The organism is Sphingobium sp. MP9-4, from assembly GCF_005281675.1.
GTDB lineage: Bacteria > Pseudomonadota > Alphaproteobacteria > Sphingomonadales > Sphingomonadaceae > Sphingobium > Sphingobium yanoikuyae.
On sequence record NZ_LUFI01000034.1, the window covers coordinates 2,501 to 60,171 of the forward strand.

47 protein-coding genes, 1 tRNA gene and 2 rRNA genes are annotated in these 57,671 nt (G+C 65.5%); 31 read left to right on the forward strand and 19 right to left on the reverse strand.

Going from position 1 to position 57,671, the window contains the following annotated elements; translation table 11 throughout:
- The first annotated feature begins 29 nt into the window (after positions 1–29).
- The 3 genes from A0U87_RS11265 (at position 30) to A0U87_RS11275 (ending at position 3,299) form a co-directional block, all read left to right on the forward strand.
- Positions 30–2,821, forward strand: a 23S ribosomal RNA gene (locus tag A0U87_RS11265).
- Positions 2,822–2,996: 175 nt separating this feature from the next.
- Positions 2,997–3,111: ribosomal RNA gene (gene rrf / locus A0U87_RS11270) — 5S ribosomal RNA — on the forward strand.
- 111 nt (positions 3,112–3,222) lie between these two features.
- Positions 3,223–3,299: transfer RNA gene (locus A0U87_RS11275), tRNA-Met, on the forward strand.
- Between the two features lie 68 nt (positions 3,300–3,367).
- On the opposite strand, the gene A0U87_RS11280 is transcribed toward A0U87_RS11275, so the two are convergent.
- Together A0U87_RS11280 and A0U87_RS11285 are read right to left on the reverse strand one after the other, a co-directional pair.
- Positions 3,368–4,588 (reverse strand): cytochrome P450, encoded by a 1,221-nt coding sequence (locus A0U87_RS11280; protein WP_137405567.1) that lies wholly within the window; start codon positions 4,586–4,588, stop codon positions 3,368–3,370.
- Positions 4,589–4,599: 11 nt separating this feature from the next.
- The gene (locus tag A0U87_RS11285; RefSeq protein WP_048936851.1) at positions 4,600–4,923 is read right to left on the reverse strand and encodes a 2Fe-2S iron-sulfur cluster-binding protein; all 324 of its coding nucleotides are present in this window, start codon (positions 4,921–4,923) and stop codon (positions 4,600–4,602) included.
- Positions 4,924–5,023: 100 nt separating this feature from the next.
- Here A0U87_RS11285 and A0U87_RS11290 point away from each other — a divergent pair, with 100 nt between their 5' ends.
- Complete coding sequence (locus A0U87_RS11290) at positions 5,024–5,674, forward strand: TetR/AcrR family transcriptional regulator (RefSeq protein WP_234415702.1); 651 nt, start codon at positions 5,024–5,026, stop codon at positions 5,672–5,674.
- Here the strand turns inward: A0U87_RS11290 and A0U87_RS11295 are convergent.
- Complete coding sequence (locus tag A0U87_RS11295) at positions 5,671–6,756, reverse strand: alpha/beta hydrolase fold domain-containing protein (RefSeq protein WP_048936874.1); 1,086 nt, start codon at positions 6,754–6,756, stop codon at positions 5,671–5,673. The genes A0U87_RS11290 and A0U87_RS11295 overlap by 4 nt on opposite strands.
- An 82-nt stretch (positions 6,757–6,838) precedes the next feature.
- Here A0U87_RS11295 and A0U87_RS11300 point away from each other — a divergent pair, with 82 nt between their 5' ends.
- Positions 6,839–7,294, forward strand: a complete 456-nt coding sequence (locus tag A0U87_RS11300) for a MarR family transcriptional regulator (protein WP_048936849.1) — start codon at positions 6,839–6,841, stop codon at positions 7,292–7,294.
- On the opposite strand, the gene A0U87_RS11305 is transcribed toward A0U87_RS11300, so the two are convergent.
- Positions 7,291–7,905: a glutathione S-transferase gene (locus tag A0U87_RS11305; protein ID WP_048936848.1), complete on the reverse strand. Its 615-nt coding sequence runs from the start codon at positions 7,903–7,905 to the stop codon at positions 7,291–7,293. The genes A0U87_RS11300 and A0U87_RS11305 overlap by 4 nt on opposite strands.
- Before the next feature lie 37 nt (positions 7,906–7,942).
- Positions 7,943–8,719: an SDR family oxidoreductase gene (locus tag A0U87_RS11310; RefSeq protein ID WP_048936847.1), complete on the reverse strand. Its 777-nt coding sequence runs from the start codon at positions 8,717–8,719 to the stop codon at positions 7,943–7,945.
- A gap of 156 nt (positions 8,720–8,875) precedes the next feature.
- Here A0U87_RS11310 and A0U87_RS11315 point away from each other — a divergent pair, with 156 nt between their 5' ends.
- Positions 8,876–9,784 carry an SDR family NAD(P)-dependent oxidoreductase gene (locus A0U87_RS11315; RefSeq protein ID WP_004209116.1) on the forward strand — a complete coding sequence of 303 codons (909 nt, stop codon included), beginning with the start codon at positions 8,876–8,878 and terminating at the stop codon, positions 9,782–9,784.
- Between the two features lie 100 nt (positions 9,785–9,884).
- Positions 9,885–10,277 (forward strand): group III truncated hemoglobin, encoded by a 393-nt coding sequence (locus tag A0U87_RS11320; protein ID WP_048936846.1) that lies wholly within the window; start codon positions 9,885–9,887, stop codon positions 10,275–10,277.
- A 30-nt stretch (positions 10,278–10,307) separates the two neighbouring features.
- Here the strand turns inward: A0U87_RS11320 and A0U87_RS11325 are convergent, their stop codons facing one another.
- The 3 genes from A0U87_RS11325 to A0U87_RS11335 form a co-directional block, all read right to left on the reverse strand.
- Complete coding sequence (locus A0U87_RS11325) at positions 10,308–11,084, reverse strand: DUF4019 domain-containing protein (protein ID WP_048936845.1); 777 nt, start codon at positions 11,082–11,084, stop codon at positions 10,308–10,310.
- A 68-nt stretch (positions 11,085–11,152) separates the two neighbouring features.
- Positions 11,153–11,590 (reverse strand): c-type cytochrome, encoded by a 438-nt coding sequence (locus A0U87_RS11330; protein ID WP_048936844.1) that lies wholly within the window; start codon positions 11,588–11,590, stop codon positions 11,153–11,155.
- A gap of 49 nt (positions 11,591–11,639) precedes the next feature.
- Positions 11,640–13,268: an AMP-binding protein gene (locus A0U87_RS11335; RefSeq protein WP_137405568.1), complete on the reverse strand. Its 1,629-nt coding sequence runs from the start codon at positions 13,266–13,268 to the stop codon at positions 11,640–11,642.
- Positions 13,269–13,422: 154 nt separating this feature from the next.
- On the opposite strand from A0U87_RS11335, the gene A0U87_RS11340 reads away from it, so the two are divergent.
- A complete protein-coding gene (locus tag A0U87_RS11340) occupies positions 13,423–14,922 on the forward strand; it encodes a CoA-acylating methylmalonate-semialdehyde dehydrogenase (RefSeq protein WP_122928414.1) in 1,500 nt (499 codons plus the stop codon).
- A gap of 129 nt (positions 14,923–15,051) precedes the next feature.
- Positions 15,052–16,386 (forward strand): acetyl-CoA hydrolase/transferase C-terminal domain-containing protein, encoded by a 1,335-nt coding sequence (locus tag A0U87_RS11345; protein WP_048936843.1) that lies wholly within the window; start codon positions 15,052–15,054, stop codon positions 16,384–16,386.
- Here the strand turns inward: A0U87_RS11345 and A0U87_RS11350 are convergent, their stop codons facing one another.
- Positions 16,387–17,157, reverse strand: coding sequence for a thioesterase family protein (locus A0U87_RS11350; protein ID WP_048936842.1), 771 nt, complete (start codon positions 17,155–17,157; stop codon positions 16,387–16,389). It abuts the gene before it with no gap.
- Positions 17,158–17,355: 198 nt separating this feature from the next.
- Here A0U87_RS11350 and A0U87_RS11355 point away from each other — a divergent pair, with 198 nt between their 5' ends.
- Entirely contained in the window at positions 17,356–18,441 is a 1,086-nt protein-coding gene (locus A0U87_RS11355) for an endonuclease/exonuclease/phosphatase family protein (protein ID WP_048936841.1), read from the forward strand.
- On the forward strand, positions 18,438–19,607 hold the full coding sequence (locus A0U87_RS11360) for a TonB-dependent receptor (protein WP_048936840.1): 1,170 nt from the start codon (positions 18,438–18,440) through the stop codon (positions 19,605–19,607). The genes A0U87_RS11355 and A0U87_RS11360 overlap by 4 nt, the downstream gene beginning before the upstream one ends.
- A gap of 23 nt (positions 19,608–19,630) precedes the next feature.
- Here A0U87_RS11360 and A0U87_RS11365 read toward each other — a convergent pair whose 3' ends face one another.
- Positions 19,631–22,024, reverse strand: coding sequence for a membrane-bound PQQ-dependent dehydrogenase, glucose/quinate/shikimate family (locus A0U87_RS11365; protein WP_048936839.1), 2,394 nt, complete (start codon positions 22,022–22,024; stop codon positions 19,631–19,633).
- A gap of 197 nt (positions 22,025–22,221) precedes the next feature.
- Between A0U87_RS11365 and A0U87_RS11370 the strand changes: the two genes are divergently transcribed.
- From A0U87_RS11370 to A0U87_RS11385, 4 genes are read left to right on the forward strand one after another with little or no spacing between them, the layout of a single operon-like run.
- The gene (locus A0U87_RS11370; protein ID WP_048936838.1) at positions 22,222–24,345 is read left to right on the forward strand and encodes a TonB-dependent siderophore receptor; all 2,124 of its coding nucleotides are present in this window, start codon (positions 22,222–22,224) and stop codon (positions 24,343–24,345) included.
- Positions 24,342–24,650 carry a hypothetical protein gene (locus A0U87_RS11375; protein ID WP_004209102.1) on the forward strand — a complete coding sequence of 103 codons (309 nt, stop codon included), beginning with the start codon at positions 24,342–24,344 and terminating at the stop codon, positions 24,648–24,650. The genes A0U87_RS11370 and A0U87_RS11375 overlap by 4 nt, the downstream gene beginning before the upstream one ends.
- On the forward strand, positions 24,647–26,161 hold the full coding sequence (locus A0U87_RS11380) for a PepSY-associated TM helix domain-containing protein (protein ID WP_107917536.1): 1,515 nt from the start codon (positions 24,647–24,649) through the stop codon (positions 26,159–26,161). Before A0U87_RS11375 ends, A0U87_RS11380 begins: the two co-directional genes overlap by 4 nt.
- The gene (locus tag A0U87_RS11385) at positions 26,158–26,472 is read left to right on the forward strand and encodes a DUF3325 family protein (RefSeq protein ID WP_048939215.1); all 315 of its coding nucleotides are present in this window, start codon (positions 26,158–26,160) and stop codon (positions 26,470–26,472) included. Before A0U87_RS11380 ends, A0U87_RS11385 begins: the two co-directional genes overlap by 4 nt.
- On the opposite strand, the gene A0U87_RS11390 is transcribed toward A0U87_RS11385, so the two are convergent.
- Both A0U87_RS11390 and A0U87_RS11395 read right to left on the reverse strand, forming a co-directional pair.
- Entirely contained in the window at positions 26,469–27,839 is a 1,371-nt protein-coding gene (locus A0U87_RS11390) for a HAMP domain-containing sensor histidine kinase (RefSeq protein ID WP_048939214.1), read from the reverse strand. The genes A0U87_RS11385 and A0U87_RS11390 overlap by 4 nt on opposite strands.
- Entirely contained in the window at positions 27,836–28,564 is a 729-nt protein-coding gene (locus tag A0U87_RS11395; RefSeq protein WP_048939213.1) for a response regulator transcription factor, read from the reverse strand. Before A0U87_RS11395 ends, A0U87_RS11390 begins: the two co-directional genes overlap by 4 nt.
- Before the next feature lie 197 nt (positions 28,565–28,761).
- Here A0U87_RS11395 and A0U87_RS11400 point away from each other — a divergent pair, with 197 nt between their 5' ends.
- From A0U87_RS11400 to A0U87_RS11415, 4 genes are all read left to right on the forward strand, one after another.
- Positions 28,762–29,895, forward strand: coding sequence for an efflux RND transporter periplasmic adaptor subunit (locus tag A0U87_RS11400; protein WP_026109107.1), 1,134 nt, complete (start codon positions 28,762–28,764; stop codon positions 29,893–29,895).
- Between the two features lie 10 nt (positions 29,896–29,905).
- Positions 29,906–33,067, forward strand: a complete 3,162-nt coding sequence (locus A0U87_RS11405; protein ID WP_037521992.1) for an efflux RND transporter permease subunit — start codon at positions 29,906–29,908, stop codon at positions 33,065–33,067.
- Positions 33,064–34,434 (forward strand): efflux transporter outer membrane subunit, encoded by a 1,371-nt coding sequence (locus tag A0U87_RS11410; RefSeq protein ID WP_048939212.1) that lies wholly within the window; start codon positions 33,064–33,066, stop codon positions 34,432–34,434. Before A0U87_RS11405 ends, A0U87_RS11410 begins: the two co-directional genes overlap by 4 nt.
- Before the next feature lie 302 nt (positions 34,435–34,736).
- Positions 34,737–36,353, forward strand: a complete 1,617-nt coding sequence (locus A0U87_RS11415) for an alpha-amylase family glycosyl hydrolase (RefSeq protein ID WP_048939211.1) — start codon at positions 34,737–34,739, stop codon at positions 36,351–36,353.
- A 351-nt stretch (positions 36,354–36,704) separates the two neighbouring features.
- Here A0U87_RS11415 and A0U87_RS11420 read toward each other — a convergent pair whose 3' ends face one another.
- The 6 genes from A0U87_RS11420 to A0U87_RS11445 are packed head-to-tail and all read right to left on the reverse strand — an operon-like array spanning position 36,705 to position 42,766.
- The gene (locus A0U87_RS11420; RefSeq protein WP_048939210.1) at positions 36,705–37,703 is read right to left on the reverse strand and encodes a nitronate monooxygenase family protein; all 999 of its coding nucleotides are present in this window, start codon (positions 37,701–37,703) and stop codon (positions 36,705–36,707) included.
- Positions 37,703–38,866 (reverse strand): acetyl-CoA C-acetyltransferase, encoded by a 1,164-nt coding sequence (locus tag A0U87_RS11425; protein ID WP_048939209.1) that lies wholly within the window; start codon positions 38,864–38,866, stop codon positions 37,703–37,705. Before A0U87_RS11425 ends, A0U87_RS11420 begins: the two co-directional genes overlap by 1 nt.
- A 3-nt stretch (positions 38,867–38,869) precedes the next feature.
- Positions 38,870–39,661 carry an enoyl-CoA hydratase-related protein gene (locus A0U87_RS11430; RefSeq protein ID WP_048939208.1) on the reverse strand — a complete coding sequence of 264 codons (792 nt, stop codon included), beginning with the start codon at positions 39,659–39,661 and terminating at the stop codon, positions 38,870–38,872.
- Positions 39,661–40,422 carry a 3-hydroxyacyl-CoA dehydrogenase gene (locus A0U87_RS11435; RefSeq protein WP_048939207.1) on the reverse strand — a complete coding sequence of 254 codons (762 nt, stop codon included), beginning with the start codon at positions 40,420–40,422 and terminating at the stop codon, positions 39,661–39,663. The genes A0U87_RS11430 and A0U87_RS11435 overlap by 1 nt, the downstream gene beginning before the upstream one ends.
- Positions 40,423–40,444: 22 nt before the next feature.
- Positions 40,445–41,629, reverse strand: coding sequence for an acetyl-CoA C-acyltransferase (locus A0U87_RS11440; protein WP_137405569.1), 1,185 nt, complete (start codon positions 41,627–41,629; stop codon positions 40,445–40,447).
- Between the two features lie 12 nt (positions 41,630–41,641).
- A complete protein-coding gene (locus tag A0U87_RS11445; protein ID WP_122928412.1) occupies positions 41,642–42,766 on the reverse strand; it encodes an acyl-CoA dehydrogenase family protein in 1,125 nt (374 codons plus the stop codon).
- Positions 42,767–42,849: 83 nt separating this feature from the next.
- Here A0U87_RS11445 and A0U87_RS11450 point away from each other — a divergent pair, with 83 nt between their 5' ends.
- From A0U87_RS11450 to A0U87_RS11500, 12 genes are all read left to right on the forward strand, one after another.
- Entirely contained in the window at positions 42,850–43,485 is a 636-nt protein-coding gene (locus tag A0U87_RS11450; protein WP_048939218.1) for a TetR/AcrR family transcriptional regulator, read from the forward strand.
- 112 nt (positions 43,486–43,597) lie between these two features.
- Positions 43,598–44,137 (forward strand): nuclear transport factor 2 family protein, encoded by a 540-nt coding sequence (locus A0U87_RS11455; RefSeq protein WP_048939206.1) that lies wholly within the window; start codon positions 43,598–43,600, stop codon positions 44,135–44,137.
- An 11-nt stretch (positions 44,138–44,148) separates the two neighbouring features.
- Complete coding sequence (locus A0U87_RS11460) at positions 44,149–45,027, forward strand: SDR family NAD(P)-dependent oxidoreductase (protein WP_048939205.1); 879 nt, start codon at positions 44,149–44,151, stop codon at positions 45,025–45,027.
- A gap of 1 nt (position 45,028) precedes the next feature.
- Positions 45,029–45,577, forward strand: coding sequence for a nuclear transport factor 2 family protein (locus A0U87_RS11465; RefSeq protein WP_048939204.1), 549 nt, complete (start codon positions 45,029–45,031; stop codon positions 45,575–45,577).
- 163 nt (positions 45,578–45,740) lie between these two features.
- Positions 45,741–47,189 (forward strand): NAD-dependent succinate-semialdehyde dehydrogenase, encoded by a 1,449-nt coding sequence (locus A0U87_RS11470; RefSeq protein ID WP_048939203.1) that lies wholly within the window; start codon positions 45,741–45,743, stop codon positions 47,187–47,189.
- A 19-nt stretch (positions 47,190–47,208) separates the two neighbouring features.
- Positions 47,209–47,886, forward strand: coding sequence for an SDR family NAD(P)-dependent oxidoreductase (locus tag A0U87_RS11475; RefSeq protein WP_048939202.1), 678 nt, complete (start codon positions 47,209–47,211; stop codon positions 47,884–47,886).
- Positions 47,887–48,038: 152 nt separating this feature from the next.
- Positions 48,039–48,194 (forward strand): hypothetical protein, encoded by a 156-nt coding sequence (locus A0U87_RS26185; protein WP_170978388.1) that lies wholly within the window; start codon positions 48,039–48,041, stop codon positions 48,192–48,194.
- Positions 48,195–48,380: 186 nt separating this feature from the next.
- Positions 48,381–50,210: an NAD(P)/FAD-dependent oxidoreductase gene (locus A0U87_RS11480; protein ID WP_048939201.1), complete on the forward strand. Its 1,830-nt coding sequence runs from the start codon at positions 48,381–48,383 to the stop codon at positions 50,208–50,210.
- A 167-nt stretch (positions 50,211–50,377) separates the two neighbouring features.
- Positions 50,378–51,754, forward strand: coding sequence for an aromatic ring-hydroxylating dioxygenase subunit alpha (locus tag A0U87_RS11485; RefSeq protein WP_048939217.1), 1,377 nt, complete (start codon positions 50,378–50,380; stop codon positions 51,752–51,754).
- Positions 51,751–53,535, forward strand: a complete 1,785-nt coding sequence (locus tag A0U87_RS11490) for a thiamine pyrophosphate-binding protein (protein WP_122928411.1) — start codon at positions 51,751–51,753, stop codon at positions 53,533–53,535. Before A0U87_RS11485 ends, A0U87_RS11490 begins: the two co-directional genes overlap by 4 nt.
- Before the next feature lie 144 nt (positions 53,536–53,679).
- Positions 53,680–55,095 carry an aldehyde dehydrogenase family protein gene (locus A0U87_RS11495; RefSeq protein ID WP_048939199.1) on the forward strand — a complete coding sequence of 472 codons (1,416 nt, stop codon included), beginning with the start codon at positions 53,680–53,682 and terminating at the stop codon, positions 55,093–55,095.
- 1 nt (position 55,096) lies between these two features.
- On the forward strand, positions 55,097–56,695 hold the full coding sequence (locus A0U87_RS11500) for an SMP-30/gluconolactonase/LRE family protein (protein ID WP_048939198.1): 1,599 nt from the start codon (positions 55,097–55,099) through the stop codon (positions 56,693–56,695).
- Here A0U87_RS11500 and A0U87_RS11505 read toward each other — a convergent pair.
- Positions 56,681–57,514 (reverse strand): IclR family transcriptional regulator, encoded by an 834-nt coding sequence (locus tag A0U87_RS11505; protein ID WP_037521968.1) that lies wholly within the window; start codon positions 57,512–57,514, stop codon positions 56,681–56,683. The genes A0U87_RS11500 and A0U87_RS11505 overlap by 15 nt on opposite strands.
- Positions 57,515–57,671 lie beyond the last annotated feature (157 nt).

A 57,671-nucleotide genomic window follows, 5' to 3' on the forward strand; every position in this document is an offset into this window, starting at 1 on the left:
CAGTATTGTCGTTGGTGGTGTGGACTCTCAAGCGTGAGGTAAGGGCATCTGGTGAATGCCTTGGCATGTACAGGCGATGAAGGACGTGGCACGCTGCGATAAGCGTGGGGGAGCCGTGAGCAGGCTTTGATCCCGCGATTTCCGAATGGGACAACCCACCTTCACCATTTAATTCCGTTATCGGTTCGCCGGTCGCGTAGTTAAATGGGAGAGGTATCACTAAGCTGAATAAAATAGGCTTTGGTGAAGCGAACCCGGAGAACTGAAACATCTCAGTACCCGGAGGAAAAGACATCAACCGAGATTCCGTTAGTAGTGGCGAGCGAACGCGGACCAGGCCAGTGCCTGATGTTTAATTAGCAGAACGATCTGGAAAGTTCGGCCATAGCGGGTGACAGCCCCGTATGCGAAAATGAAACATCAGGACTTGAGTAGGGCGGAGCACGTGAAACTCTGTCTGAACATGGGGGGACCACCCTCCAAGCCTAAATACTCGTACATGACCGATAGTGAACCAGTACCGTGAGGGAAAGGTGAAAAGCACCCCGATGAGGGGAGTGAAACAGTACCTGAAACCGGATGCCTACAAGCAGTGGGAGGGTCCTTGAGACCTGACCGCGTACCTCTTGCATAATGGGTCTGTGACTTAGTGTATCAAGCAAGCTTAAGCCGTTAGGTGTAGGCGCAGCGAAAGCGAGTCTGAATAGGGCGCCATAGTTTGATGCATTAGACCCGAAACCCGGCGATCTATGCATGACCAGGTTGAAGGTGCGGTAACACGCACTGGAGGACCGAACCGTTCAATGTTGAAAAATTGTCGGATGAGTTGTGCTTAGGGGTGAAAGGCCAATCAAGCCGGGAAATAGCTGGTTCTCCGCGAAATCTATTGAGGTAGAGCGTCGAATATTTGCCGTTGGGGGTAGAGCACTGGATGGATGCGGGGGTCGCGAGATCTACCAATTCTAACCAAACTCCGAATACCAACGAGTCTAGTTCGGCAGACAGACGGCGGGTGCTAAGGTCCGTCGTCAAAAGGGAAACAGCCCTAACCTACAGCTAAGGTCCCCAAGTCATCACTAAGTGGGAAAGCATGTGGGATTTCCAAAACAACCAGGAGGTTGGCTTAGAAGCAGCCATCCTTTAAAGAAAGCGTAACAGCTCACTGGTCTAAATAAGAGATCCTGCGGCGAAGATGTAACGGGGCTAAAGTGATGCACCGAAGCTTAGGGTTCAGTCTTTGACTGAGCGGTAGCGGAGCGTTCCGTAGGCCGTTGAAGCGGAAGGGTAACCGACCGTGGAGGTATCGGAAGTGCGAATGCAGACATGAGTAGCGATTAAGAGGGTGAGATGCCCTCTCGCCGAAATTCCAAGGGTTCCTGCTTAAAGCTAATCTGAGCAGGGTAAGCCGGCCCCTAAGACGAGCCCGAAGGGGGTAGTCGATGGGAACCACGTTAATATTCGTGGGCCTGGTGGTGTGTGACGGATGCCGTAAATTGTTCGGGCTTATTGGATTGCTCCGGGCAGTGAAGGGGTCCCAGGAAATAGCCCCACCGTATAGACCGTACCCTAAACCGACACAGGTGGAATGGTAGAGTATACCAAGGCGTTTGAGAGAAGTATCCTGAAGGAACTCGGCAAATTGCCTCCGTACCTTCGGAAGAAGGAGGCCCCATCTTAAGGCAACTTTTGATGGGGGGCACAGGCCAGGGGGTAGCGACTGTTTAGCAAAAACACAGGGCTCTGCTAAGTCGGCTTCAAGACGACGTATAGGGCCTGACGCCTGCCCGGTGCCTGAAGGTTAAGAGGAGGAGTGCAAGCTCTGAATTGAAGCCCAGGTAAACGGCGGCCGTAACTATAACGGTCCTAAGGTAGCGAAATTCCTTGTCGGGTAAGTTCCGACCTGCACGAATGGCGTAACGACTTCCCCACTGTCTCCAGGATATGCTCAGCGAAATTGAATTCTCCGTGAAGATGCGGAGTACCCGCGGTTAGACGGAAAGACCCCGTGCACCTTTACTGCAGCTTCAGAGTGGCATTAGGAAAGAACTGTGTAGCATAGGTGGGAGGCTTTGAAGCATTGACGCCAGTTGATGTGGAGCCATAGGTGAAATACCACCCTGTTGTTTTCTGATGTCTAACCTCGCACCGTTATCCGGTGCAGGGACCCTCTGTGGCGGGTAGTTTGACTGGGGCGGTCGCCTCCTAAAGAGTAACGGAGGCGCGCGATGGTGGGCTCAGGACGGTTGGAAACCGTCTGTTAGAGTGCAATGGCATAAGCCCGCCTGACTGCGAGACTGACAAGTCGAGCAGAGACGAAAGTCGGTCATAGTGATCCGGTGGTCCCTCGTGGAAGGGCCATCGCTCAACGGATAAAAGGTACGCCGGGGATAACAGGCTGATGATTCCCAAGAGCTCATATCGACGGAATCGTTTGGCACCTCGATGTCGGCTCATCACATCCTGGGGCTGGAGCAGGTCCCAAGGGTTTGGCTGTTCGCCAATTAAAGTGGTACGTGAGCTGGGTTCAGAACGTCGCGAGACAGTTTGGTCCCTATCTGCCGTGGGCGTCGAAATTTGAGAGGAGTTGACCCTAGTACGAGAGGACCGGGTTGAACATACCTCTGGTGTACCTGTCGTCACGCCAGTGGCGCAGCAGGGTAGCTATGTATGGACGGGATAACCGCTGAAAGCATCTAAGCGGGAAGCCTCCCTCAAGATAAGATTTCATCGAGCCGTCGTAGACCACGACGTTGATAGGCTGGATGTGGAAGTGCGGTAACGCATGGAGCTAACCAGTCCTAATTGCTCTGTTCGCGCTTAAGAGTCCCACCATCAACGACAATGCTGGAAACAGCCAAGACGCTGATGGCGTGGTTTTAAGCCAGCCCAGATATACGAACATCAAACACACAAGCTCTTGTTGTTCACTTTCCCAAGTGAAAGTGAATAGTGCACGGTATCGATTAAAAACCCGCAGTTATGCGCCTGCTTCATTGCTTGGTGACCATAGCGTCTGTGACCCACCCGATCCCATCCCGAACTCGGCCGTGAAACCAGTCTGCGCCGATGGTACTATTGCTCAAGCACTGGAAGAGTAGGGCGTCGCCAGGCATTGAAGCACGCGCATAGCAACGGATCAAAAACCCATCACAATGTTACAAAATAGGGCGGCCCACAAAGCCGCCCTTTTTGCATGTCAGGGCCACACAAAACGCCCAGTGTCGCGGGATGGAGCAGCCCGGTAGCTCGTCAGGCTCATAACCTGAAGGTCGTAGGTTCAAATCCTACTCCCGCAACCAAACTCACAACACAACACACACGCACGCCGCCTCGGACCACTCCAAGGCGGCTTTTCTGCGTCCGCGCCCTACCAGACCAGCGGAAGCGACTTCGGTCCAACCACACCGCCAGGCCAGTAGCTGATCTCCGCATCCGACCGAACCGCAAAGTCAGGAATGCGCCGCAGCCACTCCTGCAACGCAACCTTCACCTCCAGACGCGCCAAATGCGCGCCGATGCAGCTATGCACCCCGCCGGCAAAGGCCAGAATCGGCTTGCGCGGTCGGTCGAAGTCCACGCGCGTCGGGTCCGGGAAGACATCCGGGTCATAGTTGCAGGCGGGCAGGATGCTGTTGAACTTGTCGCCCTTCTTCATCTGTACGCCGCGCATTTCCAGATCCTGGGTAAGGGTCCGGCCGGAAAAGGTAACGGAAAAGACCCGCAGCAATTCCTCCACTTGGGCATTGATCTGGTCGGGATGGGCGATGATCTCGTGCCGCCGATCGGGATTTTCCGCCAGCCACAGCCAGATATTGTTGAGCGTCGCGAACACGGTGTCGAGCCCGGCGATGAACAGGAAGAAGGTAAAGCCAAAAATCTCCCGCTCGGTCAGCGGTTCGCCGCCGGGCCGCGCCTGGATGATCGTACTGATGACGCCATCATCGGGCCTGGCCGTCTTCTCGACGATCACCTGCGCCAGATAGGCCTCGATCCCGCGCATGGCGAGGCCGGCGGTCATGCGATCCTGCGAATGGAGCAGGTCGACCGCCCAGCCGACGAAGGTATCGCGCATCTCCTGCGGCAGGCCCATCAGGTCGAGGAAGATCGACACCGGCAGCGGGCGGCCAAAGGCCGTAGTGAACTCCACTTCGCCCGCATCGATGAAGCCATCGATCAGCTCGTTGGAAAGGCGGCGCATATAGGCTTCGAGCCGCAGCACGCTTTGCGGCGAGAAGGTCGAATCGAGGATCGCGCGATATTTGCGATGATGCGGCGGATCGATCTCCAGCGGAATGAAATGGAAATAATTATTGGGATCGCGCGGGAAGGGGGTGGCCCCGGCGGTGGTAAAATATTCCGGGTGGCGCAACGCGAAGAAGGCATCCTCATGCTTGATCGTACACCAGCTGTTCCCGATCAGCGGATTGACGCTGTAGAAGATCGGCGGATGCGTCTCGTGCAGCTTCGCCATGAAGGCGTGGGGCGCGGCGAGAAATTCCGGGCCGGTGGTCAGGCCGATCTCGCGCACCAGTTCGGGCGGGACATGGGCGGGAATGTCCATAACGGGCGTCGCTTGGGCGGTTGCCATGATCGGGCTCCTCAATATTGCGCGGCGGGCAGATGGACGACCAGCCCGTCGAGCGCATCGCTGGCGATGATCTGGCAGCTCAGGCGGCTGCTCTGGCGGCGCTCGCTGGCGGTACATTCAAGCATGTCCAGCTCGGTCTGCGCCGGCGCGGGCAGGCGGTCGGCCCAATCCTCCTCGACATAGCAATGGCAGGTCGCGCAGGCGAGCCCGCCGCCGCATTCGCCGACCATGCCCTCCAGCCCCTCATTGAGCGCCGCGCGCATCAGATTCTCGCCCGCCGGCACATCGATCCGATGCTCCGCACCGCTGGCCTCGACAAAGAGGACCGTCGCCATCTTGCTCTCCCATATATCTTCGTGATGAGAACGGTGTTCTCAATGCTGGCACTATAGTCGCGGGCTGCTAGATGGAAAGCGATTATTGCAGAGAGGATCGATGAGCATGTACCGGGCGCTGCAGACCGACGACGCGATCGCGGAACTGGACGATCGTAACCAGCAGATCGTCGCCGCCGCCTATGATCTGCTCGACGAGGAGGGGCTGGAAGGGCTGACCATCCGTGCCGTATTGCAGCGCACCGGGCTGGCCCGTCGGGCGCTATACGATCGCTTTGCGGGCAAGGATGATCTGGTCCTGGCGGTGTTTGACCACACACTTCGCCGCGCAGCGGAACAGTTCGGCGAACAGGTGCGCGACCTGCCGGACCCGCTGGCGCGCTTGCATCATATCGTGACGGCCATCGTCATCGGTCGCGCAGCCATTGATGGCGATTGGCAAGGCGGCCAGCGCCGGAGCGCGGCGCTCAGCCGCGAGCATCTGCGCCTGGCGGAGGCGCGTCCGGTCGAACTGCAAAAAGCTGTCAGCCCGCTCATCGACCTGATCGCCACGATCCTGTCCGAAGGCATGGCAGAGGGGCAGGTCCGCGCAGGACCGGCGTCGTGGATGGCGCTGCTCGTCTATAATCTGGTCTCGACCACCGTCCACAGCCAGTTGCTTGCCGAAGAGGCCGCCATTCCCGACCGCCAGCGCCGATCCGAACTGGCGGTGGAGATATGGGAATTTTGTCGCCGGGCGATTGCGGTCTAGCGCGCCAGCTTCAGCCGATCGCGGAAGAAGGCGGTCATGACGTCGAAGGCCTCACGCGATTCTGGCAGGGCGGGATCGTAGAAGAAGGCATGGCCCAGCCCATCCCACATATGCAGGTCGGCATCGACCCCGGCCTTGATCAGTTCGCGATGGGTATTGACGGTCGCGCTCATCTCGAAGGCGCGGGTGCCGGTGATCAGCAGCGTCGGCGGAAACAGTTTCAGCGTGGCCGGCGACAGCGCCGGTGACACCAGCGGATCGCTACGGTCGATACCCTTGAAATAGGCGCGGACATCGTCGCGCGGCGGCAGCGCCTGGAACGGCCGGGCAAAGCTCTGGCTGTCGCCGCCCCAGCGCGCATCGCCCGACGCGCAGAAGATGCCGATTGCGCCGGGCAGCGGCAGTTTCTCATGGATGAACCAAGCGATCGCCTCGGCCGTCAGCAATCCGCCGGCCGAACAGCCGAAGATGCCAATATCCTGCGGCTGGTAGGTCTTGAGCAGTGCGCGATAGACCTTGGTCACATCCTCGGTCGCCGCCGGCCATATGGTCTCGGGCGCCTGGCGATAGGTGATGGAGAGGATCTCCACCCCGACCAGCCCCGCAAGCGGGATCGATTCCATCATGCCGGTGCCGCCGGCCACGCCCATGATGAAGCCGCCGCCCGGCAGGTTGAGCAATATCTTCCTGCGGTTGCCCGGTGCGATGCCAGCCGCCGGCGTCGCACGCACGGCCGCTATGCCGGCAATCTGCTCCTCGCGCGTCGTCACCTTGTACATCGCCTTCAGCGCATCGATGCGCGGCGCGACCAGTTGCGGCATGCGCTGGCGCAGCGCACCGGCCTGCCCGGCGGCGACCGCGCGCATCATCGGCTCTTCGGGATCGGTCGGCGTGCGCGGCAGCGCCTTCTTTGCCGCCTCGCTCAGATAGATGGAGGGGGGCAGGCGAAAGCCGGGAACATGGACCGTGCCATCCGGCTCGATCGTGCCGGTAGCCGCCGGGCTATCGGGTGGCGGCGTCTGGGCCGCTGCCGTCCCGGCCAGGGCCAGCAGGACAAACGGCAAGGCGAATCGCATCGTCATGAACATCGCTCCTCTCCATCTTATATTATGGCATATAAGATATCGACTTGAGCCGGCACGGCAAGGGGGCTAGACCGGCGGGGTGACGATCGATCCCGACAGCGCCTTCACCGACCCGCTCGACGCGATGCTGGGCTTCCATCTCCGCCGCACCGCAGCGGCGGTGACCGGCGCGCTGGGCGAGGCGCTGGCCCCGCTCGGCCTCAATCCTGGAGAAGCCACGCTGCTGCGGCTGATCGGTGCCAATCCAGGGTGCAGCCAGAGCGACATTGCCCGTGCGTTGCGCGCCCAGCCGGCCAATCTGGTGCCGCTCATCAACAAGCTGGCGCTGTCTGGCCTGTTGGAGAAGGGCGCGGGCAAGGGCCGTGCGATCCCGCTGACGCTGACGGCGGAGGGACTAGCGCTGCACGGCCAGGTCTGTGCGGCGTTTGACGCGCATGAGGCGCGGATTGGTCGCGCCATCCCGGTCGAACAGCGCCGCGACGTCATTGCCCTGCTGCGCCAGATCTGCCTCGACGCCTGTTGCGGTCCGGACTAGCCGGCGTCCGCCTCCACCCATAGCGGGTGCCGCACCATGGCTTGAGCGAACAGCTCGGATTCCAGATGCCCGGCCAGCCAGCCGCGCAATGCGGCCCAGGGCTGCGCGGCAAACCAGTCCGGCTCCACCGCCGCAAACTGCCGCACGAATGGAAAGATCGCCATGTCGGCCAATGTCCGCCGCGCACCGCAAAGCTGGGCCTGATCCCGCAACCGCGCCTCCAGCGCGTCGAGCAGCCCGGCCGCCTCGGTCCGATGGGCGACCGGGTCGCTGCCATGGCGCTCGGCATATTTGTAGCGATCGAGATGCCGTTTGAACGGCCCGTCATTGGTCGCGATCAGCGCCGCGTCGTCACCCGCCAGCCACGCCTCTGGGTCATGCCGCCCCAGCGCCCAGCGCATGATCGCCAGACTCTCGTCGATCACCCGGCCGTCGGGCAGCACCAGCACCGGCACCGTCCCCTTGGGCGACGCGGCCAGCATCGCCGCCGGTTTGGCGCGCAGCAGGATTTCGCGATGCGCCACCGCCTGCCCGCTCACCAGCAACGCCAGCCGCGCCCGCATCGCATAGGGACAACGGCGGAAGGAATAGAGGATCGGGGCATCGGCCATGGCCCGCCCTAACCGAGCGGCGAGCCAAAGAGTAGTCTTACTCCGCCTCGACCCATGTCGTCGTCAGCGCGCGCGGCGAGAGATATTTGGTCGAGGTCCAGCCGCCATCCACGACGATCGTCTGTCCGTTGATGAAGGCGGCGCCGGGCGAGCAGAGGAAGGCGATGGTGCTGGCCACATCCTCCACCTCGCCCAGCCGCGGGAAGGGGGTGGTCTCCACATTCACCCGCTTGAACATCTCGTCCTCGAACCGGTGGCGCACCATGTCGGTCATGGTGACGCCAGGCGCGACGCAATTGGCGCGGATGCCCTGCGGCCCATAGTCGCAGGCGATATGCTTGGTCAGCGCGTCCAGCCCGCCCTTGGCCGCCGAATAGGCGCCGCCGCGCCGCCCGCCGATCACCGCATAGGTGGAGGTGACGTTCACGATGCCGCAGCCCTCGCCCATATGGACGATCGCCTCGCGCGCCAGGCGGAAGGGCGCGCGCAGCATCAGGTCCAGGAACCCGTCCAGCGTGGCGTCGTCGGTTTCGTGCAGCGGCTTGGGGCTGCCCGCGCCGGCATTGTTGACCAGGAAGTCGATCCGGCCGAACCGGTCGAGCGCCAGCTGGACGATCTGCGCCGGGGCATCGTCGGCGGTGACGTCGATCGACAGGGTGGCGACCCGCGCCGGTTCGCCGATTTCGCTCTCCAGCGTCTCCAGCTTGGCCGGATCGCGGCCGACGCCGACGATCGCCATGCCGGCGTCATGCAGCATCTTCGCCGTGCAGAGCCCGATGCCGCTGCCCGCCCCGGTGATGATCGCTACCTGCATCTATCCTGTCCTCTACTCTGTCCTGCCCCGCTCTTATCCGCTTCGCCGGGCATCGGCGAACCGCCATGGCGATGCCTTGCCGCCCCGGCTTGAACCCGCGCGCGCGCCGCGTCACCCCTGCGCCATCATCTGCATAATCCAGCGAAAGGCCCGCTCATGTCCGAACTGCGCTACGACGATCGCGTCATCGTCATCACCGGTGCCGGGCGGGGGCTTGGCCGCGCCTATGCGGAACTGCTCGGCGCACGCGGCGCCAGGGTCGTGGTCAATGATCCGGGCAGCGCCGTGCGCGGCGAGGGGATCGATGCCGGCCCGGCGGCCGAAGTGGTGGCCGCGATCAAGGCGCAGGGCGGCGACGCGATCGTCTCGACCGACAGCGTCGCCACGCCGGAGGGCGGCCGCGCCATCATAGAGGCGGCGCTCGACCATTATGGCCGGATCGACGGGCTGATCCACAATGCCGGCAACGTCCGCTACGGCTCGATGCAGGCGCTCAGCCAGGAGGATTTCGATGCCGTGCTGGACGTTCATCTGCGCGGCGCCTTCCATGTCGCGCGCGCTGCCTTCCCGCATATGTGCAAGGCGCGCTATGGCCGCATCATCCTCACCAGCTCGATCGGCGGCCTCTATGGCAATCGCGATTGCGTCAATTATGGCATGTCCAAATCGGGCATGATCGGCCTCAACAATGTGCTCGCGCTGGAGGGGGAGGCCGAAGGGGTCAAATCCAACATCATCGTGCCCGGCGCCGTCACCCGCATGGCCGAGGGGTTGGATATCTCGCAATATCCGCCGATGGGGCCGGAACTGGTCTCGCCGGTCGTCGCCTGGCTGGCGCATGAAAGCTGTTCGGTCACCGGCGAGATGCTGGTGTCGATCGCCGGCCGGGTCGCCCGCGCCTTCATCGCCGAAAGCAAGGGCGTCTATCAGCCCAGCTGGACGCCGGAGGATGTCGGCGCCCGGATCGACGCGATCATGGACAGCCAGGATCCGCTGGTCTTCGGGCTTGAGGGCCATGTCGATCATATCCGCTACAGCTTCGGCCGCGCCGTCGCGGGGGAATAGGGCGCGCGGTCAGGTCGAACCCGGCCGATCGCATCCGGCCAGTCGAACCCCGGCGGTCGATGCGCTATGGATCGGGCATCCCCGTGCGGAGTCGGAACCCATGAAGGCGGAACGGATCGACGAGGCCAGCCTGCGCCAACTGGTCGAAAGCTTCTATGCCCGCGTCCGCGCGGACGACCGGCTTGGTCCGATCTTCAACGACGCCGTGGACGACTGGCCGGCGCATATCGACCGGCTGGTCGATTTCTGGTCGTCGGTGATGCTGTCGTCGGGCCGTTACAAGGGACAGCCCGTCCCGGTGCATATGGCGCATCGCGACCGGATCACGCCCGAGCTGTTCGACCATTGGCTGAATCTCTGGTCGCAGACGACCGACGCCGTCATGGTTCCGGCGGCGGCCGCCGCCTTGCAGGACAAGGCGCAGCGGATCGCGGAAAGCCTGCAACTCGCGCTGTTCTTTCGGCTGGGGGCGCCACCGGCCGCGGGTGCATGAAGGGCGCGTGGATACGCGCCCCTTTCCGCCTTATTCGATCGTCACGCCGACCACGCGCCAGGCGCCATTTTCGCGATCCAGCGTCACCGTCTCGATCGCCTGTGCCTGATTGGCGTAGCTGGCGCGGAACTTCACCACTTCATAGCCATGGGGCGGGGCGGGCAGTTCCTCCTGGCTCAGCAGGCTGCGCGACTGGAGGGCGCCGAACCGGCCGCGCATCGTCTGCGACACCTCCGTCCAGACCTGCACCGTGTTGAGTTTCTGGAAAGCGCTGCCGGTGCCGCGATAGCTTTCGGCCCATTTGTCCTGATCGATCAGCGCCAGCCATTGGCGCGCCGCGTCGACGACCTCGGCATTATGCGCCTGGGCAGCGGCCGGCGTCGATTGTGGTGTGGGGGCGGCATCGGGCAGGGCGGCGAGGGCCAGCAGGCCAAGGACAAAAGTCATGAGAAGCACTCCAGGCAGGATCGGGCGCCGGCGATCGGCCGGCCCCACGCCGACGACCGGCGCCTCGTCCTGATCCGCTTCGACCGGGGCTGCGTCTGCCCCCAATAGCCTGTCCCCCAGAAAATCGGGGGGTGATGCCTCGGGCGTGCCTTCGGCTTCCAGCAACAGCCGGGCCGCCTCGCGGCTGCTCGACACCGCCATCTTGCGCCGGGCATCGCGCAGCCGTTCGTTGATGGTATGGACCGACAGGTCCAGGCTGCGCGCGATCGATTTCGCGTCATGGCCCCGGACCATCAGGCGCAGCGTCTGCTTTTCCTTCTCGGTCAGCGCCCAAAGGCCGTCTGTCATCCCGCTGGTCATGGCGCCAGATGTACGAAGCCCCCGGCGCGCCAGCTACCCCAAAAAATTCGTATCTTTGGCGGGGCCGGTCAGTCCGACAGGCTGCGCAGATAGGCGATCAGGTCGGCGCGCGCGAGCGGGTCGGGGATACCGCTGAACTGCATCTTGGTGCCGGGCACGAAGCGTTGCGGATTGGCGATCCAGGCGTCGAGCGCCTTGTCGTCCCAAACGCCGCCCTTGACGCGCAACGCGGCGGTATAGCCGAACCGGGCGCTGTGCTGGCCGATCGGCTGGCCGTAAATGCCGTGCAGATTGGGTCCGCCGGTGTCGGGTCCGCCAGCGCTGCTGGTGTGGCAGGCGGCGCAGGTGCCGAACAGGCGGGCGCCGGCCTTGGCGTCGGCCACCGTCATCAGCTTTTCCAGTGTCGGATTGGGGCCGGCGGCCTTCAACCGCTCGGCGCGGTGATCGTCGGCACAGCCGATCAGGCTCAGGGTCAGTAACAGGGCGGCGGAGGCGGGACGCAACATGGCGCGCCCATGCCCGATCGGCGGGCGCGCGGCCAGCGGACCAATTGTCCTACGACGCCGCCGGCGCGGGCTCTTCCACCAGCCGGGCGCGGATCTGCTGCTTCAGCACCTTGCCGGCGTCATTCTTGGGCAGGGCGTCCCACAGCGCCACCGCCTCGGGATATTTGAAGCGCGCGACGCCAAGGCCGGCCAGATGCGTAGCCAGCGTTGCGACATCCGGCGTGGCGTCGGGGCGCGGCACGATCACCGCCACCGCCCGCTCGCCGGTGCGCGGGTCGGGGACGCCGACGATCGCGATCTCGGCAATGGCGTCATGGCCGACCAGCAGATCCTCGATCTCCTTGGGCGCGATATTCTCGCCATTGCGGATGATCAGATCCTTGATCCGGCCGGTCACCACCAGATGGTCGCCATCGACCCAGGCGCCCTGGTCGCCGCTGCGATAATAGCCGTCCGGATCGAAGCTCGCGGCCTCATCCGCCTTGTGGATATAGCCGACCATCATCTGCGGCCCGCGCGCGCGAATCTCGCCATCCGGCGCGATGCGAACGGTGGCGATGCCGGGGCGGCCGTCGGTCTCGGCGGCATGGGCGACATCGGCCCGGTCGATCACGCCGACCGTGGTCACCGGCAATTCGGTCGATCCATAGACGCGGCTGACCACCGCCTGCTCGAAATAGCCGGCCGCCTCGCGGATCAGCGCCGGCGGCACCGACGCCCCGCCGCAGATGAACAATTTGAGCGCGGGCAGTCGCGTATCCGCCGCGCGCGCTGCCGCCAGCAGATGCTGCAGGAAGGGGGTGGCCCCGGCCATATGGGTGCAATCGGCCTCGGCCATGATCCGCACCGCATCGTCCGGGTTCCACTGTTCCATCAGGATCGCCGTCGCGCCCAGCAGCAGCGGCGTCTCGAACGCGTAGATCGACCCGCCGATATGGCTGATCGGCGACGGCACCAGGAAACGGTCGCCCGGTTCGACCAGCCAGTGCCGGCCGATCTGGCGGATCAGCGCATTGATCGAATTATGGCTGTGCATCACCCCCTTGGGCCGGCCGGTGGTGCCGCTGGTATACATCACCATGCGCACCTCGTCGGCATCCAGCGCGGGCAGCGGCCGGCCGGTCGGGGCCGAAGACAACAGGGCGTCATAGGCGCAAACTTTGCCATCTTCCGCCCGAACGATGACGATCTCCGGCGGGTTTTCCATCTCCGCCGCCACCCGTTCCAGCATCGCGCCATAATCATGGCCGCGAAAGCGTTCCGGCACGAAGATCATCCGGCTGTCCACATCGGCCAGGATGAAACGCAGGTCATGGTCGCGCAGCGACGGCAGGATCGGATTGGCGACCATGCCGGCCAGGGTCGCGCCCATATAGATGACCGCCGCCTCCTGCCAGTTGGGCAGCATGAAGGATATGACGCTGCCGACCGGGAAGCGCGCCAGCAGCGCCTGCGCCAGCCGTTGCGCCTGATCGTGCAGGCCGGCGGCGGTCAGGCAATGGTCGCCGTCGATCAGCAGGATGCGGTCGGGCGTGTCGCGGGCGGCGTTCACCAGCGCATCGGCGGCGGTGTCCGATCGCCACCAGCCATCGGCATAGGCCTGCGCTGCCTGATCGGCGTCCCAGCGTATGTCCCATCCTGCGGCGGTGATCCGCCGTCCTGCTCCTGTCCCGGCCATGCTCGCTCCGCTGTCGATGGACGAGCCATGCGAAAGAAGCGCCGACCGGGCAAGCGCAGCGCCGATCCACCGTCCCCGCGATCAAATCGGCTGGCCGGTTCCGACCCTTCCGATCCTCCTTTATGGCCGACCCGATCCGTTTCGAGAGGGCAGCATGCGCATAGTCGACAATTTCATCGGGGGGCAGCATCGCGCATCGGCGTCGACGCGCCTGGGCGACATCTTCAACCCCGCCACCGGCCAGGTGCAGGCGCAAGTCCGCCTGTCGGCGCCCAGCGAACTGGATGAAGCGGTCGCCAATGCGCAGGCCGCGCAGCCCGCCTGGGCGGCGATGAACCCGCAGCGCCGCGCCCGCGTGATGTTCAACCTCAAGACGCTGATCGAACAGCATATGGACGAGCTGGCCGAATTGCTGTCGGTCGAGCATGGCAAGGTCCATTCCGATGCCAAGGGCGATATCCAGCGCGGCCTCGACGTGGTCGAATTTGCTTGTGGCATCCCGCATCTGCTGAAGGGCGAGTATACTGAGGGGGCAGGTCCGGGCATCGACGTCTATTCGCTGCGCCAGCCGATCGGCATCGCGGCCGGCATCACCCCGTTCAATTTCCCGGCAATGATTCCGATGTGGATGTTCGCGCCGGCGATCGCCTGCGGCAATGCCTTCATTCTGAAGCCCAGCGAGCGCAATCCCTCTGTCCCGGTGCGCCTGGCCGAACTGGCGATGGAGGCGGGATTGCCGGCCGGCATCCTGAACGTCGTCCATGGCGACAAGCAGGTCGTGGACGCGATCCTCGATCATCCCGCGATCAAGGCGGTCAGTTTCGTCGGCTCGTCCGACATCGCCCAATATGTCTATGGCCGGGGTGCATCGAACGGCAAGCGGATGCAGTGCATGGGCGGCGCCAAGAATCACGGCATCGTCATGCCCGACGCCGATCTGGATCAGGCGGTCGCCGATATCCTGGGCGCGGCCTATGGTTCGGCCGGCGAGCGCTGCATGGCGCTGCCGGTGGTGGTGCCGGTGGGTGAGCAGACCGCGGTGGCGCTGCGCGCCAAGCTGGAGGCGGGGATCGCCGGGCTGCGCGTCGGTGTGCCGAGCGATCCCGACGCCCATTATGGCCCGGTGGTCAGCGCCGCGCACAAGGCGCGGATCGAAAATTATATCCAGATGGCGGTCGACGAAGGCTCCGAGCTGGTGATCGACGGCCGTGGCTTCGCGCTGCAGGGCTATGAGGATGGCTTCTTCCTCGCGCCCACTCTGCTCGACCGCGTGACGCCGCAGATGAAGAGCTATCAGGAGGAGATTTTCGGTCCCGTCCTGCAGATGGTCCGAGCCGAAACGTTCGAGGAAGCGATCAGCTATCCGACCAAGCATCAATATGGCAACGGCGTCGCGCTCTTCACCCGCAATGGCGATTTCGCGCGCCGCTTCTGCGCCAATGTCGAAGTCGGCATGGTCGGTATCAACGTGCCGATCCCGGTGCCGGTCAGCTATCACAGCTTCGGCGGCTGGAAGCGCTCGGGCTTTGGCGACATGAACCAATATGGCATGGACGGCGTGCGGTTCTACACACGGGTCAAAACCGTGACCCAGCGCTGGCCGAGCGGCGGCGCGGTGCTGGACCAGAGCTTCGTCATCCCTACCATGGGCTGACACGTCTCCTGAGGGGGAGAGGGCAAGGGCGGGTCGGGCAACCGGATCCGCCCTTGGTCCTTTTGCCGCGTGGTGAAACGCGCGCCGGCCGCTATAGGTTAGGGATCGACCACAGGAGAGAGGCGATCCATGACCCCAAAGGGCGACCAGGCATTATATCAGCAGACACGGCGTTCGGCGCAGGAGGCGGCGGCGCTGATCCCGTCGGGCGCGAAGATCTGCATGGCTTTGGGGACCGGCCAGCCGCCTGCCCTGCTAGCCGCCCTTGCCGAACGCGCCCGGTCCGCTTCTGTCGCTGATCTGCGTATCTATTATATGCTCTGCACCGGGATCGCCGGCGCCAGCCTGTTCGACTTCGCGTTGCGCGACCGGATCACGCCGATGAGCCTGTTCCATGGCGGCGTCGAACGGACGCTGGATCGCCAGCTGGGCGACGCGCATCTCCCGATGATCGATTTCCTGCCCTGCCATTTCAGCCAGGTGCCGCGCGCCATGGTCGAGCATGTTGGCGTCGACACGCTGATTGCGACGGTCGCGCCGATGGATGCGGATGGTAATTTCAGCCTGGGAACCGATGTCGACTATGCACTGGCGGTGGCGCGCAAGCCGGGCACCCGGATCATCCTGGAGGTGAATGCGCATATGCCCTATGTGCGGGGCGATTGCATGATCCCCCTGTCGGCCGTGACGGCGCTGGTCGAGCATGATGTGGCATTGCCGACGCTGCCGGCCATTACTCGCACGGCGGTCGACGACGCGATCGGCGCCACCGTCGCCGGGCTGATCCGCGATGGCGACTGCCTGCAGATGGGGATTGGCGCGCTGCCGGAGGCGGTGTGCGCGGGTCTCGCCAACCATCGGCATCTGGGCATCCATACCGAGATGATGACCACGGGCCTCGCCGGACTGATGCAGTCGGGCGTGGTCGACAATAGCCGCAAGCAGATCCATGCCGGCAAGGCGATCTATACCTTCGCGCTCGGCGACCAGGCGCTTTATGATTTCCTGCACGATAATCCGGCGGTCGAGGCGCATCCGGTCGATTATGTGAACAGCCCGTTCCTGATCGCGCGCAATGACAATATGGTGTCGGTGAACGCGACACTGCAGGTCGATTTCCACGGCGCGTGCAATTCCGAGTTCGTCAACGGGCGACAATTCAGCGGCACCGGCGGACAGGTGGATTTCGTGCGCGGCGCCTATGCCTCGCGCGGCGGCCGATCGATCATCGCCTGCCACTCGACCGCGGCCAAGGGCACGATTTCCCGCATCACCCCGCGTCTGGACGGGCCGGTGACGACGCCGCGCATGGACACGCATCTGATCGTCACCGAATATGGCCTGGCCGACCTGAAGGGCAAGTCGGTGGGACAGCGGGCCAAGGCCTTGATCGCCATCGCCCATCCCGATTTCCGGGAGCAACTGGAGCGCGCAGCGTTCGACGCCGGGTTGTTTGCCGGCTGATCAGCGCGGACGGATCGTCAGCCACTGCGAGACGGTGCCGATCGCGCCATCCCGGTCGTGAAGGATGCTGTGGGTAAGGCCGATGCCGTCGGTGCCGAAGGAGACGGTAACGTCGCAGCCCAGCCATTCGCCGACCGGCGCGCGGAAGATATGGGCGGTGAGGTCGAGATTGGGAAAGGCGGCGTCGGCGGTCGATACCAGAGGCGCCAGGCCATTGGCGGTATCGACCAGCCCCATGGCGCGGGCGAGCGGCGATACTGCCTCATCCTCGATCAGCGCATGGGGCGTGCGGATCCAGCCAATGGCGCGGCCCGGCGCGACATATTGGCGGCGGGCATCGATGCTGGCGATGAAGCCGCCGGGCCATTCGCCGGTGCCGTCCCAGGGTGCCATGGTTTCCGGGCCGGGAATGGGATCGAAGCCGCCGCCGGCGATCGCGCTTGTGTCATAAGCCTGGGCCAGCCAGGCGCGCAGCAGGATTGCCGGCCGGCCGCCATGGCTGAGCCGCGCCTCGACCAGTTCGATGGTGCGGCCGGGTCGGATGACGCTGACGTCGATTTCGACCGTATCGAGCGGGATGGTGCCCAGGATATCATAGGACAGGCGCCCCAGTTGCAGCGGATCGGGCCGGCGGGATTTGGCGTCCACCTCGATCGCATGGGCCAGCAGGCCGATCGCGGGGGCAACATGCTGCTCCGTCACGTTCCAGGCGCCGCCGACCAGTTCCGTCGGGGTGAAATGGCGGGCATCAAGCCGCCGGAAATAGGCCATGGGGTCCTCTTCATTGCCGTCTGGGCGGGTCGGATTTCCCCTATCAGCAGGAACCGGCCGCCCGCAAGCTGACGGCGATGATGACAGTCCGGCGTCGGTCGGATGACGATTGCCGCCTTCAAAATTTAACCCCACTGCCGCGCGAACGACACGAGCGTGACTCATGCGCCCGCTAGGGAGGAGGCAGGGGAATGAGGGATGGCGAAGCCTTTGCGTGCGATATTGGTCGCGAGCCTGGCGGTGTTGGCCGCCACGGGATCGCAGGGCGAAAGCCGGCGGAGCGATACTGCCGGGCTGGCGGCGACCGCGCCACAGCCGGATAGGCCGCTGTCGGTGATGACCTATAATGTGATGGGCCTGCCCTGGCCGATCGCCCTTGGCCGGGACGAAGCACTGGGCCGCATCGCCGATCGGCTGGCGGCGCTGCGCCGGGCCGGGCGCCAGCCGCATATCGTCCTGCTGCAGGAAGCCTTTTCGCCGCAGGTCGCGCAGTTGGCGCGCCGTGCGGGCTATGCCCATGTCGCGATCGGCCCGGACAGCGGGTTGCGTACGGCGATTGTGGCGGGACCGGATGACCGTGCCTATGTGCAGGCGGCGCGATGGGACCGGGGCGAGACAGCACCCAAGCAGTTGAACAGCGGTCTGCTGATCCTGTCCGATTATCCGATCGCCGGCATCGACCGCATGGCCTTTCCCGATTTCGCCTGTGCCGGCTTCGATTGCCTGGCGAACAAGGGCGTGCTGATCGCTCATCTGGCGGTGCCGGGCTTCGACCGGCCAGTCAGCATCGTTAACACCCATCTTAACGCGCGCAAGGCGGCAGGCGTGGCGATCGTCCGGTCGCAGCGGGCGTTTGATCGGCAGGCCGGGCTGCTGGCCGACTTCGTGCGCGCCCATGTTCCCGCCGGACAGCCGATGATCCTGGGCGGCGACCTCAATATCGGCGGCGATCGCAACCGCATCCATGCCTTCTTCACCCGCTGGGCGCGGGCGGGCATGAGCTTTGTCGCGGCGCATCTGGGCGGCGCACGTCGGGCTCTGGCGGACAGCCTGCCATCCGATGCCGGCACGCACTGGGATCTCGAACAGGCGAGCGCGCGCGGCAAGGATTGGCTGTTCGCGCGCGACGATCGTGGTCGGCCGATGCGGGCCATCCACGCGGCCGTGCCCTTTGGTACGGAGGTGGAGGGCGCGCCGCTGTCCGACCATTTCGGTTACATGATCGCCTATGAACCGGAACGTCGCGCCGGGGCCGCTGTCCAGTTGGCGCAGGTGGCGTCATGACGATGATCCGCTGGATGGTGGTGTCGCTGGCAGCCCTGGCGTTCGCGGTCCCGGCATCGGCGCAGACGATTACCCCCGACCATGGCGGCTTTGTGCTGAAACGGCCCTTGCGTTTTTCCCTGCTGCCCGCGCCCCAGGACGGTGCAGCGAAGCCGGCGCGCATCTATGCGGTCGAACTGGCGCCATCGCCGGCCGAGCCGGCGGCGATCAGCATCGCGGTCCAGCGCAAGCGCAACCGGATGGCGGCGCTGCCGGCTCGTCGGATCGGTACGGTACCCCTGCCTACCGACCTGTCTGGCGATGCCCAGCCGCGCAGCAGCCTGATGCTGGTCGACGCCCATGGCAGCCTGTCACTGGCGGACGGCTTGCAGGCCGAACTGGGCTGGCAGGGGGCCAAGCTCAACAATCGCGGGGCCAATGTGACGGCGCTCTATGGCAGCGACTCAATCAAGAGCCGCGACCTGTTCTTGCCGACGGGGCGGCTGGCCTATGACGCCGCGCCCGGCGTCACCCTGCGCGCGGACTATCGCGAAACGATAGAGGCCTATGCCGGGGTCGGCCTGTCGGGTGCGCTGGGGCTGACGCGCGAGGCGTTTCGCACATTGCAGGCCGGTTTGCGGCCGGAACGCGACAGCCGCATGCGGCTGGGCAGCGACTGGATGGTGGCGCCGGACCTGACATTGGCGGTCGATGCCTTTGACGGCGAGGTCGAGGACCGGCTGGCCTTCGTCGAGGACGGCTATCTGCCGGTCAATCGCGGGTCGGCGCATGTGCGGGGGCTGGCGATGCGGGCGGAGCATCGACTGACGCCCGCGCTCAGCCTGTTGGCGCGCTACCATATGGCGCAACTGCGCCAGGAGCGGGGCGGCCGCGTGCAGGAACAGCAACTGATTCTGGAAGGTCTGTGGGCGCAGGGCCCATGGCGCTGCCGGATCGCTGCCGCGCAGAGCAGCGCGCCGGCGCTGATGCAGGATGATGGTGGCCTGCGGCTGGAGGCCGGCATCGATTATGCGTTGACCGGGCGTCGACCGATGCGGGTTGGCCTGCACCTGACCGATCCCGACCAACTGGCGAGCAGCAGGCTGATGCGCGTTGATGCCTCCGGCGCGGCGCGGCCGGAGGATCAGGCGCAGGCGCTGATGCTGACCGCCGCCCTCGCCTGGTAAGGCAAGGGGCGGCAGGAAGCACCTCAGTTCAGGGCATAGGCAATCAGCTCGTCGCCCACTGGCGTCTGCATGAAATGATGACCGCCGGCCATGATGACCAGATATTGCTTGCCATTCTGGCTGTAGGTCATCGGCGTCGCCTGACCGCCGGCGGGCAGCACGTCCTGCCACAAAGTCTTGCCGGTCTTGAGGTCGATCGCGCGGATCAGATTGTCAGTCGCGGCGGCGACGAAGATCAGTCCGCCGGCTGTCACCACCGACCCGCCATTATTGGGCGTGCCGATCGTCAACGGCAGCATCGAGGGGATGCCGAACGGTCCGTTGGTCCGTGCCGTGCCGAAGGGACGATCCCAGATGGTCTTGCCGGTGGCGATGTCGATCGCGCGGATCCCGCCATAGGGGGGCTGCTTGCAGAGCAGGCCGGTGAAGGGCAGGCGCCAGCCGGCATTGACGTCGATCGCATAGGGGGTGTGCGCCTGCGGATCGCCCGCGCCTTCCGCCCCGCCAATCTCGCCGCGTGCCTGGTCGCGCGGCGCCCAGCCCTTCTTGTTGGCTTCCTTGCGGGGCACCAGCCGGACATAATTGGGCATGTCGTTATAATTGGCGACGATCACCCCGCGTGCCGGATCGACGGCGATGCCGCCCCAGTCGGTGCCGCCATTATAGCCGGGATATTCGATCGAGCGCTTGTCGGCTTCGGGCGGAGTGAAGAAGCCCTTGTAGCTCGCCCGGCGGAACTGGATGCGGCAGATCATTTGGTCGATCGGCGACATGCCCCACATGTCCTTTTCGGTGAGGTCGGGCTTGCGCAGCGTGTGGTAGAGCGAGATGCGCTGGGTGGCGGCGCGCTGCTCCGGCTCGACACCGATCTGCGGTGCCTTGATATCACCGATCGGGGTCAGCGGCCGGCCGGTGCGGCGGTCGAGCACATAGATGTCTCCCTGCTTGCTGGGCAGCAGCATCGCCGGCACCGGGCCGCGCGCGGTCGGGAAATCGATCAGGGTCGCCTGGGCGCCGAAATCATAGTCCCACACATCCTTGCGCACTGCCTGGAAATTCCAGCGCGGCTTGCCGGTCATCACGTCGATCGCGACCAGCGAGGTGGCGTAGCGATTTTCCTCCGGCCGGCGCAGGCTGCTGTAATAATCGGCGGCGCTGTTGCCCATCGGCAGATAGACGAGGCCAAGCTGCTCGTCGCCCGAGGCGATCGTCCACATGTTCGGGGTGCCGCGGGTATAGGTCTGGCCGGCCGGCGGCGGACCGCTGCGTTCCGGGTGCATCATGTCCCAGGCCCAGCGCATCTTGCCCGTGACCGCGTCATAGGCCTGGATCACGCCGGACGGCGCCCAGCGATCCTGCCCGTCCAGCACCTGATGGCCGGTGACGATGACGCCGCGCACGATGGTTGGCGGCGAGGTGATGGAGACATAGCCTGGAGGGACTTGGCCCATGCCGTCGGTGATGCGGACCTGGCCATTGCTGCCAAAGTCGCGGCACTGCTGGCCGGTGCGGGCGTCAAGCGCCATGATCCGTGCGTCGAGCGTGCCCAGGATGATGCGCTGGGCGCAGGGCGTGTCGGCCGCAGCGCCGGGCACGGCATAATAGCTGACCCCGCGACAGGCGGCGGTGTATGGAATGGCCTCATCCGAAACCTTGGGATCGAAGCGCCATTTCTGTTTGCCGGTGGCGGGATCGAGCGCGATCACCATGCTCTTGGGCGTGCAGACATAGAGGGTGTCGCCGATCTTGAGCGGCGTGTTTTCCGCGCCATAGGTGTTGCGGATCTGGGCCGAGGCCGGCAGGTCGCCGGTGTGGATCATCCAGGCGCGCTTGAGGTTACCCACATTGGCCGGGGTGATCTGGGCGAGCGGCGAGTAGCGCCGGGCGCTGTTGGTGCCGCCATAGGCCGGCCAGTCGGCGCCGGTGGTGCCGATCGAGGGATCGGCCATGGCATAGCGGGCGTCGGGCAGGCCCTGCAGCACCGGCGGGATGAAGTTGCTGGCGATGCTCCAGAAAAAGCCGATCGCGACAGCGAAAGTGACAGCCACCCCGACCCATGCACGGCGCCAGCGACCAGCGCTGCGGTCGAGCGTCGGCCACACCAGTTGCAGCGTGATCAGGAGGACCAGCGGGGCGACGACGCGCGGCACCAGCGCCCAGGGATCAAGGCCCACTTCCCAATAGGCCCAGAGCAAAGTGACAGCGAAGATGACAATGTTGAGCCAGCCGCCAGCCTTGCGCCCGCGTGCCAGCAGCACGCCCGCGACGATCAGGGCGATGCCCGTGACCAGATAATAAGGCGAGCCGCCCGAGATCAGCAGCCAGGCGCCCCCGCCGGTCAGCACCAGCCCGATGAGGCCGAAGACGATGCCCAATATCAGGGCGGCGATCGATCGGCGGGGCGGTGCGTTTGTCATGGTCGGATACTCCCTGGGCAGGAGGCACGGGCAGGTGCCGGTTTACAAAGGAGAAACCGACCAGCTTCGTTCCAGACATGAACAAAATTTCATCTTCGTGGCGCGATTGTAGCGCGCATGCAATGCTAATGCGTTTGACTCGCATTCTGGACATGCCTAACGCGCGGCGCAGATAGAGAGCCATCGGGGAAATCATAATGCGTCTGTCCTTGCGCCACCTCCTGTTGAGCAGCAGCTTTGCCCTTGTCGTGATGCCGACCGCTGCGCGCGCAGCAGAAGCAGACAATGCCGCAGAGGACGCGTCGCGGATCGTCGTGACCGCTGCCAACCAGCCGTCCAGTTCCGCCACCGCCCTGTCGCTGTCGGTGCGCGAGACGCCGCAGTCGGTGACGATCATCAATCGCGAACGGATCGAGGATTTCGCGATCACCAATGTCAATGACCTGCTCGACCAGACGATCGGCATCAATGTCGAGCGCGTCGAGACGGACCGTACCTATTTCAACTCGCGCGGCTTCGACGTGTCCAACTTCCAGGTCGATGGTGTCGGCCTGCCGCTCGCCTGGGGTATCCAGTTCGGCGACCTCGACACTGCCCTGTTCGAGAATGTCGAGGCGGTGCGCGGCGCCAATGCGATCATGACCGGCATCGGCAACCCGTCGGCGACGATCAACTATGTCCGCAAGCGGCCGCTCGACGAGTTCCAGGCCAAGGGCACGGCCCAGCTCGGTTCGCGCGACCTGTGGCGGGTCGAGGGCGACGTCAATGTCCCGGTGACCGATACGGTGTCGGCGCGCTTCATCTATGCGCATGAGGATCGCGACACGCATCTGGACTATAACCATATCAATCGCGACGTTTTTGGCGCGATCGTCGCCTGGCAGGTGACGCCCGATCTCAAGGCGACGGTCGGTTACACGCGCCAGGAAAATGACGCCGACGGCGTGCTGTGGGGGGCGATGCCGCTGGTGTTCACCGACGGCACCCGGATCGACTATGCGCGCTCGGCAACCACCTCGGCCGACTGGACCTATTGGAACACGAAGGACCAGAATAGCTTTGGCGAACTGGTCTATACCATGGGCCAATGGACGCTGAGCGGCATGTTCACCTACAAGCGCTTCCAGGAGAATGCGAAGCTGCTCTATGCCTATGGCTATCCCGACAAGGAGACCGGCGAGGGCGTCTATGGCATGGCGGGCATCTACCCGTCCGACTATAAGCAATATCTGGGCGATTTCAGCGCCACCGGCCCGTTCAGCCTATTCGGCCGCGAGCACAAGCTGGTGCTGGGCCTGTCCTATGCCAAGTCGAACGCCAAGGAGTGGGAGAATTTCGCCGAGGACAGCGCGCTGGTCTATCCGTCGGTCTATGACTGGGGCAGCGCGCAGGTGACCGAGCCGGACTATCCGGGCGAATATCTGGCCGCCAAATATAGCGACGAACTGACCCGCCTCTATGGCGCGGCGCATCTCAACTTCACCGACCAGTTGAAGGGCGTGATCGGCGCCAGCGCGATGTGGATCAAGTCGTCCGGCACTTCCTATGGCACCGATCAGGCGCGCGACGACCACAAGATCAGCCCCTATCTCGGCCTGCTCTATGACGTGACGCCCAACGTCACCCTCTATGCCAGCTATACCGACATCTATAACCCGCAAGCGGAGGTCGACGCCAATAATCGCAAGCTGGACCCGGCCAAGGGCACCAGCATCGAGGGCGGCATCAAGAGCAGCTGGTTCGGCGATCGCCTCTATGCCACCGCCACCGTGTTCCGCGCCAAGCAGAAGGGACTGGCCGATTATGCCGGTACCTTTGGCGAGGATGGACCGGGCAAGGCCGGCGGCAGCTATTATGCCGGCGTCGATACCACCTCGACCGGTTTCGAGCTGGAAGTGGCGGGCAAGATCACCGACCAGTGGACGCTGAGCGGCGGCTATACCCAATATGATATCGAGGATGACGAGGGCAACGACACCCGCACCTGGTTGCCGACCAAGTCGCTGAAGCTGGCCACCACCTATCAGGTGCCGCAGCTCAACGACCTGAAGCTGGGCGCGCAGATGCGCTGGCAGAACGCGATCAAGACGACGCTGACCGATGTCTATGACGGCGATGTTTACATGGGCGATGTGGTCGTTAAGCAGAAGAGCTATGCCGTGCTCGACCTGATGGCGGGTATCCGGGTGGTCGATCATCTGCGGGCGAGCGTGAACGTGAAGAATGTCACCAACACCAAATATCTGGGCAGCCTGATGTGGGGCCAGGCCTTCTATGCCGCGCCGCGCACGGCGGTGTTCACGCTGAGCGTCGACTATTGACGAAGGCGGCCGCTCTGCGTGCCCGTAGCGGCTGGCGTTATCGCGGCAATGTCGCGCTGCGCACGCTTGCGGGCACGGTGGGCGCCTATGCGGTTGCGGCGCTGGCGGCGATGCTGCTGGCCCGCACCCTGCCGATGGGCCGGCTGGAGGCGGTCACGGTGGCGACCATGTTCTCCTATTTGTTTGCGCCAGCAGTAACCGTGTGGGCCTTCCTCGCACGCGGACCCTGGGTCGCTCTGGGCGGCGTTGTGTTGCTGTCCGCCGGGCTGGCGGGACTGGTCTGGACCAGCGGAGGCTTTGCATGAGCGGGGCATCGGCGATGGTGCGGGATGGCGTGCGGCAGGCGATGGCCTGGCTGCACGGCTGGACCGGGCTGCTGCTGGGCTATGTGCTGTTCGTCATGTGCCTGGCCGGGACGCTCAGCGTCTTCAAGCCGGAGATCGGCCGCTGGATGCGGCCCGAGGTGACGGCGCAGGCGGATGGCAAGAGCGCGATCGTCGCGGCGACCGGCTGGCTGTCGAAACATGCGCCCGGTTCCACCGGCTGGTATCTGACCGCGCCTGACGGCCGGGCCAATACGGTCGAGGCATCCTATGACCAGGGCAGCGATTATCTGTATCGCGCGCTCGATCCGGTGAGCGGCGCGCCGGTCGCGCGCGAGACGCTGGGCGGCGAATTTTTCTATCGCCTCCATTTCGAGCTGGAAATTCCCTATCCTTGGGGCCGGCTGCTCGCCTCGCTGGCGGCGATGGTGATGCTGGTCGCGCTGGTCACCGGGATCATCGCGCACAAGCGCATCTTCAAGGACTTCTTCACCTTCCGCCCGGCCAAGGGCCAGCGGTCCTGGCTTGACGGGCATAATGCGACTGGCGTGCTGGCCATGCCCTTCCACCTGATGATCACCTTCACCGGGCTGCTGACGCTGGCGTCGCTCAACATGCCCTGGCCGATCAGTGCCGGCTATGGTGACAAGGTGATGGAGATGTACGAGGCGCTGGCGCCGGGTTCGGTGACCCGTCCGGCGGCCGGAAAGCCCGCGTCGCTGGCGCCGATCGCACCGATGCTGACAGCGGCCGAGCGCGCATTTGGCGGCGGCCATGTCGGCCGCGTCTATGTGTTCAATCCCGGCGACGCGGCATCGGTCGTCACCGTCTACCAGTCCGATGCCGACTCGATCGGCTATATGCGGGGGCAGGCGAGCTTCGACGGCGCGACCGGCCGGCTGCTCAAGAGCTGGGTCGAACGGCGGCCGGCGATGCGCACCTATCAGGTCATCTATGGCCTGCACATGGCCCGCTTCGCGCCGATGGCGACGCGCTGGCTCTATGTGCTGGGCGGGGCGATGCTGACGCTGGCGATCTCGACCGGCATGGTGCTGTGGATCGCCAAGCGGCGCGAGCGCCAGCCGCTCTCGATCGGCAATCGCATCCTCGAACGGCTGAACGTCGGCGTAATCACCGGCGTGCCGTTGGGTGCGGTGGCCTATTTCATCGCCAATCGCCTGTTGCCGATCGGCATGGCGGGGCGCCCCGAAGCGGAAGTGTCCGTGGCCTTGTGGACCGCGGCCGCGGCCGTGCTGGCCGGGTTGGCGCTGCGTCCGGTCATCGGCTGGCCACTGATGATGGGGCTGCTCGCCTTTGCCTGCGCGTTGGCGGCGGTCCTCGGGCCAGTCTGGTCGACCGAGCCGATCCTGCTGGCCGGCAATCTCCTGTTCCTGGCCATGGCCGGCGCGCTGGCGCTGATCGTGCGTCGGCAGATGCGGCGGCGCAATGTCCCAACGCCAGCGCGACGACGGATGCGGGAGCAGCCGGCATGATCGTCGCGGGACTGCTCTATATCGGCTTCTTCGCATTGGCGGCGGCGATGGCGCGGCATGGACCGGCGCTGCTCGGCCCCTGGCAGCGCCATGGGCTGGCCCGGCATCTGCCGCTGCTCGGCTGGAGCGCGATTGCCCTGTCGCTGCTCGGTGCGATCCTGTCCGGCACCGACGGGATCGGCATCGTCACCTGGTGCGGGCTGCTGCCGCTGATGGCGGGGGCGGTGCTGCTGGCGCTGACCTATGGCCCCCGGCTGGCGCGTGGCGGGCTGCTGCTGGCATTGGCGCTGATGGTCGTCGGCGCGGTTTAGGCCGCCTTCATCTCGATACTGGCGATCAGGCCGCCATCGGGCGCATTGCGCAGCGCGACGATCGCGCCGAAACTGAGGCCCAGCGACCGCGCGATGGTGAGGCCGATGCCGGTGCCGTGGCGGCCGCCCGGCTGGCTGCTGGCGCCGCGGGTGAAGGGCTCGAACATCTGGTCCAGATCCTGCGGCGGGATGCCGGGGCCATGGTCGCGTATCTCGATCGTGACATGGCCGGGCGTGCGCAGGCAGCTGATCTCCGCGCATCCGCCATATTTGACGGCATTGTCGACCAGATTGCTCATGCAGCGGGTCAGCGCATTGGGCTTGACCCGGACCGACGCGCCGCAACCGGCGGCGAACTGAACCGGAGCGCCCAGTTCCTGCGCATCCTCGGCCATGCTGGCGAGCAGGGAATCAAGGTCGATCACCGACCATTCCTCATGCGTCTCGGTGCTGGCGGCAAGGTCCAGCCCTTCACGCACCAGCCGCTGCATCGCCTCATGATCCTGCAGCAGGCGGGCGCGCAGTTCCTCATTCTCGACCAGTTCCAGCCGCAGCCGCAGCCGGGTGAGCGGGGTCTGGAGATCATGGCTGATCGCCGCCAGCAACTGGGTCCGTTCGGTAAAGCCAGCACGGACGCGGCGCTGCATCAGGTTGAAGGTGGAGAGGGCGGCGCGCACCTCCTCGGGACCGCGCTCGGGAATTTCCTCCGGATCGCGCGACACGGAAAAGGCTTCGGCGGCCTGGGACAGGCGGCGCAGCGGCTTGGCGGCGATCCGGCCGATCAGGATCGAGAGGCCGGCGGCCGAGAGCAGGATGACGACCAGATAGGCCGGGCTGAACAGCGAACTGGGCGGTCGGGCGAGGCGCGGGAAGGTGAGCGCCATGCTGCGGCGCTGGCCGGTCGCGTCGGTCATGCGCACGATCCAGCAATCGGGCCGGGGCGCATCGATCAGGCCGGCAGCCCGGCTGCGCCCGGCATCCTTGTCGGGGAAACAGAGGCCGAAGGGCACCTGTCCCGCCTCCGGCTGGGCGCGGGGGCCGAAACGCCGGGCGAGCGCGGCTTCGAGATCGGGATCGGGCTCGTTGATGGAGATGCCGTCAGGGGCGATGGATGCGCCGACAATGCCGTGATTTTCCAGCATCTGCTGGACGCGCACCGGATCGCGGCGCAGCCGGTCGGCGACGTCGAAGGCACTGGCCAGCACGCGCTGGCGGCGGACGCGCTCGAAATCATGGCGGCGGCCCTGTTCCGACACGGCGAGCGCGAGGATGGCCGAGAGCGAGATGCCGACGGTCAGCAGCACGAAGATATGCCCCGCCATCGAGCGGAAGAAATCCCGCACGCGCTGCACCGGCTGGCCGATCATTCGTAGCGCACCGGGCTGGCGAGGACATAGCCTTCGCCCCGAACGGTCAGGATCAGGTCGGCGCCGCCGGTGGCGCCGGCCAGCTTCTGTCGCAGGCGGCTGACCTGCAGGTCGATGGTGCGGTCGAAGGCGGCGGTGGCGCGCCGTTCGGGCAGCAAAGTCTCACGCGCCAGCACGACATTGGGCTCCTCTATGAAGCGGGAGAGCAGGCGGAATTCGGCGGAGGACAGCATTACCAGCCGGTCGTCCGGGGCGATCAGCCGGCGTTGCAGCAGATCGAGCCGCCAGGGACCGAAGACGGCATAGCGGGACTGGTCGGCGGGTGCCGCGGCCTCCACGCGGGGGCGGCGCAGCAAGTTTCGGATGCGCACCAGCAGCTCGCGCGGCTCGAACGGCTTGGTCAGATAATCGTCGGCGCCCAGTTCCAGCCCCAGCACCCGGTCGATCGCGCTGCCGCGCGCCGTCACCATGATGATCTGGATGCCCGACCCTTCGGCGCGCAGCTCGCGGCACAGCGACAGGCCGTCGCCATCGGGCAGGTTGAGATCGAGGACGATCAGGTCGACCGGCTGGTCGCGCAGGGCCTGGCGCAGTTCGGCCAGGTTCGATGCAGAAAGCAGGTCGTAATTTTCCTGCCGCAACTGATCGACGATCAGACCGCGAATATCGGCATCATCGTCGACGACGATGACGCTGTTGCGGCGGGGATCGGACAGGTCAGCCATGTTGCGCTTCTAGCGGCGGATATTGCAAAAGTCTGTGCCTCTACCGGGGATGATACAGGGCGATACAAAGCGATACGCGTTCGGATGTCACGCGACATGATGATGCGTCAGGATATCAACTTGGTCTAGCAGGATACGCCTCAAATCGCGATCAGGCGATCGTCGGCGCTGCCTGCCGGCGGTAACGATGTGAAGCCATGCCCATTTTCACAGAGCTCCGGAGCCTCCGGGTCGCACCGATCGCATTATGCATCCTGATCACCGCTTGCGGACAGGAAAAGGCGCCAAAGAAAGGGCCTGTGGAAGTGGGCGTGGTGACGCTGGCGGCACAGAATGTGACCGTCTCGTCCGAATTGCCGGCGCGCACCGTGTCGACCATGCAGTCGGAAGTCCGGCCGCAGATCACCGGCGTGATCCAGAAAAGGCTGTTCACCGAAGGATCGATGGTGACGGCCGGCCAGCCGCTCTACCAGATTGACGAACGGCTCTATCGTGCGTCGCGCGACGAGGCGCAGGCGGCGCTGGTGAGCGCGCAGGCGACGGCGGTAGCGGCACAGGCCAAGGCGCAGCGCTATCGCGGCCTGGGCGATACCGAGGCGGTGAGCGCGCAGGACCGCGACGATGTGATCGCGACGGCGCGCCAGGCAGCGGCCGCCGTGGGCCAGGCGCGCGCCTCGCTCGACACCGCCAATGTCAACCTGACCTTCACCCAGGTGCGCGCCCCGATCAGCGGCCGGATCGGCCGCACCCTCTTCACCCCCGGCGCGCTGGTGACCGCCAGCCAGACCGATCCGCTGACGACGATCCAGCAGCTTGACCCCATCTATGTCGACGTCACCCAGTCGAGCAGCCAGTTGCTGCAGCTGCGGCGATCGCTGGCGGCGGGCAAGACGCTGCCGGCCAGCGCGACGATCCGGCTGAAGCTGGACGATGGCAGCGAATATCCGCTGGAAGGGCGGATCGAATTTGCCGAGCCGATCGTCGATGTCGACAGCGGCACGGTGACGCTGCGCGCGCGCTTCCCCAATCCCGACGGCATGCTGCTGCCCGGCATGTTCGTGCGCGTCGTGGCGCCGCAGTCGGTCGTGCCCGGCGCGATCCTGGCGCCGCAGCAGGGCATCGCCCGCGACGCCAAGGGCAATGCGACCGCGCTGGTCGTGACCAAGGACAACAAGGTGGAGCGCCGCACCGTCACCGCCGCGCAGGCGATCGGCGACAAATGGCTGATCACCGCAGGCCTGAAGGCCGGCGACCGGCTGATCGTCGAAGGCACCGACAAGGTCCAGCCCGACGACAAGGTAAAGCCCGTCGCCGTCGCGGCGAAGAAGTAGGAGAGGCCCGGTGCTGAGCCGCTTTTTCATCGACCGGCCGATCTTTGCCTGGGTCATCGCCATCGGCATCATGCTGGCGGGCCTGGGTGGCATGCTGTCGCTGCCGGTCGCCCAATATCCCGACATCGCGCCGCCGGGCGTCGGCATCAGCGCCACCTATCCGGGCGCGTCGGCCGAAACGGTCGAGACCAGCGTCACCCAGGTCATCGAACAGCAGCTGACCGGCATCGACGGCCTCATGTATTTCTCCTCCTCGTCGACATCGACGGGGCAGTCGCGCATCACCGTCACCTTCCAGAAGGGCACCGATCCCGACACCGCGCAGGTGCAGGTGCAGAACCGGGTGCAGCAGGCGCTGAGCCGCCTGCCCAGCGCCGTGCAGCAGCAGGGCCTGTCGGTCACCAAGCAGCAGACCGACTTCCTGATGCTGGTGGGTCTCTATGACGAGACCGACAATGCCACCCAGGCGGACATTGCCGACTATCTGGTCAATAATTTCCAGGATTCGATCGCCCGGATCGACGGCATCGGCGCGACCCAGATCTTCGGGTCGCAATATGCGATGCGCATCTGGCTGGACCCCTATAAGCTGGCCGCGGTCAAGCTGATGCCGTCGGACGTCGAAACCGCGATCAAGGCGCAGAATATCGAAGTGTCGGCCGGCCAGATCGGCGCCGATCCGGCACCGGCCAACCAGCAGATCAACGCCACCGTTACGGCGCGTGCGCGCCTGGAAACGCCGGACCAGTTCCGCAACATCGTGGTGAAGACGCAGAGCGACGGGTCGGTCGTCCACCTGTCCGACGTGGCCCGCGTCGAGCTGGGCAATGAAAGCTATACCACCAGCGCGCGCCTCAACGGCCATCCGGCATCGGGCATGGCGTTGCAGCTGGCGCCGGGCGCCGACGCGCTCAAGACCGCCGAGCTGGTGAAGGCGCGCGTCGCCGAACTGGGTGGCAACCTGCCGCACGGCTACAAGATCGTCTATCCGCGCGACACCACGCCCTTCATCAAGCTGTCGGTCGAGGAAGTCGTGCAGACGCTGATCGAGGCGGTCGTGCTGGTCGTCATCGTGATGTTCGTCTTCCTGCAGAGCTGGCGCGCGACGCTGGTGCCCGCGATCGCGGTGCCGGTCGTGCTGCTCGGCACGTTCGGCATCCTTGCCCTGTTCGGCTATTCGATCAACACGCTGACCCTGTTCGGCATGGTGCTGTCGATCGGCCTGCTGGTCGACGACGCGATCGTCGTGGTGGAGAATGTCGAGCGCATCATGGAGGAAGAGGGGCTGTCGCCCCGCGACGCCACGATCAAGTCGATGATGGAGATTGGCAGTGCGCTGGTCGGCATCGCGCTGGTGCTGTCGGCGGTGCTGCTGCCCATGGCCTTCTTCGGCGGATCGACCGGCGTCATCTATCGCCAATTCTCGATCACGATCGTGTCGTCGATGCTGTTGTCGGTCGTGGTCGCATTGATCCTGTCGCCGGCCCTGTGCGCCACCATGCTGAAGCCGATCGACAAGGCGCATCGCGAGAAGGGCTGGTTCGGCAAGTTCAACCGCTGGTTCGAGCGGCTGACCAATGGCTATGTCCGCCGCACCCAGGGCGTGATCGGCAAGCGGGGCATCTTCTGGGGCCTCTATGTGGTGGTGCTGGGTATATTGGTCTTGCTGTTCATGCGTCTGCCCACCAGCTTCCTGCCGGTCGAGGATCAGGGCCAGGTGATGGTGCAGGTCACGCTGCCGTCCGGTGCCAAGTCGAGCCGCACCAACGCGGCGATCGACCAGGTGCAGAGCTATTTCCTGAATGACGAGAAGGACAATGTCGCCTTCGCCTTCATCATGACCGGCTTCAGTTTCCAGGGGCAGGGCGAGAATGTCGGCCAGGGCTTCATCAACCTGGCGCCATGGGACGATCGCAAGGGCAAGACGAACGAGGCCGGCACGATCGCCAACCGGGCGACCAAGCAGCTGGGCGCGATCCGCGATGCCAAGGTGCTGGCGATGACGCCGCCGGCAATCCGCGGCCTGGGCCAGTCCAACGGCTTCACCTTCGAACTGCTGAACAGCGGCGGCCTCAGCCGTGAGCGCTTCCTGGAGCTGCGCAACCAGCTGATCGCGTCCGCGCAGCAGGATCCGGTGCTGGCCGGCGTGCGTGCGGCCTCGCTGGAGGATACGCCGCAGCTCAAGATCGACATCGATACCGAGAAGCTGACCGTGCTGGGCCTGACCCAGGCCAATGTCGACGATGTGCTCAGCTCCGCCTGGGGCAGCACCTATGTCAACGACTTCGTCGATCGCGGCCGGGTGAAGCGCGTCTATATGCAGGCCGACGCTCCCTATCGCGCCTTGCCGAGCGATCTCGACAACTGGATGGTGCGGTCGAGCACGACCGGCGAGATGGTGCCCTTCTCCGCCTTTGCCACCAGCCATTGGGTGATGGGGCCGAGCAGCGTGCAGCGCTTCAACGGCCTGTCCTCCTTCGAGATCCAGGGCCAGTCGGCGCCGGGTGCCAGCTCGGGCGATGCGATGGACCGGATGGTGGCACTGCAGAAGCAGCTGCCGGCCGGCACCAGCTATGCCTGGAGCGGCCTTAGCTATCAGGAGCAACTGTCCGGCGGACAAGCGCCCCTGCTCTATGGCCTGTCGGTGCTGGTGGTCTTCCTCTGCCTCGCCGCACTCTATGAAAGCTGGTCGATCCCGCTGTCGGTGCTGCTGGTCATTCCGCTTGGCCTGATCGGTGCGGTGCTGGCGGTGACGCTGCGCGGGCTGGAGAATAATATCTTCTTCCAGGTCGGCCTGCTGACCACCATGGGTCTGGCGGCGAAGAATGCGATCCTGATCGTCGAGTTTGCCGAACTGGCGCATCGCAATGGTCGCAATGCGCTGGAAGCGGCGCTGGAGGCGGCGCGGCTGCGCTTCCGTCCGATCCTGATGACCAGCCTGGCCTTCATCGCGGGCGTCATTCCGCTCGCCATCGCCACTGGGGCTGGCGCGCAGAGCCGCGTCGCGATCGGCACGGCGGTGGTCGGCGGCATGGTGACGGCGACGGTGCTGGCGATCTTCTATGTGCCGCTCTTCTTCGTCTCGATCGCCCGCCTGTTCGGCATGGACAAGAAGAAGCCGGGTGGCGAGCCGCCGGCCCAGGAACCGCCCGTGGACGGAGTGCCCGCATGACCCGCGCTGCATGGATGATGATGCCGCTGTCGGCGCTGGTGCTGGCCGGGTGCGACATGGCGCCCAAATATGTCCGGCCGCAAACGCCGGTGGCGCCGGCCTTCCCGACGGGTGAGGCCTATGCCCCGGCCAGCGCCGAACCTGCGGGCCTGCCCTGGACCGCGCTGATCGGCGACGCGCGGCTCAAGACCGTGATCGAGCGGGCGCTGGCCAATAATCGCGACCTGCGGGTGGCGCTGGCCAATGTCCAGTCGGCGCGGGCGCAATATAAGGTCGAGCGGGCGGCGCAGCTGCCGACGATCACTGGCGATGCGGCGGCAAGCTTCAGTCGCCAGAATGACAATCGGCAGAACAGCTATAGCGCCGATGTCGGCTTCAGCGCGTTCGAGATCGACCTGTTCGGCCGGGTCAAGAATCTGACCCGATCGGCGCTCGAATCCTATCTGGCGACGCAGGAAGGCATGCGGTCGACCCGCATCACCCTGATTGCCGAGACGGCGAACGCCTATGCGACGATGGCGGCGGACCAGGAATTGCTGGCCCTGTCGCGCCAGACGCTGGCGAGCGCGGAGCGCAGCCTGAAACTGACGCAGACGCTCAACACATCGGGCCTCGCCGGCAAGCTGGACGTGCATCAGGCCGAAACCACGGTGGAGCAGGCGCGCTCCGACATCGAGGCGAATGTCACCCAGGTCGCGCAGGACCGCAACGCGCTGGAACTGCTGGTCGGCGCGCCGGTCGAGGATGCGTTGCTGCCGCAATCGCTCGACAGCCTGTTGCAGTCGACCGCGAAGGTGCCTGCCGGCCTCTCCTCCGACGTGCTGTTGCAGCGACCCGATGTGTTGCAGGCGGAGCATCAGCTCAAAGCCGCCAATGCCGATATCGGCGCGGCGCGGGCGGCGATGTTCCCCAAGATCAGCCTGACCACGGCGATCGGCGTGGCCAGCTCGGCCCTGTCCTCGCTGTTCAGCGATGGCGGCTTTGCCTGGTCGGCGGCACCATCGGCCAGCATGCCGATCTTTGGCGGGGCGGCGCGCGGCAATCTGGACTATAGCAAGGCGCAGCGCGACCTTTACGTCGCGCAATATGAGAAGGCGATCCAGACCGCCTTCCAGGAAGTGTCGGACGGGCTGGCGCGGGCCGGCACGATCGACCGGCAGCAGGCGGCGCAGCAGGCGCTGGTGACGGCGAACCAGCGCTATTATGCGCTGGCGGACCAGCGCTATCGCGCGGGCATCGACACCTTCCTCAATTCGCTGACCAGCCAGCGTTCGCTCTACAGCGCCCAGCAGTCGGCGATCGCAACTGAGCTGGCGGCGGTGCAGAATCGCATCCTGCTCTACCGGGTGATCGGCGCCGACCAATAGGCGCCGATCCGCCCTCTTCTCCCGCTTTTCCATGCCCGCGAATCCTGTTATTCTGCGCGCATAAAGAAGAAGGAGAGGGCCATGGCATTGCTGGCTCGTTGTCTGGACTGGCTGTGCGGCATCTGTGCATCCGCCGCGCAGGATGAGTGCGTCATCAACCAGCTGATTTCCAGCGTGACGCGATCCCGACATACGCCCTGATCTCTTCGCAGCCGCAACATAGTTCTTCACCTGCGCGCGGCGCCGTGTAGACTGGCGCTGCGGCATGATGCGCCGCAGGCTTGGGACATGGGGTGGCGCAAATGGCTCCCGACAGTCGTGATGCAGGCGATCGGCCCTGGTGGAAGGGCGCGGTCCTCTATCAAATCTATCCCCGCAGTTTTCAGGATTCGAACGGCGATGGCATTGGCGACCTGCCGGGCATCACCGCGCGGCTGGAGCATGTCGCCCGGCTGGGCGTGGACGCGATCTGGATTTCGCCGTTCTTCCCCTCGCCGATGCGCGATTTCGGCTATGATATCGCCGATTATTGCGGGGTGGACCCGATCTTCGGCACGCTCGCCGATTTCGATGCGCTGGTGGCGCGCGCGCATGAACTGGGGATCAAGGTCACGATCGACCAGGTCTATGCCCATAGTTCCGACCTCCATCCCTGGTTCGCGCAGAGCCGGCAGGACCGGGACAATGACAAGGCGGACTGGTTCGTCTGGGCCGACCCCAGGGCGGATGGCACCCCGCCCAACAACTGGCAGTCGGTGTTCGGCGGCCCGGCCTGGACCTGGGACGCGCGGCGGCGGCAATATTATATGCACCAGTTCCTGACCAGCCAGCCGCAGCTCAACGTCCATAATGTCGCGGTGCAGGATGCACTGCTGGCGGCGATGCAATTCTGGCTGGACCGGGGCGTCGACGGCTTTCGCCTCGATGCGCTCAACCATGCGATGCACGACCCGGAATTGCGCGACAATCCACCCGCGCCCGAGGGGGAAGGGCCGCGCACCCGGCCGTTCGACTATCAGATTCGCCGCTACAGCCAGTCGCATCCCGGCGTGGTCGATTTCGTCGCGCGCATCCGGGCACTGACCGATCGCTATGGCGCGATCTTCACCGTGGCGGAGGTGGGCGGCGACCTCGCCGAGCAGGAGATGAAGGCCTATACGGCGGGCGAGGATCACCTCAACAGCGCCTATGGCTTCAACTTCCTCTATGCCCCGGCGCTGACGCCGGGCCTGATCGCGGACACGCTGGCGCGCTGGCCGGACGAACCGGGCATGGGCTGGCCCAGTTGGGCGTTCGAGAATCATGATGCGCCGCGCGCCTTGTCGCGCTGGTGTACGCCGGAGGATCAGCCCGCCTTCGCCCGGCTCAAGATGCTGCTGCTGATGGCGCTGCGCGGCAATGTCATCCTCTATCAGGGCGAGGAACTGGGCATCACCCAGGTCGATATCCCGTTCGAGAAGTTGCAGGATCCCGAGGCGATCGCCAACTGGCCGCTGACCCTGTCGCGCGACGGTGCGCGGACGCCGCTGCCCTGGTCGGTCGATGCCGCGGAGGCGGGCTTTACCGATGGCGAGCCCTGGCTGCCATTGGGCGCGGAGAATGTCGCGCGGGCGGTGGCAGCGCAGGAGGGCGACCCCGCGTCGCTGCTCCACTTCACCCGCGCGATGATCGCGCTGCGCAAGGCGAACCCGGCGTTGCGCCATGGGCGCCTGGATATCATGCGTGCCGACGACCAGTGCCTGGCCTTCCGCCGGGTGGCAGAGGATCAGGCGCTGACCTGCATCTTCAACCTGTCGCCGACGCCCGCGCCTTGGCCGGACGAAGTGGAAGGGCGTGGCGCGATCATCGCGGCGATCGGCGATGCGGCGCCGGGGATGGCATTGCCGCCCTATGCCGCGCTGCTGCTGGCACAGGATTAGGTCACACCCGCGTTCCACCGGGCAAAGTATATAGTGTCGTGCGGCAAAAAGGGCGGAATGCGCCCCACATGCCCCGGCAACGCCCCACCGACGCGACGCTTGGGTCACATCCGGGTCAGAGTGACGCGCCATTCGGGTCATGATGACGCGCCGGCTAAGCGACAGCCACGCACCGCCCGCGCTTCGGTTGGGGCACGAATGCTCAGTTGGAATCAAGGGGGTCGTGGTGCGATCCATCGTCGAGGATAGATCAGAGAAGCGGCGAATAGGACAGGGCTATTGGAGATGCGCCGATGGCGACATGCATCTCCAATACCTCCCCGAATCAGGTTCGGCGAGGCATTGGACGGATCAGCCTACTGCCGCCAGTTCCGGCGTGACGAAGCCGGCGAGGCGGCGTTGGATGATTGCGGTGGCGTCGTCGACGATGCGGGTGATGAGGTCCTGACAGGTCGGGATGTCGTGGATCAGGCCCTGAATCTGGCCGGCCCAGATCAGCCCCGCGTCCAGATCACCGGTTTCGAGCGCGACCCGGCCCTTGGCGCCCGACACCAAAGGCTGGATGTCGGGGAAGACCGATCCTTCGCGCAGCGAGATTTCGACCACCTCGTCCGACACGCTGTTCTTGGCGACGCGACCCGTATTCTTGAATTTGCGGAAGATGAGGTTGGTGCCGCGCTCGTCATTGTCGACCAGGAACTGCTTCACATTCTGGTGGATCGGCGCCTCGACCGTGGCGCAGAAGCGGGTGCCCATGTTGATGCCTTCCGCGCCCAGCGCCAGCGCGGCGGCGAGGCCGCGGCCGTCGCCGAAGCCACCGCTGGCGATCATCGGGATGCTGAGCTTGTCGGCCGCCGCCGGGATCAGGATGAGGCCCGGAATATCGTCCTCGCCAGGATGGCCGGCGCATTCGAAGCCGTCGATCGAGATGGCGTCGACGCCCATCCGCTGCGCCGACAGGGCATGGCGGACGGCGGTGCATTTATGGACGACGATGATGCCATGCGCCTTGAAATCATCGACATGTTCCTGCGGCTTATGGCCGGCGGTCTCGACGATCTTGATGCCGCTGTCGATGATCGCCTGGCGATATTCCGCATAGGGCGGCGGATTGACCGAGGGCAGGATGGTGAGGTTTACGCCGAACGGCTTGTCGGTCATCGTGCGGCAGCGATCGATCTCGCGGCGCAGATCGTCCGGCGTCGGCTGGGTGAGCGCGGTCAGGATGCCGAGGCCCCCGGCATTGGAGACGGCGGCGGCCAGTTCGGCGCGGCCGACCCACATCATGCCGCCCTGCACGATCGGATGCTCGATGCCGCACAATTCGGTGAAACGCGTCTTCAAAGCCATCACAGTGCCTCCACGATCGTCACATTGGCGATGCCGCCGCCTTCGCACATGGTCTGCAGGCCATAGCGCTTGCCCCGTGCTTTCAGCGCATGGACGAGCGTGCTCATCAGTTTGGTGCCCGATGCGCCGAGCGGGTGGCCGAGCGCGATCGCGCCGCCATGGACGTTGAGCCTGGCCGGATCGGCGCCGATCGCCTTGAGCCAGGCCATAGGGATGGAGGCGAAGGCCTCGTTCACCTCGAACAGGTCGATATCGTCGAGTTTCAGGCCCGAGCGTTCGAATGCCTTGCGGGTGGCGGGGATCGGCTCCTCCAGCATGATGACCGGATCACCGGCGGTGACGGTCAGGTTGACGATGCGGGCGAGCGGCGTGAGGTTGAAACGCTTGATCGCCGCTTCGCTCGCCACCAGCACGCCCGACGCGCCATCGGTCATCTGGCTGGCATTGGCGGCGGTGATGGTGCCGCCTTCCTCCAGCGTCTTGACGCTGGCCATCGCCTCCATCGTGCCGCCACGGCGCACGCCGTCGTCGGTGTCGAAAATCCCCTCGGGCGTCAGGACGGGAACGATCTCCGCCTTGAAGGCGCCGCTGTCGATCGCGGCTGCCGCCTTGGCATGGCTGGCCAGCGCATAGGCGTCCATATCCTCGCGGGTGAAGCCATATTTGTTGGCGATCGCCTGGGCGCCATGGAACTGGCTGAATTCGGCGACGCCATAGCGTTTCTGGATGCTCTTGGGCCAAGGGCCGTCGCCCAGCCCGGCGGCAGCGTGGAGCTGGAAATTGGAGCCCATCGGCACGCGGGTCATGCTTTCGGCGCCCGCCGCAATCACCAGGTCCTGGGTGCCGGACAGGATCGCCTGCGCCGCGAAATGCAGTGCCTGCTGCGAGGAGCCGCATTGCCGGTCGATCGTCACGGCCGGCACGCTGTCGGGCAGCTTGGAGGCGAGGACGAGGTTGCGGCCGAAGGCGAAGCTCTGTTCGCCCGCCTGGCTGACGCAGCCGACGATCACATCCTCGATGGCGGCGGGATCGATGCCGGTGCGGTCGACCAGCGCGTTGAGAATGGTGGCGCCCAGATCGGCGGGATGGATGTCGATCAGCCCGCCCTTGCGGGCACGGCCGCCGGCGGTGCGGACGGCTTCGACGATATAGGCCTCGGCCATAGGTCAGGCTCCTCTGAAATGGGGGGGACGCTTGGCGAGCAGGGCGGCAAGCCCCTCCTGCGCCTCGCCGGCGCCGGCGACCGCCATCGATCGCAATTCGCGGTCGAGCTGGGTCTCGAATCCGGTGTCAAAACTGTCATGCAGCAGGGTGCGGGCGGCGCCATAGGCGGCCGTCGGCGCGTCGGCGAGGCGGGTGGCGAGCGCCAGCCCTTCCGCCTCCAGCGCGTCATCATCGACCAGCCGGGTGACGAGGCCGATGGCTTCGGCCTCCTCGCTTTTGATGCGGCGGTTGGTGAGGATGATCTCCTGCGCGCGGCGCAGGCCGACGAGGCGTGGCAGCAGCCAGCTGAGCCCGCCATCGGCGGTCAGGCCGATCGCGCCATAGGCCGCGGTATAATGGGCCGAGCGGGCGGCCAGCACGACATCGCCCAATATGGCGAGACTGAAGCCTGCGCCCGCCGCCGGGCCGTTGACCAAAGTCACCAGCGGCTTGGCCATGCGGGCGAGGCGCGTGACGGCGGCGTGGAAGGTGGCGATGAGTTCGGTGAGGACGGTGGGCAGTTGCGCGCCCGCGCCGCCCATCAGCGCGACATCGCCGCCGGCGCAGAACAGCTTGCCATTGCCGGTGAGGACGACGCAGCGGACCGCCGCATCGCCCTCGCACCGGATCGCGGCGTCGAGCAGCGCACGGGCGAGCGGCAGGTCGATCGCATTGCCGACCGCCGGACGATCCAGCGTGATCCGGGCGATGCCGTCGGCGATCGCCAGCGCCACGCCGCTGCCCGACCCGCTCATCAGCGCGGCGCCATGCGGATGGCGCCGTCGAGGCGGATCACCTCGCCATTCAGCATCGGGTTGCGGACGATCGATTCGACGAGTTGGGCATATTCGGCCGGCTTGCCGAGGCGGCTGGGGTGGGGCACCTGCGCGCCCAGCGCATCCTGCACATGCTGGGGGAAGGCCTCCAGCATCGGCGTCAGGAAGATGCCCGGCGCGATCGTCATCACGCGGATCTTGTGCTGGGCGAGATCGCGGGCGATCGGCAGGGTCATGCCGACCACGCCGCCCTTCGACGCGGAATAGGCGGCCTGGCCGATCTGGCCGTCATAGGCCGCGACCGAGGCGGTGTTGACGATGACGCCCCGCTCGCCGTCCATCTCCTCGGCCGCTGCCGCGCGGGCGGCGAATTTGGATATCATGTTGAAGGTGCCGATCAGGTTGACGGTCACCGTCTTGGCGAAGCTGTCGAGCGGATGAGGCACATTTTCCTTGCCCACCGTCTTCACGGCCGGGGCGATACCGGCGCAATTGACGAGGATGCGGGCGGTGCCATGGGCGGCTTCCGCCGCGTCGAGCCCGGCGGTGACGCTGGCATCGTCGGCAACATTGACGCCGACATAAAGCCCGCCGATTTCGGCGGCGACCGCCTTGCCGGCTTCCTCATTGAGGTCGAAGATCGCGACCTTGGCACCCTGCGCCGCGAGCATGGTCGCGGTGGCACGGCCGAGGCCGGAGGCGCCACCGGTGACGATGGCGGCCAGTCCCTTGATATCCATTATCTGTCCTCTCCCGGCAGAATTATACGAGTTCGACGGCCATGGCGGTGGCTTCGCCGCCGCCGATGCAGAGGCTGGCGACGCCGCGCTTGAGGCCGCGGGTTTCCAGCGCGCCGAGCAGGGTGGCGACGATGCGCGCGCCCGATGCGCCGATCGGATGGCCCAGCGCGGTGGCGCCGCCATTGACGTTGAGCTTGTCCGCCGGGATGCCCAGTTCCTTGGCGGCGATCATCGCGACCACGGCAAAGGCCTCGTTGACCTCGAACAGGTCGACATCCTCGACCGACCAGCCGGCCTTGGCCAGCAGCTTTCGCATCGCGGGCACCGGCGCGGTGGTGAACTTGGCGGGCTCATGGGCATGGGCGGCGGTGGCGACGACCTTCGCCACCATTTTAAGGCCCTGCTTTTCCGCGACGCTCTGACGGGTCATCACCAGCGCGGCGGCGCCGTCCGAAATGGACGAGGCATTGGCGGCGGTGATGGTGCCATCCTTGACGAAGGCGGGCTTGAGGCCGGGGATCTTTTCCGGCCGGGCCTTGCCGGGCTGTTCGTCGGTATCGATGACGGTGTCGCCGCCCCGGCCCGATACGGTGACCGGCGTGATCTCGCGGACGAAGGCGCCGCTGCCGATCGCCGCATTGGCGCGGTCGAGCGAGCGGATGGCATAATCATCCTGATCGGTGCGGGTGAACTGATAGTCGCGCACGGCCTCTTCGGCGAAGACGCCCATCGCCTTGCCGGGTTCATAGGCGTCCTCCAGCCCGTCCATCATCATCGTGTCGATGATGCGGTCATGGCCGATGCGTGCGCCGCTGCGATGCTTGGGCAGGGCATAGGGGGCGTTGGTCATGCTCTCCATGCCGCCGGCGATCACGATGTCGGCCGCGCCCGATGCCAGCGCCTCATGCGCCATGATCGCCGCCTGCATGCCGGATCCGCACATTTTGTTGACGGTCGTCGCCTCGGTATTGAGGCCGAGGCCCGCGCCGAGCGCCGCCTGGCGCGCGGGCGCCTGGCCCAGGCCGGCGGGCAGCACGCAGCCCATATAGATGCGATCGATGGCGTCAGTAGCGACGCCGGCGCGCTCGACCGCGGCCTTGACCGCCGTCGCGCCAAGATCGGTGGCCTTGACCGCCGAGAGCGCGCCCTGGAACCCGCCCATGGGGGTGCGGGCATAGCTCGCAATGACTACCGGATCGTCCTGCATCCTAATTCTCCTTCAAAGGCTGCGCGCAATGACCATGCGCTGGATGTCCGACGTGCCCTCGTAAATCTGGCACACGCGGACATCGCGGTAGATTTTCGCGATTCCGAATTCTTCAAGATAGCCATAGCCACCCAGTGTCTGCATCGCGCCGGATACCACCGCCTCGGCCGCTTCGGAGGCGAACAGCTTGGCCATCGACGCCTGGGTCAGGGCCGGCTGGCCACTGTCCTTCATCGCGGCGGCGGACAGGACGAGCTGGCGCGCGGCCTCCAGTCGGGTGGCGAGGTCGGCAAGGCGGAAGCCGACTGCCTGATGCTCGATGATCGCCTTGCCGAAGCTCTTGCGGTCCTTGGCGTAAGCGACGGCAATCTCCAGCGCCGCCTGCGCCATGCCGACGCACTGGGCGGCGATGCCGATGCGGCCGGTTTCCAGATTGGCCAAAGCGATGCGATAGCCCTGGCCCGGCTGGCCGATCAGCAGATCATCCTCGACGAACATGTCCTCGAACCGCAGCGCGCAGGTGTCCGACGCGCCCTGGCCCATCTTGTGTTCGACCTTGTCGACCGCATAGCCTGGCCGGTCGGTCGGCACGATGAAGGCGGACAGGCCTTTCTTGCCGGCGTCGGGATCGGTGACGGCGATGATCATCACCAGTCCGCCGATCTTGCCGGAGGTGATGAACTGCTTGGCGCCGGTGATGCGCCAGCCGCCATCGACCTTGACCGCGCGGGTGCGCACGGCCGACGCGTCGGAGCCGGCATCGCTTTCGGTGAGGGCGAAGGCGCCGATGGTGCGGCCGCCAATCAGGTCGGGAAGGAAGCGGGCCTTCTGTTCCTCGCTGCCATCCTTGAGCAGGCCAGAGACGAGGATCGAATTCTGGATCGAGACGATGGTGGAGAGGGCGCCGTCGGCAGCGGCCAGTTCCATCAGGGCGAGGGCATAGGAAACCGAATCCGCCTCCGCGCCGCCATAGGCTTCGGGCGCGGTCATGCCCCAGAGGCCAAGGCCGGCCATCTCCTCGAACAGCGAGCGGGGATAGCCGCCCTCCGCCTCGAACCGGGCGCTATGGGGGCGGATCGTCGCCTGGGCGAAATCCCGGACGGTATCGCGAATCGCGCTCTGGATTTCGGTCAGCATAAACCCTTGCGTCTCTCCTATACTCATGAGTAGGTTGCGCCTGTTGCGATTTCTTGTCAACAGGCGGCATGGAGGAACAGCGAGTGTCGGCGAAAAGCGCAGTGGCGATCCCGTCTCCCTTCCGCACGCGGGAGGAGAAGGCGCGCGAGCGGGAGGAAAAGCGCGAGGCGGTGCTGCGCGCGGCGGTGCGCATGTTCAACGCGCGCGGCTTCCATGCGACCTCGCTGGACGATGTCGCCGCGAGCCTGGGGATCAGCAAGCCGACCATCTATCATTATCTGGGCAACAAGGAGCAGGTGCTGATCGAATGCGTCACCCGCGGCCTGGAAATGCTGCGCGCGGCGGCCGATGAGGCCCGCGCGGGGGAAGGCAATGGTCTGGCCCGGCTCGGCTATTTCCTGCGCCGCTATGGCGCGGTGATCATGGATGATTTTGGCGCCTGCGTGGTGCGGACGGGTGACGAATGCCTGTCGGCCGAAGGCGCGATCCTGTTCCGATCGCGCAAGCGCGACATCGACCTGGCCATGCGCGGGCTGATCGCCGACGCGGTGGCGGACGGGTCGATCGCCCCGGTCGACGTGAAGCTGGCGGCCTTCACTTTGGCCGGCGCGCTCAACTGGGCGGCGCGCTGGCGCGATCCGGCAGGCGCGATGAGCGCCGAGGCGATCGCGATGGCGCAGGTCGACCTGCTGATTGCCGGCCTCGCCCCGCGCGGCTGAGGACGCCCGCTTCTCTCCTGTCTAAATTGGTCAAGCGACGCGCCATGGCGCGCGCCTATGACCGGCCCATGGACAGACAGCCCGCCATGACGGGCGGGAAGGAGAGGGCCGGATGGAGATTGCCGCCATGCCATTGCAGGCGATGCTGGACCGGGAGGCGATCCGCGATTGCCTCGCCCGGCTGGCGCGGGGTGAGGACCGGCGCGACGCCGATCTGATCCGGGCGTGCTGCTGGCCGGACGGCAGCACCGACTATGGTGTGTTCGCCGGTGATTTCGACGCCTATCTTGCCTGGGTGGTGCCCGGTGCCGACGCGATCCTCTGTACCCAGCATCTGCTGGGACAGAGCGTCATCGACCTGGCGGGCGATACGGCGCGGGTCGAGACGCAGGTCCAATCCTATCATCGCATCGACATGGGCGACGCGCAGCGCGACGTCATGATCGGCGGCCGTTATCTCGACATTCTCGAACGGCGCGACGGGCAGTGGCGGATCGCGCGGCGGACCATGCTCTATGACTGGGTGCAGGATATCGGCGTCTCAGCCGACTGGAGCCAGGGGGTGATGGGCATGGCATTCAGCGCGCCGCATTTCACCGGCCGCGCGAACGGCGATCATAGCGTGCGCTTCTTCGCGCGCGAGACGGATTGAGGGAGAGGATCATGAAACCGCTGGACGGCAAGGTCGCGATCGTGACCGGCGCAAGCCGGGGCATCGGCAAGGGCATGGCGCTGGCGCTCGCCGAGCAGGGGGCGACCGTCTATGTCACCGGGCGCACGGTCAAGGCGGGCGACCATGAACTGCCGGGCACGGTCGGCGAGACGGCGGCGCAATGCGATGCGCGCGGTGGCCGGGGCATTGCGGTGCAGGTCGATCATGGCGACGATGCACAGGTGGCCGCGCTGTTCGACCAGGTGCAGCGCGAGCAGGGGCGGCTCGACCTGCTGGTCAATAATGCCTTTGCGATCCCCGAGGATCTGACCGTGCCGGGCAGCTTCTGGGAAAAGCCCTTGTCCAACTGGGACATGGTCGATGTCGGCGTGCGCTCCAATTTCGTCGCGGCGCGCCATGCCGCGCAGATGATGGTGCCGCAGGGTTCGGGGCTGATCGTCGCGATATCGGGCTATGTCGGCGTGACCTATACCTATGGCGTCGTGTTCGGCACTGCCAAGTCGGCGGTCGACCGCATGGCGCGCGATATGGCGATCGAGTTGCAGCCTTATGGTGTCGCCTCGCTCGCGCTATGGCAGGGGCTGACCATGACCGAGCGGGCACAGCGCAACATTGCCGCCAATCCGGCGATGAAGGCGCTGACCGTCACCAATCCGCTGGTCGGCTGCTCGCCCGAATTTCCCGGCCGGGTGATCGCCGCGCTGCTCGCCGATCCGGCGATCATGGCGCGATCGGGGGGCACCTTCATCACCGCCGAACTGGCGCAGGATTATGGCATCACCGATGTCGACGGGAAGACCATCCCGTCGCTGCGGGCCGAGCGCGGCGCACCGATCTGGCAGCCGATCGCCCCGCGGACGGAGGCATAGGATGGCCGCGGATCGCCAGGCGCGGATCGACGCGCTGCTCGACCGGCAGGATATTGTCGACTGCCTGACCCGGTTCAGCCGGGGTATGGACCGGTTCGACCGCGCCCTGTTCCTGTCGGCCTTTCATGACGATGCCACCGTCGCGGCGGGCAGCTTCGTCGGCGCGCCCGATGCGCTTTATGCCTGGGCCAGCGCCCTGCACGAGGGCGGGCAGGTGGCGACCCATCATAATCTGCTCAACATGACGATCGATATCGACGGCGACAGCGCCCATGCCGAAACCTATTATCTGTTCGTCGGCCGCAACCGGGACGAGAGCAACTGGATCGCCGGGGGCCGCTATCTCGACCGGCTGGAACGGCGCGATGGCCAGTGGAAGATTGTGCTGCGCACCAACATGATCGAATGGTCCGGGCTGGTGCCGACCCTGCCGCTGCCGTTCGGCGACGTGCTGGACCTGCATGCCAATGGCGCGCCGGCACGGGACAAGAGCGATCCTTCCTATCAGCGGCCTCTGGTCAATCGGCGGGCGCCGCATATTCCCCAATAGCGCGCATCGCGGGGTCGATCCTTGGGCGGGGACATTCTGTCCACGTTGACGCCGCCTGCCGCGCATCCCACCTTCGCATCGAAATGGGGCCATGCTGCGTTGGACGCAGCGACGGGCGCGCCCTGTGCCCGCTGCCCTACATCCTGCCGAAGAAGGTGATCCGATGACCATAGCCCTTGCCGACCCCAGCCTGCTGCGCGAACAATGCTATGTCGACGGCCAGTGGATCGGCGCTGCCAGCATCGACGTGACCGATCCTGCGACGGACGAGCGGCTGGCCGGCATTCCCGCGATCGACGAGGCGGGGACGCGCGCGGCGATCGAGGCGGCGGAGGCGGCGCTGCCAGAGTGGAAGGCGAAGACGGCGGGTGAGCGGTCGCGCATATTGCGCCGCTGGTTCGAACTGCTGATCGCGCATCAGGATGACCTGGCGATGATCCTGACCCGCGAGCAGGGCAAGGCGCTGACCGAGGCCAAGGGCGAGATCGCCTATGCGGCCAGCTTCATCGAATGGTTCGGCGAAGAGGCCAAGCGCATCTATGGCGAGATCATTCCCAGCCACCGCGCCGACAGCCGCATCGTCGTCATCAAGCAGCCGGTGGGCGTGGTCGCCGCGATCACGCCGTGGAATTTCCCCGCCGCGATGATCACGCGCAAGGCGGCACCGGCGCTAGCGGCGGGCTGCACCATGGTGCTGAAGCCCGCCACCCAGACGCCGCTGACCGCGCTGGCGCTCGCCGTTCTGGCCGAGCGGGCGGGCGTGCCCAAGGGGGTGTTCAACGTCGTCACCGGATCGTCGCGGGTGATCGGCGCGGAACTGACCGGCAACCCGCTGGTGCGCAAGCTGAGCTTCACCGGATCGACCGAGGTTGGCAAGACGCTGATGGCGCAATGCGCGCCGACGATGAAGAAGCTGTCGATGGAACTGGGCGGCAATGCGCCCTTCATCGTCTTTGCCGACGCCGATCTGGATGCGGCGGTCGAAGGCGCGATCGCGTCCAAATATCGCAACAGCGGCCAGACCTGCGTCTGCGTCAACCGCATCCTTGTCCAGCGCGACGTCGCGCCGGCCTTTGCCGAGAAGCTGAAGGCGGCCGTCGCGAAGCTGAAGGTCGGGCCGGGCACGGAAGCGGGCGTGACCCAGGGGCCGCTGATCGACGAGAAGGCGGTCGAGAAGGTCGAGGAACATGTCGCCGACGCGCTGGCCAAGGGCGGCACGCTGGTGAGCGGTGGGCATCGCCACAAGCTGGGCCACAGCTTCTTCGAGCCGACCATCATCAGCGGCTGCACGCCGGAGATGAAGCTGGCCGACGAGGAGACGTTCGGGCCGCTCGCCGCGCTCTTCCTGTTCGACACGGAAGAGGAGGCGGTGGCGCTGGCCAACGCCACCGAGGTCGGCCTGTCGGGCTATTTCTACACCCGCGACCTGTCGCGCGCCTGGCGCGTGGGCGAGGCGCTGGAGGTCGGCATGGTCGGCATCAACACCGGCCTTATCTCGACCGAGGTCGCGCCGTTCGGGGGCATCAAGGAATCGGGCATGGGCCGCGAAGGATCGCGCCATGGCATCGAGGACTATGTCGAGATCAAATATCTGTGCATGTCCGGGATCTGACGCAGACTATCGAAAGGGGATGATGATGGCGGGAGTGGTGGCGGTAACCGGCGCGGCCGGTGCGCTGGGCCGGGCGGCGGTGCAGGTGCTGCGCGCGGCCGGCTGGACGGTGGCGGGTATCGATCTGGGCGATGTGCCGGCCGATGGCGTCGACCTGGCGCTGGGCGGCGTTGACCTGTCCGACGAGCAGGCGGTGGCCGGCGCGGCGGACAAGATCGGCGAAGCGCTGGGCGGCCTCGACGCGCTGGTTAATATTGCCGGCGGTTTCAGCTGGGAGACGGTGGAGGATGGCTCTGTCGCCACCTGGGACCGGCTCTATGGCATGAATGTCCGCACCACGCTGATCGCGACTCGCGCGCTGTTGCCGCTGCTGCGCGATGGCGGCGGGGCGATCGTCAATATCGGCGCGGCGGCCTCGGTTAAGGCGGCGGCCGGCATGGGCGCCTATGCCGCGTCCAAGGCCGGCGTGGCGCGCCTGACCGAAGCGCTGGCCGAAGAACTGAAGGATGCGGGCGTGCGCGTGAATGCGGTGCTGCCCAGCATCATCGACACGCCGGCCAACCGCGCCGACATGCCCGACGCGGATGCCAGCCGCTGGGTCTCGCCCGAGGCGTTGGGAGGGGTGATCGCCTTCCTGCTGTCGCCCGCCGCTGCGCCGATCACCGGCGCGCTGATCCCGGTCACTGGCCGGGTCTGATCGCGATCGACCGGTTGCCGTTGCAAGGCGCGCAACCGGTCGATGGCGTTTCGTGCAACTGGCCTTGGCGCCTTTGCATTTGCGAAAAAAGCCGGGGAGGACCAGATGAACCTCGATGCTGCGACGCAGCAATATTCTTGTCTGAGGTTCTTATGTTTTCGCTCATCTCGCTCTATTTCGCCTATCGCCGGGACGTCGTCACCGCCGAGCGTTATATCGCCGCGCGGACCCCCGCTGCCGAGCCGGTTTCGGCCGACGTCGTGACCTTCCCGGTCGCCAAGGAAGAAAAGCTGGCCCGCGCCGCCTGATCGGCGCGCCAGCTGACGACTGACTACCTCTCCCGCTGACTGCCCATTTTCGGGGCAGCGTCGCGGCCAGAAGGCCGCCAAGGGATCGCCACAGCGCTAACAGCGCCGGCCCGCCGCTCCGCCATTGCAAGTCAACATATGTGTTGATTAACAAAATGGCGAGAACAGCGATCCCCAGGAGAGGTCATGACCTGCAAGCCGACGCAGACGCCTGCGGCTGACACATTCGATATCCCGACCCTGCGCGAGAAATATCGCGCCGAGCGCGACAAGCGGATGCGCGCCGACCGGGAAGGCCAATATCAGCCGACCACCGACGACACGACGCACAGCTATGACGTCGACCCGCATATGCCGGTCGTCGCGCGTGACCCGATCGTCGAGGAACTGGATGTCGTGGTGCTGGGCGCGGGCTTTGCCGGCCTGCTCGCCGGCTATCACCTGACCAAACAGGGCGTCACCAATTTCCGCAATATCGACCATGGCGGCGATTTCGGCGGCGTCTGGTACTGGAACCGCTATCCCGGCATCCAGTGCGACAATGACGCCTATTGCTATCTGCCGCTGCTGGAAGAAACCGGCTTCATGCCGTCGAAGAAATTCGCCGACGGCGCGGAGATCCAGGCCTATTGCCGCCAGATCGCCGAAAGCTTCGGTTTCGCCGACAAGGCGCTGTTCCACACCCTCATCACCTCGCTGAAATGGGACGAGACGATCCAGCGCTGGCGCGTCGGCACCAGTCGGGGCGACGAACTGCTGGCCCGTTTCGTGGTGATGGGCTGCGGCGTGCTCAACATGCCCAAGCTGCCCGGCATCGCCGGCATCAACAGCTTCAAGGGCAAGATCTTCCACACTGCCCGCTGGGACTATGACTATAGCGGCGGCAGCTATGCCAATCCGGTGCTCGACAAGCTGGCCGACAAGCGCGTCGCCATCATTGGCACCGGCGCGACCGCGATCCAGGCGGTGCCCTATCTCGGCCGCTACGCCAAACAGCTCTATGTCATCCAGCGCACGCCATCGACCGTGGACGAACGCCCCAATCCGGCGACGGATGCCGACTGGGCGGCGTCGCTCCAGCCCGGCTGGCAGGCCGATCGCCAGGCCAATTTCCACCGCGCCGCAATGGAGTCCTTTGCGCCGGGCGAGCCGGATCTGATCTGCGACATCTGGACCGAGATTGCCCGCAACCTGTCGGCCGAACTGGAAGCCGAAGGCTGGCCGGAAATGTCGATCGAGCAGTTTATGGCCAAGCGCGAGGTGGTCGATTATCGCGTGATGGAGCGGCTGCGCGCCCGCGTCGACGAGATGGTCGATGACAAGGCGACGGCCGAGGCCCTGAAGCCCTGGTATCGCTTCCTCTGCAAGCGTCCGCTGTCGAGCAATGAGTTCTACCCGACCTTCAACCGGCCCAATGTCACGCTGATCGACGTTGCCGACAGCAAGGGGCTGGAGAAGATCACCGAGAAGGGCTTCGTGTCGGGCGGCGTCGAATATGAGGTCGACTGCATCATCTTCGCCAGCGGCTTCGAGGTGACGAGCGAGCTGAAGCGCCGCTGGGGCATCGATGCGGTCGAGGGACGCGATGGCCTGTCCATCTACGATCATTGGGCCAATGGCCCGCGCACCCTGCACGGCACCATGACCCATGGTTTCCCCAACCAGTTCTTCATCGGCTATATCCAAGGCGGCCTCAACGCCAGCGTGACCGAACAGTTCGGCCGCCAGGCGGAGCATATCGCCCATATCATCCATGCGGTGATGGATAAGGGCGCCAAGGTGGTCGAGACCACCCTGCAGGGGCAGGAGGATTATGTCCGCCATTTCGAGGAAATGGAAATCGACATGACCGCCTTCCAGCAGGAATGCACCCCCAGCTATTTCACCAATGAAGGCCAGGTGAAGGCGCCCTGGGCACTGTTCCGCAGCTATGGACCGGGCTGGGGCGCATTCCAGAAACTGGTGCAGGACTGGCGCGCGAAGGGTGATCTCGACGGCATGGAATTGCGGTCCTGAGCCATGGGCCGGATCGCCCCGGGGATGGTTCGTGGCGCTCGCCGCTCTTCCCTTGGGACGCTCCCGCCAGTTGCGATAGGCAGGTTGAAAATATTGTCCTTGCGGACCCGGCGAGCAGACTCGCGGGCCGTACCCATCGGGCAACGCGGACGTTGCAGGAGGATGCCATGAGCAAGATCGACAATATCGATGTGGAGGCACTGGCCAAGCCGCTGACCTACCCGACCGAGGCATTCCTGTCGAAGGACTATGCCCTGGCGGAGAAGGAAAAGCTGTGGCCCCATGTCTGGCAGATGGCGGCGCGGGTCGAGGAACTGCCCGATGTCGGCGACTGGATGACCTACGACATTTGCGATGAGTCGATCATCATCGTGCGGACCGCGCCCGACACGTTGCGCGCCTTCTTCAATGTCTGTCCGCATCGCGGCCGCCAACTGGTCGACGTGCCCAAGGACGTGCATTCGGTGCGCGGCAAGAACCGGCGCAGCTTCGTCTGCGGCTTCCATGGCTGGACCTTCGATACCGAGGGCAACAACACCTACATCCTCGACCCGCAGGACTGGCAGGGCGCGCTCAATGCCGAATGCACCCGCCTGTCGGATGTGAAGATCGACACATGGGGCGGCTGGATCTGGATCCATATGGACCTCAATGCCGAGCCGCTGATCGATTTCCTGGGCGATGCCGGCCGCATCCTGTCCCACTTCGAAATGGACAAGATGCGCTACAAATGGCGCAAATGGGTGGTCTATCCGGCCAATTGGAAGACCGCTCTGGAGGCTTTCATGGAGCCTTATCATGTCGCGGGCACCCATACCCAGCTGCTCGATTATGGCGATTATTACGCATACAGCGCGGCTTATGGCCTGCATGGGGTGAGCGGTTTCGACCAGCGCGACCCGGCCTTCCAGATGAGCCAGAGCAGCAGCGTCACCCGCGCCGGCAAGGGCGACGATCCGCGCCGCTCCACCTATGAGCTGATCCGCGAAAATTACGAGACGCTGAACTATGCCGCCTCGACCGAGACCTTGGTCAATGCGGCCAGCCGGCTGGTCGACGAACTGCCCGAGGGCACGGCGGCGGGCGACGTCATCGCCCATTGGCTGAAATCCGCCAAGGCGGACGATGCCGCGCGCGGCGTTATCTGGCCGGAAATCCCGCCCGAGGTGATGGCCGAGGCGGGGCTTGCCTGGCACGTCTTTCCCAACATGTCGGTGCTGCAGGGGATCACCTTCGCCCTTTGCTACCGCACCCGTCCCTATGGCGACGATCCCGACATGTGCATCTTTGAATCCTACGCGATCGAGCGCTTTCCCGAAGGTGAAGTGCCGGTCACCGAATGGGAAGAGACGGAGGCCACCGCCGAGGGCTGGGGCGCCGTCCTCGCCCAGGATTTCTCGAACATGGAATGGGTGCAGAAGGGCATGAAGTCGCGCGGCTTCCGCGGACCGCTGCCCAACCCCCACCAGGAACGCAAGATCACCAATTTCCACCGCAACCTAGCCACGTACATGGGTACGGGCGCACCGAGGTTACTCAAATGAGCTATGACGATCCCAAGTCCGCCGTCAACGTGAACGCCACCGACAAGAAGGGCACGCCGGTCTACAAGCGGATGCTGGACCTGTTCGAGGCCGAAGGCATCAACACGCTGTTCGGCATTCCCGACCCGAATTTCGTCCACATGTTCCTGGAGGCCGAACGGCGCGGCTGGACCGTGGTTGCGCCCCATCATGAAGCCGCAGCCGGCTTCATGGCCGAGGCCGCGTCGCGCATCACCGGCAAGCCGGCCGTCGCGATCGGCACGCTGGGGCCGGGCATCGCCAATATGGCGCCCGCCATCCAGTGCGCGCTGGTCGAAAATTCGCCGGTCATCTTCCTGTCGGGCCAGCGCGCCCGCGTCACCGAACAGCGTGTCCGTCGCGGCCGCATCCAGTTCGTGAAGCAGATGCCCTTGTTCGAGAATAGTGTCAAATATGCTGCCTCGATCGAATATGCCGACCAGACCGACGAGGTCGTGCGCGAGGGCATCCGCAAGGCGATGGGTGGCACCCCCGGCCCGGTCTATATCGAATATCCCAGCCACATCATCCTGGAAGAGCTGGACCTGCCCGCGCCGCTGGCGCCCGATCGCTATCGCCTGGTCAACCAGGGCGCGGACATCGACCGGGTCAAGGAAGCGGCCGACCTGATCCGCGCCGCCAAGAACCCGATCCTGCTGGTCGGCCATGCCGTCCACACCTCGCGCTCGGGCGCGGCGGTGAAGGAACTGGCGGACCTCATGAACTGCCCGGTGATCCAGACTTCGGGCGGCACCAGCTATATCAAGGGGCTGGAAGATCGCACCTTCCAATATGTCTTCTCCAAGGCGTCGATCGAGGCGGTCACGGAATCGGATCTGGTGTTGGCGCTGGGCACCGAACTGGGCGAGCCGGTCCATTTCGGCAAGTGGCGCTACTGGATGAAGAATGAAGCGATCCGCAAGTGGATCTATGTCGAGCAGGATCCCGCCGCGATCGGCGTCAACCGCCCGATCGACGTGCCGCTGGTCGGTGACCTGCGCGGCGTCGTGCCGCAGCTGGTCGAGGCGCTGAAGGATACGCCGCGCGCACCCGCGCCGATGCTGGAAGCCTTCATGCGTGATGGCCAGGCGGAACTGGACGAACTGGCGGCGGAATCGCGCACCAAGAGCGACGGCACCGGCGACCTGCCGATCCATCCCGCCCGTCTGGCGGTGGAAGCGACCGAGGCCTTCCCCAAGGACGGCATCCTGATCCGCGACGGCGGTGCCGGCGTGATCTTCCAGTGGACCTATTCGCAGTGCAAGCCGAATGACGTCATCTGGAACCAGAATTTCGGTCATATCGGCACCGGCATTCCCTATGCGACCGGCGCGATGCTGGCGGACAAGGCGGCCACCGGCGTCAGCCGTCCGGGCCTGTTGCTGACCTCCGACAGCAGCTTCATGTTCCATATCGCCGAACTGGAAGTGGCGGTGCGCACCAAGCTGCCGCTGGTCTGCGTCGTCGGCGTGGATAATCAGTGGGGCCTGGAAGTGGGCGTCTACAAGCGCACCTTCGGCCAGGGCACGGAAGAAACCGGCACCCATTGGAGCAAGGAAGTCCGCTTCGACAAGATCGGCGAGGGCTTTGGCTGCCACGGCGAATATGTGACCCGCGCGGAGGACATCAAGCCGGCGATCGCGCGTGCCTATGCCAGCGGCAAGCCGGGCGTCGTCCATGTCGTGATCGACCCCAAGGCCAATTCGGAAGAAATGCCGAAATATGCCGAATTCCGCACCTGGTACGCCGAAGGCACCCAGTAAAACGCCCTTCCTTCCCGGATAAGGGGAGGGGGACCGCCGCAGGCGGTGGAGGGGTGTCTCCCTGGCGGACACACCCCTCCGTCTGGCCTTTGGCCAGCCACTTCCCCTTCAAGGGGAGGATTTTGGAGAGGATGGGACATCGACATGCGCGACTATCGGAACTTCTATATCGACGGCCAGTGGGTCGCCCCGGTCGAACCGAAGACCGCGGATGTCATCAACCCGGCGACCGAGGCGGTGGCCGGCACCATCTCGCTCGGCGGCGTGGCCGATGTGAACAAGGCGGTCGCCGCCGCGCGCAAGGCCTTTGCCAGCTGGTCGCAGACCACGCGCGAACAGCGGCTCGACCTGCTGCTCGCCATCCAGGCGGAATATGCGCGGCGCCAGGCCGAATTGGGCGACGCGATCATCGAGGAAATGGGTGCGCCGTCCTCGCTCGCCCATGGCTTCCATGTCGGCCTGGGGGCGGGGCATCTGCAGACCGCGATCGAGGTGCTGCGCGAATTCAAGTTCGACGAACAGCATGGCGCGACGATGATCGCGCGCGAGCCGATCGGCGTCTGCGCGCTCATCACGCCGTGGAACTGGCCAATGAACCAGACCTGCGTGAAGATTTTCCCGGCGCTGGCGACCGGCTGCACCATGATCCTGAAGCCGCCACAACTGGCGCCTTTCTCGGCCCAGATCCTGGCCGAAATTCTCGATACGGCGGGCGTGCCGGCGGGCGTGTTCAACATGGTGCAGGGCAGCGGCAGCGTGATTGGCACGGCGCTTTCCACCCATGAGGATGTCGACATGGTGTCCTTCACCGGCTCCGAGCCGGTCGGCGTGCAGATTCAGAAGGATGCCGCGACCACGATCAAGCGGGTCGGGCTGGAACTGGGCGGCAAGAGCGCTTTCATCGTGCTCGACGATGGCGCGCTGGCCGCCAATGTCGCGGGCGCGACCGGCGGCATGATGGGCAATTCGGGCCAGACCTGTAGCGCGGGATCGCGCCTGCTGGTGCCGGCAGCGCGCATGGATGAGGTGATCGCGGCGGCCAAGGGCGCAGCGGACGCGGTGACGGTCGGCGATCCGACCGGCAATGTCGCCATGGGTCCGGTCGTGTCGAAGAGCCAATACAACATCATCCAGGACTATATTCAGAAGGGCCTGGACGAGGGCGCGACCCTGATCGCCGGCGGCGCCGGTCGCCCGGACGGGATCGACAAGGGCTGGTTCGTGAAGCCGACCGTGTTCGTCGGCACCAACGACATGGTGATCGCGCGCGAAGAAATCTTCGGCCCGGTGCTGGTGATCATCGGCTATGATGATATCGACCATGCGGTGGCGATCGCCAATGACAGCAATTTCGGTCTCGCCGGCTATGTCAGCGGCACGGATGTGGACCAGTGCCGTGCCGTCGCCCGGCGGATGCGCACCGGCTGGATCAGCATCAATGGCGGCTTCGATTTCCATGCCCCCTTTGGCGGTTACAAGCGCAGTGGCAATGGCCGCGAATGGGGCGAGCATGGCTTCCTCGAATATCTCGAAGTGAAGTCGCTGCTGGGCTACGCCTGAGATGGCGGTCCAGTCCGGGCGCTATGGCGCCGCCAGTGCTGCGATCGCTGCCGAGGGCTGGTCCCTCGCGCGATTGACCCCGCCCAGTCGCCTGCACGGCGCCAATGGTCTGGCCACCGGACCGGACGGGCGCCTCTATGTCGCGCAGGTCGGTGGCAGCCAGGTCAGCGCGATCGATGTCGACAGCGGCGCGATCGAGACGATCAGCGCGATGGGCGGCGCCATCGTCGCCCCCGACGATCTGGTGTTCGATGATGCCGGCAACCTCTATCTGACCGAGATTACCGAGGGCCGGGTCGCGATGCGCACGCCATCGGGCGACGTGCGGGTGGTGCGCGGCGACATTCCGGTCGCCAACCCGATCACCTGGCATCAGGGCCGGCTGATCGCGGGCGAATGCCGGATCGGCGCGCGGATCATGGAACTGGATCTGGATGGCGGCGAACCGCGCGTCATCCTCGACAATGTGCCGATGGCGAACGCCTTTCAGGTAGGCCCGGACGGCAAGCTCTATTTTCCCGTGATGGGCGCCAACGAGATATGGCGGGTGGACCTGAATGGCGGCGCACCCGAGGTGGTGGCCGGCGATCTGGGCGTGCCGGATTCGGTGAAGTTCGACAGCAAGGGGCGGATCGTCACGACGCAGGTGGCCAGCGGCCAGGTGCTGCGGCTCGACCTGGTGAGCGGCACGCGCGAAGTGCTGGCCGATCTTGGCCCCGGCCTCGACAATGTCAGCTTCATCGGCGACCGCATCTTCGTGTCGAGCATTCCGGGCGAAATCACCGAATTGCTGGGCGACGGCAAGGTGCGATCGGTGGTGCCGCGCGCACTGCAATGGCCGCTGGGCCTGGCCATGGGTGCGGACGGCGCGCTGTTCGTCGCCGACGGCACCTTCGGTTACACGCTGCAACCCGGCGAGGCACTGACCCTGGCCGGCATGATCTTCTACCCCGGCTGTCCCGGCTATATGCGCGGTGTCGCGGCGGGCGCGCAGGCGGGCGAATGGATCATCAGCACCGGGCTTGGCGCGGTGGCGCGCTATCGGCCGGGGCAGGGGGAAAGCGATTTCCTCGCCACCGGCCTCGACCAGTTGATGGGTGTGGCGGTCGCGCCGGGCGGGGCGGTGGCCGTCGCCGAATATGGCACCGGCCGGCTGCTCTCGATCGAGAATGGCGCGGTCAGCGAACTGGCCACCGGCCTCGATAAGCCGATGGGCGTGGCGCTGGCGCTGGATGGGACAGCCTATGTCGCCGAGGGCGGGGCGGGGCGCGTGCTGCGCATCGCGGGCGGCCGCAGCGAGACAATCATCGACGGGCTCGGCCGGCCGGAAGGGCTGACGATCCATGATGGGAAGCTGTTCGTCGTCGATACGCGGGCCAAGACATTGGTCGCCACCGACCTGTCGGGCGGCGCGCGCGCGACGATCGCCAGCGCCCTGCCGGTGGGGGCGCCGGCTGGCGTCACACCCAAATTCCTGGGGTCGATCGGTGACATGGCCGGGCCGATGATCAATTTCGCCGATGTGACGGCGGGACCGGACGGCACGCTCTATGTGTCGGGCGACGCTGAAGGCAGCGTGCTGGCGTTACGCCGCCGGTAAGGGACGGTCGCCGCTGAGCTGCTCGCTGAGCGCGTCCGCCGCCTCGACCAGCGCCTGTTGCAATGCGCCCAGCCCCTCGCGCTGCAGCGCGGCGCCGATGCCGATCGCCACCAGCGCATGGACCGGGCGGCCCGCGCCCTTCCACACCGGCGCGGAGACGACGGTGACGCCAGCAATATATTGGCCCTCGTCCACCGCGAAGCCCTGCGCGCGGGTCTGGCGCAATTGCTCCATCCAGTCGGCGAAGGGCGGCGGATCGTCCCAGCGCAATGTGTCGAACCGCGCCTTCAGTTCCTTCTCGCCATAATCGCCAAAGGCGGCGATGCAGCGGCCGGTGGCGCTGATGAGGGCAGGAAAGCGGCTGCCGACTTGGGCGCTCAACTGAAAGCCGCTGCCCGACTGCGCCATGGCGACGACGATCATATGATCGAGGCCCACCGCCTGCACCCCCAGCATGGTGAGGCCGAAGCGCTGGGCCAGCCGATCCAGCACCGGCTGGGCAAGGTCGTTGAAGGCGTCGCGGCGCAGCCAGTTGCGCGCCAGCGTCAGCACGCCGGCCTGCAGCGCATAGCGTTTGGTGTCGGGATCGAAGGCGACCAGTTCCTCCTCCACCAGCGCGCGCAGCACATAGAGGCAGGTGCTGGGCACCAGCCCCAGTTCCTTGGCGATCGCCTGTACGCCGAGCGGCCGGTCGCTCTTGCCCAGCAGGCGCAGGATCGCGGCGGCACGGGCGATGGCGGGCGCCTTGCTCTCCTGCACGGCCTTGGCGACCTTGCGGACGGTGGAGGGCGGGCGGGGCGTGGTGCGGCTGTCGGTCATGGCGTCATCCTATCGCGACGCCGATGGCCCGTCATTCGAAATATAGAACATCATTCACCATTTACAACAAATGAGTCGCTGTGACATCGCTTGTTGCAAGCAGCGACGGGCTTCCGACCCGTTCGCCCGGTTGAATACCGGACCGATGGGATGGGAT

Coding starts and splice junctions, on each gene's coding strand:
- A0U87_RS11280 (WP_137405567.1), bottom strand. CDS start 4,588: ATGGCAACCGCCCAAGCGACGCCCGTTATGGACATTCCCGCCCATGTC.
- A0U87_RS11285 (WP_048936851.1), bottom strand. CDS start 4,923: ATGGCGACGGTCCTCTTTGTCGAGGCCAGCGGTGCGGAGCATCGGATC.
- A0U87_RS11290 (WP_234415702.1), top strand. CDS start 5,024: ATGAGCATGTACCGGGCGCTGCAGACCGACGACGCGATCGCGGAACTG.
- A0U87_RS11295 (WP_048936874.1), bottom strand. CDS start 6,756: ATGACGATGCGATTCGCCTTGCCGTTTGTCCTGCTGGCCCTGGCCGGG.
- A0U87_RS11305 (WP_048936848.1), bottom strand. CDS start 7,905: ATGGCCGATGCCCCGATCCTCTATTCCTTCCGCCGTTGTCCCTATGCG.
- A0U87_RS11310 (WP_048936847.1), bottom strand. CDS start 8,719: ATGCAGGTAGCGATCATCACCGGGGCGGGCAGCGGCATCGGGCTCTGC.
- A0U87_RS11315 (WP_004209116.1), top strand. CDS start 8,876: ATGTCCGAACTGCGCTACGACGATCGCGTCATCGTCATCACCGGTGCC.
- A0U87_RS11320 (WP_048936846.1), top strand. CDS start 9,885: ATGAAGGCGGAACGGATCGACGAGGCCAGCCTGCGCCAACTGGTCGAA.
- A0U87_RS11325 (WP_048936845.1), bottom strand. CDS start 11,084: ATGACCAGCGGGATGACAGACGGCCTTTGGGCGCTGACCGAGAAGGAA.
- A0U87_RS11330 (WP_048936844.1), bottom strand. CDS start 11,590: ATGTTGCGTCCCGCCTCCGCCGCCCTGTTACTGACCCTGAGCCTGATC.
- A0U87_RS11335 (WP_137405568.1), bottom strand. CDS start 13,268: ATGGCCGGGACAGGAGCAGGACGGCGGATCACCGCCGCAGGATGGGAC.
- A0U87_RS11340 (WP_122928414.1), top strand. CDS start 13,423: ATGCGCATAGTCGACAATTTCATCGGGGGGCAGCATCGCGCATCGGCG.
- A0U87_RS11345 (WP_048936843.1), top strand. CDS start 15,052: ATGACCCCAAAGGGCGACCAGGCATTATATCAGCAGACACGGCGTTCG.
- A0U87_RS11350 (WP_048936842.1), bottom strand. CDS start 17,157: ATGGCCTATTTCCGGCGGCTTGATGCCCGCCATTTCACCCCGACGGAA.
- A0U87_RS11355 (WP_048936841.1), top strand. CDS start 17,356: ATGGCGAAGCCTTTGCGTGCGATATTGGTCGCGAGCCTGGCGGTGTTG.
- A0U87_RS11360 (WP_048936840.1), top strand. CDS start 18,438: ATGACGATGATCCGCTGGATGGTGGTGTCGCTGGCAGCCCTGGCGTTC.
- A0U87_RS11365 (WP_048936839.1), bottom strand. CDS start 22,024: ATGACAAACGCACCGCCCCGCCGATCGATCGCCGCCCTGATATTGGGC.
- A0U87_RS11370 (WP_048936838.1), top strand. CDS start 22,222: ATGCGTCTGTCCTTGCGCCACCTCCTGTTGAGCAGCAGCTTTGCCCTT.
- A0U87_RS11380 (WP_107917536.1), top strand. CDS start 24,647: ATGAGCGGGGCATCGGCGATGGTGCGGGATGGCGTGCGGCAGGCGATG.
- A0U87_RS11385 (WP_048939215.1), top strand. CDS start 26,158: ATGATCGTCGCGGGACTGCTCTATATCGGCTTCTTCGCATTGGCGGCG.
- A0U87_RS11390 (WP_048939214.1), bottom strand. CDS start 27,839: ATGATCGGCCAGCCGGTGCAGCGCGTGCGGGATTTCTTCCGCTCGATG.
- A0U87_RS11395 (WP_048939213.1), bottom strand. CDS start 28,564: ATGGCTGACCTGTCCGATCCCCGCCGCAACAGCGTCATCGTCGTCGAC.
- A0U87_RS11400 (WP_026109107.1), top strand. CDS start 28,762: ATGCCCATTTTCACAGAGCTCCGGAGCCTCCGGGTCGCACCGATCGCA.
- A0U87_RS11410 (WP_048939212.1), top strand. CDS start 33,064: ATGACCCGCGCTGCATGGATGATGATGCCGCTGTCGGCGCTGGTGCTG.
- A0U87_RS11415 (WP_048939211.1), top strand. CDS start 34,737: ATGGCTCCCGACAGTCGTGATGCAGGCGATCGGCCCTGGTGGAAGGGC.
- A0U87_RS11420 (WP_048939210.1), bottom strand. CDS start 37,703: ATGGCTTTGAAGACGCGTTTCACCGAATTGTGCGGCATCGAGCATCCG.
- A0U87_RS11425 (WP_048939209.1), bottom strand. CDS start 38,866: ATGGCCGAGGCCTATATCGTCGAAGCCGTCCGCACCGCCGGCGGCCGT.
- A0U87_RS11430 (WP_048939208.1), bottom strand. CDS start 39,661: ATGAGCGGGTCGGGCAGCGGCGTGGCGCTGGCGATCGCCGACGGCATC.
- A0U87_RS11435 (WP_048939207.1), bottom strand. CDS start 40,422: ATGGATATCAAGGGACTGGCCGCCATCGTCACCGGTGGCGCCTCCGGC.
- A0U87_RS11440 (WP_137405569.1), bottom strand. CDS start 41,629: ATGCAGGACGATCCGGTAGTCATTGCGAGCTATGCCCGCACCCCCATG.
- A0U87_RS11445 (WP_122928412.1), bottom strand. CDS start 42,766: ATGCTGACCGAAATCCAGAGCGCGATTCGCGATACCGTCCGGGATTTC.
- A0U87_RS11455 (WP_048939206.1), top strand. CDS start 43,598: ATGGAGATTGCCGCCATGCCATTGCAGGCGATGCTGGACCGGGAGGCG.
- A0U87_RS11460 (WP_048939205.1), top strand. CDS start 44,149: ATGAAACCGCTGGACGGCAAGGTCGCGATCGTGACCGGCGCAAGCCGG.
- A0U87_RS11465 (WP_048939204.1), top strand. CDS start 45,029: ATGGCCGCGGATCGCCAGGCGCGGATCGACGCGCTGCTCGACCGGCAG.
- A0U87_RS11470 (WP_048939203.1), top strand. CDS start 45,741: ATGACCATAGCCCTTGCCGACCCCAGCCTGCTGCGCGAACAATGCTAT.
- A0U87_RS11475 (WP_048939202.1), top strand. CDS start 47,209: ATGATGATGGCGGGAGTGGTGGCGGTAACCGGCGCGGCCGGTGCGCTG.
- A0U87_RS26185 (WP_170978388.1), top strand. CDS start 48,039: ATGTTTTCGCTCATCTCGCTCTATTTCGCCTATCGCCGGGACGTCGTC.
- A0U87_RS11480 (WP_048939201.1), top strand. CDS start 48,381: ATGACCTGCAAGCCGACGCAGACGCCTGCGGCTGACACATTCGATATC.
- A0U87_RS11485 (WP_048939217.1), top strand. CDS start 50,378: ATGAGCAAGATCGACAATATCGATGTGGAGGCACTGGCCAAGCCGCTG.
- A0U87_RS11490 (WP_122928411.1), top strand. CDS start 51,751: ATGAGCTATGACGATCCCAAGTCCGCCGTCAACGTGAACGCCACCGAC.
- A0U87_RS11495 (WP_048939199.1), top strand. CDS start 53,680: ATGCGCGACTATCGGAACTTCTATATCGACGGCCAGTGGGTCGCCCCG.
- A0U87_RS11500 (WP_048939198.1), top strand. CDS start 55,097: ATGGCGGTCCAGTCCGGGCGCTATGGCGCCGCCAGTGCTGCGATCGCT.
- A0U87_RS11505 (WP_037521968.1), bottom strand. CDS start 57,514: ATGACCGACAGCCGCACCACGCCCCGCCCGCCCTCCACCGTCCGCAAG.